The 54,916-nt window shown below is 59.0% G+C and carries 64 protein-coding genes and 1 tRNA gene (2 of these 65 only partly in view); 49 read left to right on the top strand and 16 right to left on the bottom strand.

The window, feature by feature from the left end:
• The 7 genes from LGQ03_RS07395 to LGQ03_RS07365 all read left to right on the top strand — a co-directional run.
• On the top strand, positions 1–814 hold the 3' portion of the coding sequence (locus LGQ03_RS07395; protein WP_226747891.1) for a shikimate dehydrogenase. Its footprint begins 77 nt before the window's first position; the window shows 814 of its 891 coding nt (coding positions 78–891); the start codon falls outside the window, past its left edge; it ends in the stop codon at positions 812–814.
• 49 nt (positions 815–863) lie between these two features.
• On the top strand, positions 864–1,847 hold the full coding sequence (gene dctP, locus LGQ03_RS07390) for a TRAP transporter substrate-binding protein DctP (RefSeq protein WP_226747890.1): 984 nt from the start codon (positions 864–866) through the stop codon (positions 1,845–1,847).
• 79 nt (positions 1,848–1,926) lie between these two features.
• Positions 1,927–2,448 (top strand): TRAP transporter small permease, encoded by a 522-nt coding sequence (locus LGQ03_RS07385; protein WP_226747889.1) that lies wholly within the window; start codon positions 1,927–1,929, stop codon positions 2,446–2,448.
• Positions 2,441–3,736: a TRAP transporter large permease gene (locus LGQ03_RS07380; RefSeq protein ID WP_226747888.1), complete on the top strand. Its 1,296-nt coding sequence runs from the start codon at positions 2,441–2,443 to the stop codon at positions 3,734–3,736. The genes LGQ03_RS07385 and LGQ03_RS07380 overlap by 8 nt, the downstream gene beginning before the upstream one ends.
• Before the next feature lie 6 nt (positions 3,737–3,742).
• The gene (locus LGQ03_RS07375) at positions 3,743–5,629 is read left to right on the top strand and encodes a bifunctional sugar phosphate isomerase/epimerase/4-hydroxyphenylpyruvate dioxygenase family protein (protein WP_226747887.1); all 1,887 of its coding nucleotides are present in this window, start codon (positions 3,743–3,745) and stop codon (positions 5,627–5,629) included.
• A 374-nt stretch (positions 5,630–6,003) separates the two neighbouring features.
• Positions 6,004–6,798 (top strand): hypothetical protein, encoded by a 795-nt coding sequence (locus tag LGQ03_RS07370; RefSeq protein ID WP_226747886.1) that lies wholly within the window; start codon positions 6,004–6,006, stop codon positions 6,796–6,798.
• Positions 6,799–7,034: 236 nt separating this feature from the next.
• Positions 7,035–7,358, top strand: a complete 324-nt coding sequence (locus LGQ03_RS07365) for a hypothetical protein (protein WP_226747885.1) — start codon at positions 7,035–7,037, stop codon at positions 7,356–7,358.
• Between the two features lie 79 nt (positions 7,359–7,437).
• On the opposite strand, the gene LGQ03_RS07360 is transcribed toward LGQ03_RS07365, so the two are convergent.
• The 10 genes from LGQ03_RS07360 to LGQ03_RS07315 all read right to left on the bottom strand — a co-directional run bounded on the left by LGQ03_RS07360 (position 7,438) and on the right by LGQ03_RS07315 (position 14,079).
• On the bottom strand, positions 7,438–8,088 hold the full coding sequence (locus tag LGQ03_RS07360) for a hypothetical protein (protein WP_226747884.1): 651 nt from the start codon (positions 8,086–8,088) through the stop codon (positions 7,438–7,440).
• A 29-nt stretch (positions 8,089–8,117) separates the two neighbouring features.
• The gene (locus tag LGQ03_RS07355; protein ID WP_226747883.1) at positions 8,118–9,185 is read right to left on the bottom strand and encodes a tyrosine-type recombinase/integrase; all 1,068 of its coding nucleotides are present in this window, start codon (positions 9,183–9,185) and stop codon (positions 8,118–8,120) included.
• Positions 9,186–9,378: 193 nt separating this feature from the next.
• Positions 9,379–9,591, bottom strand: coding sequence for a hypothetical protein (locus tag LGQ03_RS07350; RefSeq protein ID WP_226747882.1), 213 nt, complete (start codon positions 9,589–9,591; stop codon positions 9,379–9,381).
• 206 nt (positions 9,592–9,797) lie between these two features.
• Positions 9,798–10,469 (bottom strand): hypothetical protein, encoded by a 672-nt coding sequence (locus LGQ03_RS07345; RefSeq protein WP_226747881.1) that lies wholly within the window; start codon positions 10,467–10,469, stop codon positions 9,798–9,800.
• Positions 10,470–10,473: 4 nt separating this feature from the next.
• Positions 10,474–12,324 carry a ParB/RepB/Spo0J family partition protein gene (locus LGQ03_RS07340; RefSeq protein WP_226747880.1) on the bottom strand — a complete coding sequence of 617 codons (1,851 nt, stop codon included), beginning with the start codon at positions 12,322–12,324 and terminating at the stop codon, positions 10,474–10,476.
• 11 nt (positions 12,325–12,335) lie between these two features.
• Complete coding sequence (locus tag LGQ03_RS07335) at positions 12,336–12,506, bottom strand: hypothetical protein (RefSeq protein WP_226747879.1); 171 nt, start codon at positions 12,504–12,506, stop codon at positions 12,336–12,338.
• Positions 12,496–12,693 (bottom strand): hypothetical protein, encoded by a 198-nt coding sequence (locus tag LGQ03_RS07330; protein WP_226747878.1) that lies wholly within the window; start codon positions 12,691–12,693, stop codon positions 12,496–12,498. The genes LGQ03_RS07335 and LGQ03_RS07330 overlap by 11 nt, the downstream gene beginning before the upstream one ends.
• Positions 12,690–13,205, bottom strand: a complete 516-nt coding sequence (locus LGQ03_RS07325) for a hypothetical protein (RefSeq protein WP_226747877.1) — start codon at positions 13,203–13,205, stop codon at positions 12,690–12,692. The genes LGQ03_RS07330 and LGQ03_RS07325 overlap by 4 nt, the downstream gene beginning before the upstream one ends.
• A gap of 127 nt (positions 13,206–13,332) precedes the next feature.
• On the bottom strand, positions 13,333–13,533 hold the full coding sequence (locus tag LGQ03_RS07320; protein ID WP_226747876.1) for a hypothetical protein: 201 nt from the start codon (positions 13,531–13,533) through the stop codon (positions 13,333–13,335).
• A gap of 210 nt (positions 13,534–13,743) precedes the next feature.
• Entirely contained in the window at positions 13,744–14,079 is a 336-nt protein-coding gene (locus tag LGQ03_RS07315) for a helix-turn-helix domain-containing protein (RefSeq protein WP_226747875.1), read from the bottom strand.
• A 91-nt stretch (positions 14,080–14,170) separates the two neighbouring features.
• On the opposite strand from LGQ03_RS07315, the gene LGQ03_RS07310 reads away from it, so the two are divergent.
• Positions 14,171–14,431, top strand: coding sequence for a hypothetical protein (locus LGQ03_RS07310; RefSeq protein WP_226747874.1), 261 nt, complete (start codon positions 14,171–14,173; stop codon positions 14,429–14,431).
• A complete protein-coding gene (locus tag LGQ03_RS07305; protein ID WP_226747873.1) occupies positions 14,431–14,616 on the top strand; it encodes a hypothetical protein in 186 nt (61 codons plus the stop codon). Before LGQ03_RS07310 ends, LGQ03_RS07305 begins: the two co-directional genes overlap by 1 nt.
• On the opposite strand, the gene LGQ03_RS07300 is transcribed toward LGQ03_RS07305, so the two are convergent.
• Complete coding sequence (locus LGQ03_RS07300) at positions 14,617–14,868, bottom strand: hypothetical protein (RefSeq protein ID WP_226747872.1); 252 nt, start codon at positions 14,866–14,868, stop codon at positions 14,617–14,619.
• 93 nt (positions 14,869–14,961) lie between these two features.
• On the opposite strand from LGQ03_RS07300, the gene LGQ03_RS07295 reads away from it, so the two are divergent.
• The 34 genes from LGQ03_RS07295 to LGQ03_RS07135 all read left to right on the top strand — a co-directional run bounded on the left by LGQ03_RS07295 (position 14,962) and on the right by LGQ03_RS07135 (position 43,935).
• Entirely contained in the window at positions 14,962–15,321 is a 360-nt protein-coding gene (locus LGQ03_RS07295; RefSeq protein ID WP_226747871.1) for a hypothetical protein, read from the top strand.
• A 217-nt stretch (positions 15,322–15,538) separates the two neighbouring features.
• Entirely contained in the window at positions 15,539–15,886 is a 348-nt protein-coding gene (locus tag LGQ03_RS07290) for a hypothetical protein (RefSeq protein WP_226747870.1), read from the top strand.
• A 137-nt stretch (positions 15,887–16,023) separates the two neighbouring features.
• Entirely contained in the window at positions 16,024–16,617 is a 594-nt protein-coding gene (locus LGQ03_RS07285; RefSeq protein ID WP_226747869.1) for an MT-A70 family methyltransferase, read from the top strand.
• Positions 16,614–17,453: a ParB N-terminal domain-containing protein gene (locus LGQ03_RS07280; protein WP_226747868.1), complete on the top strand. Its 840-nt coding sequence runs from the start codon at positions 16,614–16,616 to the stop codon at positions 17,451–17,453. Before LGQ03_RS07285 ends, LGQ03_RS07280 begins: the two co-directional genes overlap by 4 nt.
• Positions 17,454–17,545: 92 nt before the next feature.
• Entirely contained in the window at positions 17,546–17,965 is a 420-nt protein-coding gene (locus LGQ03_RS07275) for a hypothetical protein (RefSeq protein WP_226747867.1), read from the top strand.
• The gene (locus tag LGQ03_RS07270) at positions 17,958–18,317 is read left to right on the top strand and encodes a hypothetical protein (RefSeq protein WP_226747866.1); all 360 of its coding nucleotides are present in this window, start codon (positions 17,958–17,960) and stop codon (positions 18,315–18,317) included. The genes LGQ03_RS07275 and LGQ03_RS07270 overlap by 8 nt, the downstream gene beginning before the upstream one ends.
• A complete protein-coding gene (locus LGQ03_RS07265; RefSeq protein WP_226747865.1) occupies positions 18,310–18,747 on the top strand; it encodes a hypothetical protein in 438 nt (145 codons plus the stop codon). The genes LGQ03_RS07270 and LGQ03_RS07265 overlap by 8 nt, the downstream gene beginning before the upstream one ends.
• A complete protein-coding gene (locus tag LGQ03_RS07260) occupies positions 18,744–19,910 on the top strand; it encodes a DUF7146 domain-containing protein (protein ID WP_226747864.1) in 1,167 nt (388 codons plus the stop codon). Before LGQ03_RS07265 ends, LGQ03_RS07260 begins: the two co-directional genes overlap by 4 nt.
• The gene (locus LGQ03_RS07255) at positions 19,907–21,748 is read left to right on the top strand and encodes a DNA primase family protein (RefSeq protein ID WP_226747863.1); all 1,842 of its coding nucleotides are present in this window, start codon (positions 19,907–19,909) and stop codon (positions 21,746–21,748) included. The genes LGQ03_RS07260 and LGQ03_RS07255 overlap by 4 nt, the downstream gene beginning before the upstream one ends.
• A gap of 343 nt (positions 21,749–22,091) precedes the next feature.
• Positions 22,092–22,862, top strand: coding sequence for a hypothetical protein (locus LGQ03_RS07250; protein WP_226747862.1), 771 nt, complete (start codon positions 22,092–22,094; stop codon positions 22,860–22,862).
• A gap of 127 nt (positions 22,863–22,989) precedes the next feature.
• Positions 22,990–23,589, top strand: a complete 600-nt coding sequence (locus LGQ03_RS07245; protein WP_226747861.1) for a hypothetical protein — start codon at positions 22,990–22,992, stop codon at positions 23,587–23,589.
• A 125-nt stretch (positions 23,590–23,714) separates the two neighbouring features.
• Positions 23,715–24,374: a terminase small subunit gene (locus LGQ03_RS07240; RefSeq protein WP_226747860.1), complete on the top strand. Its 660-nt coding sequence runs from the start codon at positions 23,715–23,717 to the stop codon at positions 24,372–24,374.
• 35 nt (positions 24,375–24,409) lie between these two features.
• Positions 24,410–26,494: a terminase gpA endonuclease subunit gene (locus tag LGQ03_RS07235; protein ID WP_226747859.1), complete on the top strand. Its 2,085-nt coding sequence runs from the start codon at positions 24,410–24,412 to the stop codon at positions 26,492–26,494.
• 5 nt (positions 26,495–26,499) lie between these two features.
• Complete coding sequence (locus LGQ03_RS07230; RefSeq protein WP_226747858.1) at positions 26,500–26,703, top strand: phage head-tail joining protein; 204 nt, start codon at positions 26,500–26,502, stop codon at positions 26,701–26,703.
• A 3-nt stretch (positions 26,704–26,706) separates the two neighbouring features.
• Positions 26,707–28,125, top strand: coding sequence for a phage portal protein (locus LGQ03_RS07225; RefSeq protein ID WP_226747857.1), 1,419 nt, complete (start codon positions 26,707–26,709; stop codon positions 28,123–28,125).
• Positions 28,122–30,218 carry a head maturation protease, ClpP-related gene (locus LGQ03_RS07220; RefSeq protein ID WP_226747856.1) on the top strand — a complete coding sequence of 699 codons (2,097 nt, stop codon included), beginning with the start codon at positions 28,122–28,124 and terminating at the stop codon, positions 30,216–30,218. The genes LGQ03_RS07225 and LGQ03_RS07220 overlap by 4 nt, the downstream gene beginning before the upstream one ends.
• 102 nt (positions 30,219–30,320) lie before the next feature.
• Positions 30,321–30,653: a DUF2190 family protein gene (locus LGQ03_RS07215; protein ID WP_226747855.1), complete on the top strand. Its 333-nt coding sequence runs from the start codon at positions 30,321–30,323 to the stop codon at positions 30,651–30,653.
• A complete protein-coding gene (locus tag LGQ03_RS07210; protein ID WP_226747854.1) occupies positions 30,653–30,976 on the top strand; it encodes a head-tail joining protein in 324 nt (107 codons plus the stop codon). Before LGQ03_RS07215 ends, LGQ03_RS07210 begins: the two co-directional genes overlap by 1 nt.
• Positions 30,976–31,161 carry a hypothetical protein gene (locus tag LGQ03_RS07205; RefSeq protein ID WP_226747853.1) on the top strand — a complete coding sequence of 62 codons (186 nt, stop codon included), beginning with the start codon at positions 30,976–30,978 and terminating at the stop codon, positions 31,159–31,161. The genes LGQ03_RS07210 and LGQ03_RS07205 overlap by 1 nt, the downstream gene beginning before the upstream one ends.
• On the top strand, positions 31,158–31,586 hold the full coding sequence (locus LGQ03_RS07200) for a hypothetical protein (protein ID WP_226747852.1): 429 nt from the start codon (positions 31,158–31,160) through the stop codon (positions 31,584–31,586). Before LGQ03_RS07205 ends, LGQ03_RS07200 begins: the two co-directional genes overlap by 4 nt.
• A 17-nt stretch (positions 31,587–31,603) precedes the next feature.
• Positions 31,604–32,002 (top strand): hypothetical protein, encoded by a 399-nt coding sequence (locus LGQ03_RS07195; protein WP_226747851.1) that lies wholly within the window; start codon positions 31,604–31,606, stop codon positions 32,000–32,002.
• On the top strand, positions 31,999–32,340 hold the full coding sequence (locus tag LGQ03_RS07190; RefSeq protein ID WP_226747850.1) for a hypothetical protein: 342 nt from the start codon (positions 31,999–32,001) through the stop codon (positions 32,338–32,340). Before LGQ03_RS07195 ends, LGQ03_RS07190 begins: the two co-directional genes overlap by 4 nt.
• A 138-nt stretch (positions 32,341–32,478) precedes the next feature.
• On the top strand, positions 32,479–34,611 hold the full coding sequence (locus LGQ03_RS07185) for a phage tail tape measure protein (RefSeq protein WP_226747849.1): 2,133 nt from the start codon (positions 32,479–32,481) through the stop codon (positions 34,609–34,611).
• A gap of 1 nt (position 34,612) precedes the next feature.
• Positions 34,613–35,296 (top strand): hypothetical protein, encoded by a 684-nt coding sequence (locus tag LGQ03_RS07180; protein WP_226747848.1) that lies wholly within the window; start codon positions 34,613–34,615, stop codon positions 35,294–35,296.
• Entirely contained in the window at positions 35,293–35,925 is a 633-nt protein-coding gene (locus tag LGQ03_RS07175; RefSeq protein WP_226747847.1) for a hypothetical protein, read from the top strand. Before LGQ03_RS07180 ends, LGQ03_RS07175 begins: the two co-directional genes overlap by 4 nt.
• Positions 35,919–36,302 carry a DUF6950 family protein gene (locus LGQ03_RS16780; RefSeq protein ID WP_404807597.1) on the top strand — a complete coding sequence of 128 codons (384 nt, stop codon included), beginning with the start codon at positions 35,919–35,921 and terminating at the stop codon, positions 36,300–36,302. Before LGQ03_RS07175 ends, LGQ03_RS16780 begins: the two co-directional genes overlap by 7 nt.
• On the top strand, positions 36,287–38,329 hold the full coding sequence (locus tag LGQ03_RS07170; RefSeq protein WP_226747846.1) for a phage tail protein: 2,043 nt from the start codon (positions 36,287–36,289) through the stop codon (positions 38,327–38,329). The genes LGQ03_RS16780 and LGQ03_RS07170 overlap by 16 nt, the downstream gene beginning before the upstream one ends.
• Positions 38,330–38,341: 12 nt before the next feature.
• On the top strand, positions 38,342–40,600 hold the full coding sequence (locus LGQ03_RS07165) for a sialate O-acetylesterase (protein WP_226747845.1): 2,259 nt from the start codon (positions 38,342–38,344) through the stop codon (positions 40,598–40,600).
• A 4-nt stretch (positions 40,601–40,604) separates the two neighbouring features.
• Positions 40,605–41,447, top strand: coding sequence for a hypothetical protein (locus LGQ03_RS07160; protein ID WP_226747844.1), 843 nt, complete (start codon positions 40,605–40,607; stop codon positions 41,445–41,447).
• Positions 41,448–41,472: 25 nt separating this feature from the next.
• Positions 41,473–41,769 (top strand): hypothetical protein, encoded by a 297-nt coding sequence (locus LGQ03_RS07155; RefSeq protein WP_226747843.1) that lies wholly within the window; start codon positions 41,473–41,475, stop codon positions 41,767–41,769.
• The gene (locus LGQ03_RS07150) at positions 41,762–42,283 is read left to right on the top strand and encodes a hypothetical protein (protein ID WP_226747842.1); all 522 of its coding nucleotides are present in this window, start codon (positions 41,762–41,764) and stop codon (positions 42,281–42,283) included. Before LGQ03_RS07155 ends, LGQ03_RS07150 begins: the two co-directional genes overlap by 8 nt.
• Before the next feature lie 299 nt (positions 42,284–42,582).
• Positions 42,583–42,891, top strand: a complete 309-nt coding sequence (locus tag LGQ03_RS07145; RefSeq protein ID WP_226747841.1) for a Gp49 family protein — start codon at positions 42,583–42,585, stop codon at positions 42,889–42,891.
• Between the two features lie 80 nt (positions 42,892–42,971).
• Positions 42,972–43,688 carry an NlpC/P60 family protein gene (locus LGQ03_RS07140; RefSeq protein WP_226747840.1) on the top strand — a complete coding sequence of 239 codons (717 nt, stop codon included), beginning with the start codon at positions 42,972–42,974 and terminating at the stop codon, positions 43,686–43,688.
• Positions 43,689–43,701: 13 nt separating this feature from the next.
• Positions 43,702–43,935, top strand: a complete 234-nt coding sequence (locus LGQ03_RS07135) for a hypothetical protein (RefSeq protein WP_226747839.1) — start codon at positions 43,702–43,704, stop codon at positions 43,933–43,935.
• A 246-nt stretch (positions 43,936–44,181) separates the two neighbouring features.
• On the opposite strand, the gene LGQ03_RS16775 is transcribed toward LGQ03_RS07135, so the two are convergent.
• Both LGQ03_RS16775 and LGQ03_RS07125 read right to left on the bottom strand, forming a co-directional pair.
• A complete protein-coding gene (locus LGQ03_RS16775) occupies positions 44,182–44,595 on the bottom strand; it encodes a DUF2441 domain-containing protein (RefSeq protein WP_226748184.1) in 414 nt (137 codons plus the stop codon).
• Positions 44,596–45,063: 468 nt separating this feature from the next.
• Positions 45,064–46,014: a sialate O-acetylesterase gene (locus tag LGQ03_RS07125; RefSeq protein ID WP_226747838.1), complete on the bottom strand. Its 951-nt coding sequence runs from the start codon at positions 46,012–46,014 to the stop codon at positions 45,064–45,066.
• Positions 46,015–46,208: 194 nt separating this feature from the next.
• Between LGQ03_RS07125 and LGQ03_RS07120 the strand changes: the two genes are divergently transcribed.
• A complete protein-coding gene (locus tag LGQ03_RS07120) occupies positions 46,209–46,415 on the top strand; it encodes a hypothetical protein (RefSeq protein WP_226747837.1) in 207 nt (68 codons plus the stop codon).
• Between the two features lie 23 nt (positions 46,416–46,438).
• Here LGQ03_RS07120 and LGQ03_RS07115 read toward each other — a convergent pair whose 3' ends face one another.
• Together LGQ03_RS07115 and LGQ03_RS07110 are read right to left on the bottom strand one after the other, a co-directional pair.
• Positions 46,439–46,696 carry a hypothetical protein gene (locus tag LGQ03_RS07115; RefSeq protein ID WP_226747836.1) on the bottom strand — a complete coding sequence of 86 codons (258 nt, stop codon included), beginning with the start codon at positions 46,694–46,696 and terminating at the stop codon, positions 46,439–46,441.
• Positions 46,697–46,900: 204 nt separating this feature from the next.
• Positions 46,901–46,977 (bottom strand) — tRNA-Arg (locus tag LGQ03_RS07110).
• A 137-nt stretch (positions 46,978–47,114) separates the two neighbouring features.
• Here LGQ03_RS07110 and LGQ03_RS07105 point away from each other — a divergent pair.
• The gene (locus LGQ03_RS07105) at positions 47,115–48,113 is read left to right on the top strand and encodes a LacI family DNA-binding transcriptional regulator (RefSeq protein ID WP_226748183.1); all 999 of its coding nucleotides are present in this window, start codon (positions 47,115–47,117) and stop codon (positions 48,111–48,113) included.
• On the opposite strand, the gene LGQ03_RS07100 is transcribed toward LGQ03_RS07105, so the two are convergent.
• Positions 48,114–50,216, bottom strand: coding sequence for a putative bifunctional diguanylate cyclase/phosphodiesterase (locus LGQ03_RS07100; protein ID WP_226747835.1), 2,103 nt, complete (start codon positions 50,214–50,216; stop codon positions 48,114–48,116).
• 191 nt (positions 50,217–50,407) lie between these two features.
• Between LGQ03_RS07100 and mgrA the strand changes: the two genes are divergently transcribed.
• From mgrA to LGQ03_RS07080, 4 genes are all read left to right on the top strand, one after another.
• Entirely contained in the window at positions 50,408–51,451 is a 1,044-nt protein-coding gene (gene mgrA, locus LGQ03_RS07095; protein ID WP_226747834.1) for an L-glyceraldehyde 3-phosphate reductase, read from the top strand.
• A gap of 55 nt (positions 51,452–51,506) precedes the next feature.
• Complete coding sequence (locus LGQ03_RS07090; protein WP_226747833.1) at positions 51,507–52,532, top strand: LacI family DNA-binding transcriptional regulator; 1,026 nt, start codon at positions 51,507–51,509, stop codon at positions 52,530–52,532.
• Positions 52,529–53,827: a xylose isomerase gene (gene xylA / locus LGQ03_RS07085; protein ID WP_226747832.1), complete on the top strand. Its 1,299-nt coding sequence runs from the start codon at positions 52,529–52,531 to the stop codon at positions 53,825–53,827. The genes LGQ03_RS07090 and xylA overlap by 4 nt, the downstream gene beginning before the upstream one ends.
• Positions 53,828–53,897: 70 nt before the next feature.
• A protein-coding gene (locus LGQ03_RS07080; protein WP_226747831.1) for a Gfo/Idh/MocA family protein crosses the window boundary here: on the top strand, positions 53,898–54,916 show its 5' portion. Its footprint extends 103 nt past the window's final position; only the first 1,019 of its 1,122 coding nucleotides appear in the window; it begins with the start codon at positions 53,898–53,900; its stop codon lies beyond the right edge, outside the window.

The following is a 54,916-nucleotide window of genomic DNA, read 5'->3' as shown; positions in this document are numbered from 1 at the left end:
CGGAATACAAGAGTCCCGTACGCCAGCGATGCATGTGGCCGAAGGACTCTCACAAGGATTGGACTATCGCTACGACCTGATCGATCCGGAGCAACTGGAAACCGGGGGTAACCTGCCAGATATCGTCGCGCATGCCGAGGCCGCAGGGTTCTCTGGCCTCAATATTACGTTTCCCTACAAGCAAGCGGTGATCGCGCTGACGGACGAGCTCTCGGAGGCAGCACGCAAGGTTGGGGCCGTCAACACGCTGGTATTTCGCGACGGCAAACGATTTGGGCACAATACGGATTTCTGGGGATTTGCCGAAGGGATGCGCAACGGCCTGCCAGATGTGAAACTTGATCGGATCTTGCTGATCGGCGCTGGTGGTGCTGGTGGTGCTTTGGCCTTTGCCCTGCAAGATCTTGGCGTCACTGAGTTGATGATCGTCGACAGCAGAGCGGACGCGGCTTCGGCATTGGCGGATCGGGTCAACACGCTGACAGGAACGAAGACAGCACATGTTGTGGACGATGTCGCAAAGTGCGCCGCCAGCGCGAACGGTATTGTCAACGCTACGCCTATGGGTATGGCGAAATTGCCCGGAACCCCGATCGACACGGCGCTTCTGACCCCGGACCACTGGGTTGCGGAGATCGTCTATTTTCCTTTGGAAACCGAGTTTCTGCGCATCGCAATCGCAAAAGGGTGCCGCACCCTCGACGGATCGCGCATGGCCGTCTTTCAGGCCGTCCGCGCCTTTCAACTCTTTACCGGCCGCGATGCCGATGCCGCCCGGATGATGGCGACATTCAAAGGCTTCGACGCCACATGATCCGTTGTCATGCCGACAACGAAACGAAACGCGACAGGGAGGAATACCAATGCGTTTGACGACCACCAAGAAACTGATGACCGGGGCCGCGGCCCTTGCACTGATGGCGAATGCCGCGTTCGCGCAGGATGCCATCGAACTTATCTACTCGGACACCGTATCCCCGACCGATATCCGTTCCGAAACTCTCCAGACGGAATTTGGCGATTGCTTGGGCGTGGGCTTTGATTTTCAGCCATTCCACGGTGCGACACTATTCGAACAAGGCACTGAACTGACTGCCATGCAGCGGGGCAACCTCGACATGGGTAACCTCGCGCCGTTTGATTTTCAGAACCAGGTGCCATCGACCAGCGTGCTCGGCACCCCGTTCCTGTTCCGGGATTACGAACACATGCGCGCTGTCTACGACAGCGACGTGATTGACGACATGCTGGCCGAGATCGAAGAGACTGCAGAGGTCAAGGTTCTTGCGTTTCCCTATATCGGCGCGCGCCACATCGGCTATGTCGGTGACGAACGGATCATGACACCCGAAGACCTTGACGGTGTGCAGTTGCGCATGCCGCCGGGCGAAGGCTGGCAGTTCGTAGGCGAGGCCATGGGTGCCACACCCGTGCCGGTGCCGTTCACCGAAGTTTACACGGCCCTTCAGACTGGCGCGATCGACGGTCAGGACAACGGCTTTCCTGCCACGCGTTCGATGAAATTCGACGAGGTGCTGACCCACATCGGCACTACCAGCCACCTGATCGCGTCAAATCTGTTCACCATCTCGCTTGAGACCTGGAATGAGATGACACCCGAACAGCAGACAACCGTTCAAGGCTGCGCCGACGGGTTCGAGGCGGCACTTGATGCGATCACCCTCCAGCAGGAGGCTGATTTGGCCGCGGAAATCGCAGCCAATGGCGTTGACGTTTACATGCCCGACAACGCGGCCTTCCGCGAACATGTTCTGGGTGTGTATCGGGCGTCCGAGTATTCGGCTGACTGGCCCGAAGGTTTGGTCGAAGCCATCGGCGATATGTAATCGCCGACCCGATGATCTCTGGCGGGGCCGGCCAATTTGGCCCCGCTCATAGACCACACCGGAGTGGAGGCCGGTCACCATGGAAGCTCTTGTCAAAACCGGACTGTGGCTGCGCGCGCGTGCCGAAAACATCCTTGCAGCGCTGCTGCTGAGCATGTTCGTCGTGTTCCTCCTGCAAGTCCTGTTTCGCTACGTGCTTAATATTTCCGTCGACTGGACGGTCGAATGGGTCACGCTCGCGTGGCTCTGGGGCATCCTGTTCGGCTACGCCTTCGTTGTGAAGGGCCGCGAGGTGATCCGCCTCGATATGGTGTATTACGCCGTTCCCCGCCCATGGCGCCGCGTCTTTGACATCTTTGGCGGTCTTGTGATCGCGGCGATTTTTATTTTCACGCTTCCAGCTGTTTGGGATTACATCGATTTCATGGCGCGCGAACGCACGGCGGCCCTGCGCATTCCCTTCAACTGGGTCTTTTCCATCTACATGCTGTTCGCGGTGGCCGTGATCATCCGCGCGCTTGTTCAAGTCTGGGATGCCGTCACCGGACGTGGTCCGCACGTCCACCTCCCCCAAGATCCGGAGTCGCACGACTATGACTGATCCACTTACCCTTGCGATCGTGTTGATTGTCGTCCTCGTGATTGCGGGACAGTCGGTGGGCATCACCATGATCGCCGGATCGCTGATGTATCTTGTGCTTGCTGGCCGTGATCCGGGACTGGCGCCTGAAACCATGTTGCAGGGTTTGTTCAACGGCTACACCTTGCTTGCCATCCCGCTGTTTATCCTCGCGGCCGACATCATGAACGTAGGATCTCTTGCCGACAGGCTGCTCAGGTTCTGTCAGGCGCTCGTGGGTCGATTCCGTGGTGGGCTGGGGCACGTCAACGTCGTCTCGTCGGTAATCTTTTCAGGCATGTCCGGATCTGCCGTGGCGGATGCCGTGGGCATGGGCAAGATTATCATCGGAATGATGACGAAAGATGGGCGCTACACACCCCAATACGCCGCCGCGATCACCGCTGCCACGGCGACCATCGGGCCGATCATCCCTCCGTCAATCCCAATGGTCCTTTATGCATTGGTCGCGGACCAATCCATCGGCTTCCTGTTCGCCGCCGGCATACTGCCCGGCCTGATGATGGCCTTCATGATGGCCGGAATGAACTACGTCATTGCGCGCCGCCGAAATTTCCCCGTGGACGATGTCGTTCCCGCGCGTGAACTACCGGCCTTGACGTTCAAGGCGCTGCCAGCCCTTCTCCTTCCAGTCATCTTGTTAGGCGGCATTTATGGCGGCGTCGTCACTCCAACGGAAGCCGCTGCCGTTGCGGCCTTCTACGCGCTCGTCATTTCCATTGTTCTTTATCGGTCGGTGAGCATCAGGCAGTTTTACGGGGCGCTTTTGTCATCCGCGCGGTCTACCGCCGCAGTTGGCATTCTTGTCGCGGGTGCGCTGGCGTTCGAATACGTGATTGTGCGCGAACAGGTGCCCAACCAGATCGCATCGGTGATGCTCGACTGGGAAATGAACGCCATCACGTTCCTGATCGCCGTCAACGTGCTTATTCTGGTTCTGGGATGCGTCCTTGAGGGTGGTGCGATCCTGCTGATCATTGTCCCGATCCTGATCCCGACAGCGGAGGCACTGGGCATCGACATGGTCCATTTCGGTGTCGTCGTCGTCGTCAACGCAATGATCGGGCTGATTACGCCGCCCTACGGGTTGCTGTTGTTCATTGTGTCGAATGTCTCTGGCGCACCAATCGGCAAGGTCATTCAGGAAATCTGGCCGTTCCTGCTGGCGCTGATCGCCGCCCTGATAGTGATCACTTTTGTGCCGGACATCGTTTTGTTCCTGCCGCGACTGCTTGGCTATAATGGATAATCTTTCATGAAAACATCAATCGCGACTGTGTCCATTTCCGGCAATTTGCTCGAAAAGCTTGAAGCCATTGCCGCCGCCGGTTTCGACGGGATCGAAATTTTTGAGCAGGATTTCATCGCCCATGACGGCAACCCCCGCGAGGTCGGTGATCTGATCCGCTCCATGGGGCTGGAGATCACGTTGTTCCAACCGTTTCGAGATTTCGAAGGCCTGCCAGACCCCTTGCGCGCCAAGGCGTTCGACCGCGCGGAACGCAAATTCGATCTGATGGAAGAGTTGGGCACCGACCTGGTTCTGATCTGTTCGAGCTGCCATCCAGCAGCCCTGGGTGGGATCGACCGTGCTGCCGCCGATTTCGCGGAACTGGGCGATCGGGCCGCCAAACGTGGCCTGCGCGTCGGATACGAGGCTTTGGCATGGGGCACGCACGTCAACGACCACCGCGACGCGTGGGAGATTGTCAGGCGTGCAGACCATAAAAACGTAGGCCTTGTCTTGGACAGTTTCCACACGTTGGCTCGCAAAATCGATCCCGAAACGATCCGGCGCATTCCCGGTGACAAGATCTTCTTTGTCCAGCTTGCCGATGCGCCCCTGATCGAGATGGACTTGCTGTATTGGTCGCGCCACTTCCGCAATATGCCGGGCGAAGGTGAACTTGCAGTGGCCGATTTCATGACAGCCGTCATGGCGACGGGATACGCAGGGCCGATCTCGCTCGAGATCTTCAACGATCAGTTCCGTGGCGGGCAGCCCAAGACGATTGCAAAGGACGGTCACCGGTCGCTGGTGGCGCTCATGGATGATGTGCGCCGAGCAGAGCCCGCAACGGCAAAGACTGCGCCTGAGATGCCCGCGCGCGCCAATGTCGACGGGGTATCCTTTGTCGAGTTCGCGACCCGAGGCCGTGAAGCTGATGCATTCGAGGCCATGCTGCAGACGCTTGGCTTTCGCCACGCCGGCACCCACATCGCAAAGCAACTCGCCCTCTGGATCCAGGGCGACATTCGGATTGTCGTGAACCGTGAAACCACAGGCTATGCCAGCAGCGCCTATGCCATGCACGGTACGACCGTGTGCGATATCGGCCTGTCGGTCTGTGATGCCAACCAGGCCGTCAGCCGCGCTCAGCATCTTGGCGCTGATCTGTTCAAGCAACCGGTCGGCCCGGGCGAAATTGATATTCCCGCTATCCGGGGTCTAAGCGGCAGCGTTCTGCATTTCGTCGACGCGTCGTCGGCGCTTAAGAGCATTTGGGACGTGGAATTCAATCAGATGTCCAATGAGGCCGCAGATGCGGGCCTGATGCGGATCGACCATTTGGCCCAGACGATGAGCTATGACGAAATGCTCAGTTGGTCGCTGTTCTACACCACCATGTTCGATATGCGGAAATCACCGATGGTCGATGTGGTCGATCCCGACGGCCTAGTGCGCAGTCAGGCGATCGAAACGCCGGACGGTGCGTTCCGGATCACCCTGAACGGCGCTGACACGCACCGCACGATGGCGGGAGGTTTTCTGGCTGACAGTTTTGGCGCATCGGTCCAGCACATCGCACTGACCAGCGACGATATCTTCGCGACCAGCGCCGCCATGACCGAAATGGGTTTCAAGTCCCTTCCGATGGCTGACAACTACTACGCCGATCTTGCAGCCCGTTTTGACCTCGACCCAGATCAATTGGAACGACTGAAGGCTGGCAATATCCTCTATGACGAAGATGCGAAGGGATCGTTCTACCATTTCTATTCACGCCCCTACGCGGGCGGGATGTTCTTTGAGATCGTGCAGCGACAGAATGGCTACTCCGGTTACGGCGCACCGAACGCCCCATTCCGCATCGCCGCGCAAAAACGGCTGATGCGACAAAAGGGAATGCCGCGGATGTAAGCAATACTTCATTTCGTTAGCGCGAGCATTTGAACTTGTGTCACAACAATATATTTCAACATCCAGCGTCGATGAGCGCATATAATAAACCGGACCTATACCCCCTTACGTAATTTCTTGCATCACAGCATGCAGCAGCCTTCACTTTCATGTATGTCCGCTATTGCTGTTGTTCGAAGTAATTTAGGTAGAGCAACGGATGCCCGCTTTACGCCCGACGTGTTGCCTTTCCATCGTGAACAGCAAGAGTGAGCGACTCGTATAATCTTGTCTTGTAGCTGTCTGCTTTGCAGTCGGCAGCGGAGGATATCATCGACTCAAGTGATGAACGTCACAGTGCAAAGCTCACTTTCCCCGCCAGCATGATCGATGGATTGAACGAAAAACTCGATGGTTTGATCAATGTAGCGGTGCTGCGTAAGGCCTTCTCCATTTCCGATGTCCAGCTGAATGCATTGAAAGCTGCCAAGATTGTTGAACCGACGGTGCAAAGGGCACGTGCCCGTTCAGCCTGGGATCCGACAAAGATTGAATCTTTCCTAAGCAAGCTGACCGAAAAATCTACTGACATCAGTCGCGACGATCAGAGTTGGGAGCACATCCACGATGCAGCTGTCAGGTGCCGATTGACGATTGGGATCGTCGTGGCCGCTGTGTTGAAGGGTGACGTCGCCGTTGGCATTGATCACAAACGAAAAGGCTATGCAGCAGTCCATGTCGTGCCGGAGAAAGTTGATGCACTGGCGAAGGAACATTTCCCAGAAGGCCAGTCCCCGTTTGTCTTCGGGCAGGCATTGGGCATCGTCACAAAAGGAACCATGCAGGCGCTGATCGATTCAGGCCTAATGGAGGCCACAGTCATTTTGGATCCCAAGTCCGGTAAATCACGCCACCGCGTCACTGCTGCAGATGCTGACGCGTTCCACGCAAAGTTCCTGACGCTTCGGACCGCTGCTGCAGAGGTTGTTGAACCAAAGCGTGTAATTAAGGCTTTGATCGAGGCAAGTGAGGTCGAAGAGGTCTCAACTGCGCACCAAAGTTTCGACGGCATCTATCTGAGGCAGGATGTGGAAAGCTATGCATTGAGAAACCGCAATCGTAAATTAAACCTGCAAAAAACCACTGCGCGGAAAGGGGATGGTGTGATTTTTGGAAAAGGGATGCTGTAACTCACATCAGGTGTTTTTGGTGACCCCGGCAGGGTTCGAACCTGCAACCTGCCCCTTAGGAGGGGGCGACGCGATTTCGCAATAACTGTTAGTAATCAAACTGGTAGTGCTACGCGCCGTTACGATCTGTACTTGTTCTGTACCGACAGTAGCTAGATTTTTCGTTTGACTCGGTCACTTCCATTGTAGAGCGTGCCAGCAAAAGAGAAATTTTTGGAAATGGAAAACATTGAATCATGATGAGACTAGCTGGCATCGTAGCTTTTTCTTTGATGCTTTCGGCGAGCTTCGCTACGGAAAGTTTTGCTCAAGATGGTAGCGCGGACGAAAGGGCGTCATGCGCAAACTATGGCGACTTGGCAGAAAGTATCATGAGCAATCGTCAGCTTGGAATAGCCCTAAGTCAGATGATGGCTGTGAGCGAAGGAAACGAGACCTTTGAAATGATGGTAATGAGAGCGTATGATGTTCCCCAATTTTCATCCGAAGGTATGAGAAGCGATGCCGCTTCAAGATTTAGGAACGAAATTGAGATTGAGTGTTTCAAAGCTCAGCGTTAATTTTGATATGATGATTGGGTCCGACTTTTCTTTTAGGGGCTATTTTCGTTGGGATCGATAATTTTTCGGCGGCATGTTTTTATATCGTGCTTAGTATAAGTGAGATAGTTGAAAATAAGATCGTTACACTTATTGCGGCTATAGCTACTGTCATTGTCTCTCTGTGTCTTATTTCTTCGAAATTTCTAAATTTGTTCCGCACGAGATTTACGAGTGTCTCTCGAGGGTAAACTACACTGGAAAATGCATTGGATAGGCGGCTTGCCAAATCAGGCATGCTTTCTGACTCAATTTCAATAATTTCTAGCGCTTCGGTCTTGGTTGACCAAAGGTTTTGGAGCGTTTCAAAATTATCTGACCTGATGAAGTTGCCTGTCGATGGTGAGATGAAGTCTGTAGCGCCGTTTGGCGCAGGCCTTTGGTAGGAATCCCCTAGCTCGCCAACGAAGTAGTGTGAGTTTCTCTGCGGAATGCGAATGATAAGTCTTTCGCTTTCGAGTTCCTCCATTAATGCAACATAGTTGATGAATTTGTAAAATTCGTCATGAAATTTTCCTTTACTGCATAATAAAAGTACGCGTTTCCCTTCGTCAATTACCAACATGATAGGTCGGCTGCCAGTCGTAAAGAAATGATCGGAGGCTAGCCTTGCAAAATTGGAGTTTGTAGCGACTGCGTGCTCTGTGATAAAAGTCATAAATTTTTTTTCGTCGTCGGTATATGATCTCATTTCAAAACGGTCCTTCAGGAATTTTCGATCTATTTTGCTTTTTTAGTCGCGTATTTCTTTGTTGATACGGCTTCTCTGACTTTTCGCTCATCCAAATCGCTGTGCGCGTACACGCGATCTGGCAGCGTCGCGTCAGCCCAGCGTCCAGCCTTGGCCGCACTGATCGGATCCAATCCCTGACGTACGCGCATTTCGGTATAGAACCCATGCCTGCCTGCTTGGTGGGGGGGGAGATAGGGGATGACAGCGTTCTTGCAGATCGTTCGCCAGCGTTCGTGCATGCCTGTTGAGCTGGCATAGCCGAATACGCGCGCTGGCAGCGTGCGGTCACCGCTGCGCGCGCGGGGTCGTTTCGCTTTCAGGTTCGCCAGGCGCACGACCATCGCACGGCTGATCGCGACCCATTGTGCCGGATGCCCTTTGGATTCCGCCAGCCAGACCCGTCCATTCATCAGGTCGAGGTCCCGCGGGCGCAGCTGCACCGCCTGGCCGACTCGGGCGGCCGTTTCGAACATGAAGGCGGCAAGGGCGGCATTGTAGACGTCGGCGTGTGCCATGAACTTTGCCAGCCAGTCACGATCGGCGGCCGTGCGTTCGACGCGGCTCTGCTTGCCGCGCGCTGTGTCCTGTTCCATGCGTTCCTTGCTGGAATACCCACGCACGCGGATCGGCGGGCATTTGCCCTCGTCATGCGCGTTGTTGATGACTGACCGCACAGGGGTAACGATCTCGCGCCACCATGTGTCTGTGGCGCAGTTTGGCATCATGGTCGCGCCCAGGCTGCGCAATTCCTTGGGGGTGATCGACGCGACGGTCCGCCCGGTCAGGTGTGGCAGGATCCGCATCAGCTTGGCGGCTTCCGCTGGTTTGGCGGGATACAGCACAACCGCGTCGTCAAACGTCAGCGCGTCTGGCGCGTCTCCAATAATGTAACGACGCCTCTGCCGGACCGTTTCTTCGGCGATCCAGTCCCGTGCGCCCGCTTCTGTAGATGCGCCAGTGCTGATGCGCCGGTATGGGGTGATCGCTTGGCCGTCGAGTTCGACGCGACCGCGCGCCCACCATGCGTCGCCTCGGCGGTACGGTTCGAGCGGCATGTCGCGTCCTCCAAGATTCGATCAAGTTGTCCGGGTGTGATCAGCATGGCCCCGTGCCCGATCACCGTGCAAGCGCCAAGGTCACGGGCCTTGGCGCGCAGCGTCCTGGCGGACACGGTCATTCCGCGCGCCGAGAACAGATCGGCCCATTCTTCGGGCGTCTTGCCTTCGTCAAAGATCTGGGCACCGGTGGTCATGCGTTCGCCCCTGCGTCGGACTCGTCCCAGTATGATATTTCTTCATCTGCCAATTCCGCTGCCGCATCCGCGTCCCATGACATCGCCTCTGTTCCAAATTCCTCGCCAGCCAGCCGCAGGCATTCAATCGCCATGGTCGTGGCGTCGATTGAATGGATCGTGCCCTTGCTGCGCTTGATGAATCGCGCCGCCATAGCAGCGACAAACATGGGCAAAGTCATGCCGTCTGACGCAGGGCTGGTGGGGCAATAGACCGGCTCTTGCCGCGCTCTTGGGGCTTGATCTCCGGTATCGCTGTCGATCCAAACGGATTGCATCATGCGGTAGGTTACGGGGCGTTCTGGTAGGTATCTGAAGCACTTGCCGCAGAGCCAAGCGCCACTGACCATATCGCCGTGCGGGTGATTACAGGCGGTCATGCTGCCTCTCCAATCTGGTCGATATTGCCCATGACCGGGCGGAACGTGACGGCGATGACCCACGGGTTTGCGTCCCAGCCGAACCCGCGCTTGGCGTTCAGGCTATCCCAGAGGGTGCGGAACCACCGGCGACCAGATAGAAATTCCTCACGGGCAGGCCTGCCCTCTGCGATAGCGTCATCAACGCTAATCTCCTGCACGCGCTCGACCTTCACGTCGGTGACGATCAGCGTCACGCGGGACGCCCAGCGGGGCATGAACATCGGCGGGCGGTATTTGCCAGCTGTGAACGGGTCGCCCCACATTCCCGGCGCGTAAAAGCCATCCGCCAGATACAAAACGCTATCGGCATCGTCCAATTCGCGCGGCGGCGTGTCGTCCCACTCAACATCAGCCTTCCACGCCTCGCGGACCCAAAGGCGGTCGCCGATGGCGTATTGTAGGCGCGGCAGTAGTTCATGGTGCCGGAAGTCCTCCCAGACATGATCGCGCCGCCGGAACGTCCAATCGTAACCCGGCGTATCGGATCTCCCGAATTGAAAGAAACCCGGATACCCGCGCAGCTTTGGGATGCGCCGGGTCTGCGTCTTGCCGGTGCCAAGCGCGGCGATCTCGCGCAGGACCGCGCGCATCATGTCTGGGGAAAAGGGGATCGGGCGGTCGGTCATGTCGTCACCCGTCCTCGAACCGCAGCTCGCCGGGTGCCCAGGTGTCGATGGCGGCGTTCTGTTCGCGGGACAGGCCATGGGCTTCACGGGCGGAGAGGTCGTTGAAGAGCGCATCCAGCGCCTTGGCCTTGTCGGCCTTCTTCAGTTTGACGAACTGGTCGCGGCGTTCGTCATCAGATTCCAGTCCAAGGAACTGCGCCCAGAGGCGATCGAGGTATGGCCCGCCGCACCGGCCAAAGAAACCAGCGGCTGTCGGTGACCAGCTGCGGCGGATCTGCGCGCCGGCCTCGGCCGCAACCGCTGATGCGATTCCGCGCGTGTCGAGCTGCAGATGTCGGGCCAGCATCGTCGTCAGGACCGTGTTGCGGTGCTTCTTGCCCTTGGCGCGAAACGCTTCAAATGCTGCCGCATCAGCGACTTCGTGGGCCGTGAACTCATCAGCTTTGGAGAGACGCGCATCAATGGTTGTGCCGTCGAGTTTTTCCGGTGTGATGGTGGGCGTGTCCATGCGGACAGCGATTGGGCGGCCGTAGCTGGCAATCTCGGGTTGCAGGCTGAACGCCAGGAGGTCCAGCATCAGCTCTGGCTTGTCGAGTGCTGCGGCCTGCAGGCAGGCCAATTTGATCCGCGCCAAATCGTCCAGCAGGTTCTGTGGCATGTCGCGCGCTGGTTCTGCGCCGGATCGGTCCACGCTCACCTGGTCAGTCCCGCCTGCGTTGTCGTCTGTCGTGGTCGCAGCCGGTTTGCGGTGGGGGCCGCTGGACGTCAGATCACCGCGCCAATCGACGCATATGAAGATGCCGGCATGTGCCAGATCATCACCTGCAAAGTCGCCCTGCCTGCGCTCGCGTAGCTCTTTTGCGCGGGCATGATCCGCCTCGGTCGCCTGGATCGCGTCGATCCGGGCCTCGATCGCATCCATTTCGGATTGATCGGCCTCAGACAGATCGACGCTCTGACGAAAGATGCGGTCGAGCTTGGCCGTCATGGTGTAATCGATGTGGGGTCCAGTCGTGAATTCCACCCATGCCCAGCCTTCGTCCGCCTTGATCTGGTCCGCCTTGGCGCGCAGCGCGTCTTTGAACAGATCATCCAGCAACTTCTCGTCGTGCAGGTAGCTGGCACCCTCGAACAGGTCGGTGTCGGCCGTGCCGCCGGCAGCAAGATAGGCATCGAGGCCGACAAAGATCACGCGGCGATCATCGGACCGAATGCGGTCCTGTGTGAACATGCGCCGGACATCATTGGCGGTGGTGCGCGGCTGACATGCCGCGTCCAGGGCCTGTTCCGCTGCGTCCGGGGATGGGGCAAGTGTCAGGGCGCGCGCGACGTCGATCGTGATGCGGTCGGCGCGCAATGCGTCCAGGACGGTGTCCGGCAGATCGGCGAGTTTCAGGCGGCGTTCTACGTGCAGTTCGGATTTCGCAAAGGTGCGGGCGATCATGCCAAGGCTGTTGCCCTGGTTGCGCATACGGGCATAGGCGCGGACTTCGTCGGCGGGATGCAGGTCGCTGCGCGCGGTGTTTTCCGTGCCGGACCATGCGACGGCCTTGATATGATCGTCCGTGACCTTGACTGGGACGGGATCCACGATGCGGTGCTGCGGGACGCGGGACCATTTCTCGGACTGCAGCAACTTCAGCGCGCGCAGACGCTTGCCACCACCGACGATGCCGACCCGCCCCTCTTCGTCGCGATAGCCGATGAGATTCTGCAAAAGGCCGGACACGGCAATGGAATCCGCCATCGCCTCGATCTCGCCCTCGATCACTGTCGCACGCGCGTTCAGGTCAGAGAGGGTGAGGTCAGAAAGCGGGATCATCTCGATCGTGTCGTCAGAGGTCTGGACGTTCATGGGAAAACCTTTCAGTTGAAAATGGCAGTCAGGATGACGGCCCAGCCAGCGATGCCTGCGACGGCAAAGATGGGGAGGTATCCATCGCCACGGCTGAAACCGGCGATGACTGCCGCGATCACGACGATCAGCAGGCATGCGCCAGCGGTGGCAAGGATTGCGATTGCCGTATCAACCGACATGGCCAGCACCTGGTCGGGTAAAGGGATCGGCCATCTGCATCAGTGTCATCTGCAGGGCGTCGACGATGATCACAGCCTCCAGCAACGGGGTGCCGCTGCGCATCAGCTCGAACACGGCGCGACGGTGTCCGCGGGTCAGGGGCTGCAGGGTATAGCGCAGCTTGGATTGATCGGCTGTGCGGATCATGCTGCGCTGTCCTCGAGCAGCGGGCGCATGGCTTTTGCCCAGGCGCGGTCCGTCCAGTCTTCGGCCCCGCAATGGGCGTCGAAGATGTTGCATGCGCGTCGAATGCGTGCGTCGGAATGGTGGGCCATGTCGGCCTTGACCGCGCGTGCCCAGGTCAGCAAGCGGGACCGTTCGTCTTGCATGGCACGCAGTTCGCGCTGCGGATCGTGGCGCATGGTGTCCTGCAGGGCGCGGGCGCTGCGGCGTGCGCATTTTTTCCACTGGGCAATCGCGGCCACCAGCGTGTCGCCGCATCCGTTGATCCCCAGCAGTGTCAGATCCCAGTTGGGGTCACCCATGCCAGCGGTGTCGGGCGCGGCCAGCCTGCCGTCGCAGTCGATGACGGCCTGGCGGATCAGATCTTCTACCGTTTCGGGGGGCGCTGTCGCGACCACCCGCACCAGATCCGCGCGCAACATGGCGGTTACGGCGGCGGCGCTGTAGCCAAGGCTGTCGGTCAGGGATCTGGTCACGGCTGCACCCCGGCTGATAGGACATCAGAGATGCAAATCACGGCCTGTGCGGCCCCGGCCATGATGAGTGCCGCGAAAACCATGCCCGCTGCGACCCCAGCCAGAACAGAAAACGATGCACCATCCATCAGGCGGCACCGCCGGTCAGCATCGCGATCACGGCCGCATGGTGCTGCATCTGCGTGATGCGGCTTTGGTGCACGGTTTGGCCGCGTGCGGATTTCAGGATTGCCCAGGCCAGAACGCGGCGATGTGGGTCACTGTGCAGATCCAGCACCGTGATGCGGGCATCGCGGACCATCTGCGGGGTGGGGCGGGACGGTGGCATCTCAAGTCTCCATCAGAGGGGTTGATGGAGAATATTCGTAATACGATAAAATCGGATTGTCTACGGTTAAATACGAATATATCGGATTACTAAAGCGCGCGCGGCGCGAGTTTTCATTTGACCCGCGAGATCAAAAGGAGAACATTTACAATTTTAAGGAGGTGTAGATTGTGTTGATTCGGGTTTTGATCTGCATCCGGCGGCTTGGTCTTAACGCGAATTGGTTCGCAGATCGTAGTCAGGCGCGAGCGAAGCGAGAGCCTCGAACAATGCAGTCTGCAGCGTGGGTGGAAGGTGGTGGAAATCGCCGTTCAACATGAAGTTGAAGTCTATTCCGTGATTTCGGTATAAATATCTAAGCACTGACATATCTGGGCGACCGCGCTTTTCCTGTGTCGCGTAGGTCGTTGTCTTGATGCCCAGGTGTTCGGCAAACGCTTTTTGGCTAAACCCTGCGACCGTACGGGCAGCGACAAGGCGACGGGCGATCCACCCATCATCATTTTTCCGAAACCCGGTAAGGTGTTCTTTTTCTTCGATATCCATAGCGCGAAACTAGACCTTAATCCGACAATTTTGGAAGCGCGGAGATTTTGAAGGTTGATAATCCAATAATATCGTATTACGGCTGTTGGTCATGTATGACACAGCTCGCACCTTCATTGATCAACTCGGCGGCTATCGTGCCGTAGCCAAGCGACTGCGGCTTGGTGAGACAACGGTCCACGGCCACATGGTGGCCGGGACGCTTCCCGCGAAATGGTATGCCGCCTGCATTGCAATGGCTGGCGAGCGCGGCATCGAGCCGCCGCAACGTACCCTTTTCAGTTTCTATCCTCTGCCTGCGCTTCCTGTGCCGGACGAAACCTCCACACCTGCACCCGAAAGGACAGAATGATGTTGCGTCCCGTTCGTTTGCTGATGTGTCGCCTTGGGGCCGCAATCGCGCGGGCCGAGCGTGAAACCTATGACATCCAGAAGCAAGGCGATGACCACATTCGCAGGATCGCCCGGCAAGAGGCCATGGCCGTCTGGCGTGAGAAGGCTTCGGAAAAACGCCAGCAGGGGGCCGCACATGATTGATCATCGTCCCAGCCTGATCGCGATGGACAGGTCGTGCAGACGTTCGGATTCGGTGTCTTCGCCAGTCAGCGTCTCGCCTTCGATGCCTTCCAGTACCGCTGCGCGTTCGGCCAGACCGTCTGCGATGATCTCGCGCGCGCCCGGTTTGATGTCATCGATCACGGCCAGCACCTCGCCCAGGACGGCGCGCATTGCGGACAGGTCCATCTGCAAGGTGCGGATCAGCGCAACATGGTTTTCGTCATCGTCCATCGGTCAGCTCCTCTGGCTGTGGGCGGGGGCGGTTCGGCACCTCCTCCCGTCGGATCGTTCCAATCTGCGGCGCGGGTGCCGAGGGGGTGCCGCATGACACACCTTCGCATCGTGGCGGATACATCCGCGCCGCAGTCATCTGATACACGCAAGCGGGCCCCGCTGTCCCGGTCCGAAGTTTCGGTCCGGCGTGACGGAAACGTCCTGTACCTGCGACCCGCGGCGGCCGGGACCTTCAAGGCGTGGTTTGCGGGCGCGTTGGCCGATTGGCTGCGTGCCACCTACGACAGCCCCGAACACGTCGCTGCGGCGTTTACCGTGCGATCCTCGACAGCCTGGAGCTGGTGGAATGGCGACAACAAGGCCAGCGGGGACGCCGTCATCCGCATGGCGATGGAACACCCGGAGATTGCGGACTGGTTCCGTGACGCCTGGGCAAGGTGCCGCGCATGAGCGCGCGCCACCAATCGACGCGGCCCCTGCCGGGCCTGCGTCTGCCGGGGGGCCTTCCTGCCCCGAAGCTGGGGGTGCGGTCAGGCTCTGCCGTCTGCCGCACCCGTTTTTTCCCGGCGTCGGTACGTCGCGGTCGGGGTTCCTATGTCCTGAGAGGCCCATACCGGGGGGGCGTGGGTGACCGCAGGACGTGCCCCCCATCTGACCGGGTGTCGTCATGGTGAGGGCGATAGAGGATAGAACCTGCGACAATGCTGCCGATTTCATCGACGACATGCCACGCATGTTGCGTCTTCATGCGGCAGGCGGCGGAACACAGATCACGCTGAGTGCGGCTGGGTGTATCGCGCTGGCCAAGCGGTTGGACGACGCCGCCAGCCGAAAAGCGAAACTGGCTGACCAAGAAACCGCGCTGCACGCGGCAACGGTTGCGCGGGATCTCGAATGCGCCCGACAGCGGTCGGACTACATCGACAACAAGCGATGGTTTCTGTTCTTTGTCGCGATCGAATGCGGCGATGCTGCCTACGGTGCAGCGCGCTATCTCGCCGGGGTTCTGTCGTGAATGGCCCGGCCCCTTATCAGGCGTCATTCGCCGATGATCTGGGTCTAACCGCCTGCGCAGCTCCTGCGCCGTCGTCAGGCGAACAGACCGCAGCCGGCCTTCTTGGCCTGCGGCCGCACGGCGGATTCCAGATGATCATGGCGGATCCTGCTTGGCGCTTCGAGGTGTTCAGCGAGAAGGGCGAAGAAAAGGCTCCGCAAGCGCATTACCAGTGCATGTCCCTCGACGACATCAAAGCACTGCCGGTGTCAGCCATCGCCGCCGATGACTGTCTGCTGTGGCTGTGGGCGATCAATCCGATGCTGCCCCAAGCTCTCGAGGTCATGGCGGCGTGGGGCTTTACGTTCAAGACAGCAGGCACCTGGGTCAAACGCACCGTGCACGGCAGGGACGCCTTTGGCACAGGCTATATCTTTCGGTCCAGCAACGAGCCGATCCTGATCGGCACACGTGGCAGTCCAAAGACAACCCGCGCGACCCGGTCCGTCGTATCGACCTATGACGACGGGTTTCACATCGGTGCCGATTGGCCGGGTGGCTCGATCACGATCGAAGGCTTGGCCCGGGCCCACAGTCAGAAACCGGAAAACGCGTTCATCGCGGCCGAAAACCTGATGCCGCAAGCGCGACGGGTTGAGCTGTTTTCCCGCACCGACAGACCCGGCTGGTCCAGCTGGGGGGATGAGGTCGGATTGATCCCACTGGATGACGACATTGGAGGTAAGGCATGACGTTTCGTGACATCGACATTGGCGATCGCCCCAAGCTGCGCGCGCAACCTGGACCGCGTCCGGGCCTGAAGTTCATCCTGATCGATCAACTGGTCATCGACGGTGATTTTCAGCGTCCGCTGAACCGGTCGAACTGGCTTGCCATCGAACGGATCGCCAAGGCGTTCAACTGGGCGCATTTCACGCCGATCGTTGCCGCACCCGTCGGTGATGATCGCTACAGCGTGATCGATGGCCAGCATCGCACGCACGCCGCCCGCATGATCGGTGCGGATTCTGTCCCGGCGATGATCGTCAACCTGACCGATGCCGAACAGGCCGCAGCCTTTACCGCGATCAACGGGCAGGTCACTGCGATCACCGCGTTTCACATCTACAAGGCAGGGCTGGCCGCGGGTGAGCCGTGGGCCGTCACAGCCCGGGCAGTTGTTGCTGATGCCGGATGCGAGTTGATGACCTACCACCCGTCAGCTGCTCACAAAAAAGGACGGCAGGTGTACTGCATTTCCCTGATCCGGTCGCATGTCGAGGCCAAGCGCGGTGCGCTGGTGACAACGGGATTGTCGGCCCTGGCCCGTTGCGCAAGTGCCGACAATCCGGCGATCTGGGCCCATGGATTTCTGCGCCCGTGGCTGGCGGCCCTGCAGGATAATCCGCGCGCCTTGCAGCGGGACCTCACTGAATTCTTGGCGCTGCAGGATCCGCTACGCATTCAAAAGCGGGTCGCGCAGATGGGTCGCAAAGAGGACTATGCCGATATCAGTCACCCCGTCCTCATGAAGCGGGTGATCGATCAGCTGCTCAAGGCATGGATGTCGGGTGGGTTGCCGGCATGATCGATGATGCTCAGATCCTTGCCGATTTTCTCGGAGTCCACCGCGGACATGTCCCAGATGTTCCGAGGCGGGCCGCCCCAAGAGTCAAGTCTGTGGACGTGGTCCCGGTCATCGCAGATCAGAATGATGCGCCACGCCCGCCCTTGCGTGCAATGCTGGATGAGCTGGCCGCGTCCGACGAAAATCGCATGCCATGGCCTGATGACTGGTTCGACGGGGTTGATCCGGCCCATGTGAAAGGCTGCCGCGCGCTTTGGGCGTCAGCACTTTTGGCGCTGATCCGCGACGCGTTCAGCACGCCGACCTTTAATCAGACGCAGACCTTGGGGAAAATCCGTGCAACCTCGTCGTGGATTGGTTCGCGCGACTTTCATATGGTCTGCGCGCTGGCCGGTCTCGACAGCGTTGCCGTTCTTGACCGTTGCAATCGGTTCGCCGCTGGCGACGAGGCCGCGCTGCTGAACCTGATGCGAAACGATTTTGCCAGACCGTCCGAGGCGGAAGATGCCTGACCGGATCGCATCACAGACCCCGTTCATTCCGTCGGTCGCATTTGGGCTCAAGGCTTTGACCGTGGCGCTGAAGGCCAAAGGTTGCGCAGCTGCCCGCTGCGACATCGAGGCCCTTCAGGATGCGCGGGATCATCTGGTCCCGGATGATCTGGCCGCGGCGCAGGCCGTCTCTGATTTCGCAGCGGCTTGCGCTGACGATCAGCGCAGGGCCGGGGCGCAGCTGCATGATTTCATCGCAACCTGGCGACGCGGCGAGATGCGCCAGACGGCGGCGCGCACTGAGCAGGTGCTGCAGGAAACCCGCGCTGCACGGTTTGATTGGCAAGACAGAAAGGATTGTGGACATGGTTGATGCACCTGCACGGCGTGAAACGCTGTACCCTGTCGAGCGCGCCTTGATCGCGACGTCTGTTGCGGTGGTGACCTGTCGGTCGCACGCGGCGCGGCGTTTGCTGGTCTGGCGGCTGGCCAGCGTCATTGGCGAGATCGCCAGCGAACCGACGGGCACAAAGATTGCCGACGCTGACGTGCCAGCCATTCGCCAAGCCAACGATATTCACTTCGGACCTCTGGCCCAGGTCGAGACGGCTGCAAAAGCCTTGCTGGCGCTGTATCGCAAACCGGCCCCGCGCGACTTGGTTGCGATCGATGCGGCCCGGGCGCGTCTGGCAGATGGTGTGGCGCTGTATTTCATTGATCGGTCTGATGCCGCCTGTACCGCTTTGGGTCTGTTGTCGGAACCACCTGCGGACTTTGCCCCTGAGATGCAGGCGACGGCATGATGCCCGACGCAAGGCTGGATGAGGCCAAGGCAATCCCTATTGAAGAGGTCGCAGAACGTCTGGGCCTGCTGGACGGGTTGCGGCGCGCGGGGCACGAATGGGTCGGGCCATGCCCGGCCTGTGGCGGCACTGACCGGTTCGGCATCAACCCGCACAAGAACGTCTACAACTGCCGGCACTGCGGCGGGGTTGACAACGGATGCGATGGTCTGGGCTTGGTGCGTCTGGTGCTGGGCGTGGATTTTCCAACCGCGCTGTCCTGGCTTGTCGGCGAGCGCGCCGCCGAGATAGACCCGGCCGAGGCCCGTCGTCGTGCCGAGCAGCGTGCACGTGAGCAAGAGCGCCGCGATGCCGTTGCTGAAAGGATGCGGCAAGAGAGTATTCGGGCAGGGGCTGCGATCTGGGACCAAGGCTTGCCTGCCGCCGGAACGGCCGTTTCTGGATACCTGTCGCTGCGTGGTTTGCCGTCGGCGATTTCTGACAAACCTCCATCATCGCTGCGATTCCACCCCGCATTGCCGTATCTGCAGCCAAACGCGGGCGGGCAGGGCTGGGTCACACTGCACACCGGTCCTGCGATGCTGGCCGCGTGTCGCGCGCCCAACGGGCAGCTGACTGCAGTGCACCGCACGTGGATCGATCTGGACCGTCCCAAAGGCAAGGCCGTGATCTGCGATGCGTCTGGTCAGCCCGTTGTCGATGCAAAGGGGCGCAGGCTGGCCGTCAAGAAGCTGTTAGGTTCAAAACGGCGCGCTGCGATCCGGTTCTACAATGTGCCCCGATTTGACACGCTGGTCATGGGCGAGGGGATCGAGACGACACTCACGGCGCTGGCCGCCCGGGCATTCGATGGCGCGGCCTACTGGGCCGGGATCGACCTGGGTCACATGGCCGGCAAGCGCGATCTGCGCGGGGCTGGCATGAAATATGCCGGCATCCCGGACTATAGCGACTTGGATGGGTTCGTTCCGCCACCGTGGACCAAGCGGCTGGTGTTCATCCAGGACGGCGATTCCGACCCCAAGGCAACCCGCGCCAAACTGCTGTCCGGTCTGCGCCGGGCCAAACACCACATCCCCGAGCTGCGCACGTCGATCGTGCATGCGGGCGAGGGGATGGACCTGAATGACGTTCTGATGGGCAAATCGGAGGATGACCAATGACCGACAACATCGATACGGTACGCGCCCGGCTGGAAGATGCAGAGGATATCGATACGGATGATGTGCCGCTGCGCGGTCATGACGCCGATGACGATCCGGGCCCCATGCCTGACGATCGCGATGGCCCCCCGCACCCCCCGTCTCATGATCAGCATGAAGACTCTCCCATCTCCCGTGCGGCGCGGCAACCGCTGAACGACTACGGAAACGGACAGCGGTTCATTATCCATTTTGGTGACGACATAATGTTCGTGCCGCGTGTCGGTTGGTTCACCTGGTCAGGCAAGCATTGGGCCAAAGACGCAGATCAGCTGTCGGTGCGCAGTCGCGCGCAGCGCATCTGGTCGTTGATCGAGAAAGAGGCAGAGTTCATCGAGCCGACGGATGCCGAGCGTGCCTTGTTGGATGAAGCGTATATCCTGCGTGGGGAACAGCGCGATCTGGATAGCAAGGACGCGCTGAATGAAGACGAACGCCAGCAGCATGGCCGAAATGCTGCCCGGCTCGATATCATTCGGACCAAGCTTGCATCGTTTTACAAGCGTATTGGCCAGAGAATGACGTTTGCCAAGGATGCCGGCAACTCCGGTCGGATCTCGAGGATGATCGAAGAATCACAGACTGACAAAGCTGTCGCTTTTGAGCGCCTGGATACAAACCCCTATGAGGTGAATACGGCAAGTGGCCTGCTACGATTTGCCGTGTCAGATATGCGCGGCGAAGGCGGTGGCCGGGTGGCGCGTGTTGAGGTGCTTCCTCATCATCGTGACCAACTGCAGTCCAAGCTGATCGATATGGACTATAACCCGGCGGCCGTCTCGCCCGTATGGGATGCATTTCTGCTGCGGATCCAGCCGGACCGTGAGATGCGCGAATTCTTGCAGCGATGGCTGGGGCTGAGCATGCTGGGCCTGAAGTCTTCGCACATGGCTGTTTTCTACGGCAACGGCGCGAACGGGAAATCGGTTCTCACCGACATCTGCGCCCGCATTCTGGGGGGCTATGCCGCGTCGCTGCGCGTCGAAAGTATCACAGGAACTAACCGGCGCGGCGGGGCCGAGGCCACGCCTGACCTGATCCCGCTGCTGGGCGCACGATTTGTCCGGACGTCAGAGCCAGATCAGAACACGCCGCTCCAAGAGGGCCTGATCAAGATGATGACCGGCGGTGAGCCCATCCCCGTCCGAGCGAACTACGGAGACCAAATCGACCTCGACCCGCTGTTCAAACTGACGATGTCGACGAACCACAAGCCAGACGTTCGCGGAGGGGACGATGGAATCTGGCGACGGCTTTTGCTTGTGCTCTTTGGTGTGCAGATCCCCGTTGCTGAGCGTGACGAGCAGCTGGTCGAAAAGCTTTGGTTGGAGCGCGAAGGCATTTTGAACTGGCTTGTTAAAGGTGCGATCGACTATCTCGAGTGCGGTCTGGCCCCGCCGTCTGAGGTCACGGCAGCAACCGATGAGTACCGTGAAGAGAGCGATCCACTGGGTGCATTCCTAATGCATGCCTGCGTGATCACCGGAGAGTATCAGGACAGTATACTGACCCGCGATCTCGTCGAGATGTTCAACTACTACCTGCTCGAGCGTGGCGGCAATACTTGGCGGCCAGGAACCGTCCAGAACCAGCTCGCATCCAGATCACGACAGTGGAAGCATCCGCAGACTGGCAAGATGTTCGTCAAATCTAAGGCTTCCCTTTCTCAGTACGTCGGGATTAGCCTGACAGCTGATTTCAAGCGTAGATATGAGGCCGCACCCCGCGACCAGAAGAACGTCATCATCGGCGTCGGCCGCGATGTGGCCGGTGACCCCGCACCCCCATCTGACTTTTAACGGGAGGCTGGGGAGGCCCCGCAAGCGATAGCGGGAGGGCGATTTTGAAGGGGTTCGGGGGGAAATTTGCAGTCAGGTCAATACATTAGGACCCGGCGCGGGAGGCTGGGGAGGCTAGGGAGGGCTTTCGCGTCACGCACGCATAGAAAAGTCATCCCGTCCCCAAGAGAAAATCTCTCCCTGTAGGTCTTCTATTTGCCCTCCCTAGCCTCCCTAGCCTCCCTAAATGAAAGATAAAGACAAACGAAACAGTTACTTAGGGACTTTAGGATGCCGAATTTATGCCTCCCTAATTTTAGAACGATCCTCCCAAGCCTCCCATTCAGCGAAAGGAAATCACAACATGACGTATAAAGAAGATCAATCGACACAAGATGTAGAATTGAGGGCACCACTCCGCGTTGCTCATGCGGAAGTGACGGCAAGGCTGGCGGCAGAGCGTCAACGCATCGCCGACATCAAGGCGGCCTCTGCCCGTCCTTTCGGTGCCGGTCCCGAGATCGTCGACGTCGCGCCGGCCCGCGGTACGGTGGAGCGGTTCACGCCACGCGAGACGGTAAACCGTGGGGGCCGTACCGTGGTGCAGCGCAGCGGCTGGCGTGGCCATGATGCGCTGCGGGTCTCTGATGCGTTCGACGTCATGGAGGCACAAGCAGCACGACGGTTCGCGGCTGAGGAAAAGAAGCGCGCACTCAAGGACCCGGCGAGCAAGGCGCGGATGTTCGTCCCGCCATTCTCAAAGGCGCAACTGATCGCGGGGCGGGACTACGCCGCACTTAGTGAGCGCGTGGCGAGTGCCGGCGTGCGTTGCTCGTCAGTCGAGGCACTCGGCGCGGGTGGGCAGGGATCGTTCATCGATGCTGTCATTCGCGATGTGCGGCACCTCGATGCGATGTTGGCCAGCATTGGCGACGTTGTCGTGCTGGCCCCTGTTCGAAAGGGGCGTGCCCGGCGGGTCATTCGGGCGCGCGCGCTGGTCGACCAGGTCTGCATCGCAAACCGTACTCTGTCGGATGTGCTGCTGGCGGCGGGCTGGACTTCTCAGCAAGGGTCGCGCGACGCACTGCGTACCGGACTGTGTCAAGCGCTCGATCGAATGTACCGGGCGATCTAGCAACCAACACCTTTGACATTAAGGACCACCGGACCTACCGATATCGTCATCATCTAAAGTTGCGCCCGCAGGTCACCGACCGTTGCGGGCGCTTTTCGTTTGGTGCTGGCTCAAAAGGAGCAGGGCGATGATCAGCATTGCGGACAATATCGACGAATTTCAGCGCGGGCTGTCCGATTTTGCTCGAAACCAATTGCCATTCGCTGTGTCGCAGGCGTTGAACGACACGGTCGGTGAGGTCGAAGAAGCGTGGCGTGTTCAGTTGCAAAGGCGTTTGGACAACCCGACACCATTCACGCTTCGCGGGACATTCAAGCAGCGGTCATCAAAGACCCGGCTGACCGCATCGGTCGCCTTCCGCGACATCCAGTCAAGCTACCTTCGTCGTCTGGTGACGGGCGGCACACGGTTGCCGCGTAATCGCGCGCTGCTGATGCCGGTTGGCCAGCGGACAAACAAATACGGCAACATGCCCCGCGGTGCGGTAAAGCGAGTTCTTGCGAAGCCGAATGTCTTTTCGGGCAAAGTGAATGGCGTAGGTGGTATTTGGCAGCGCCCGGCGCGGCGGGCCAAAGGCGGCAAGCCAAAGCTGCTGATCGCTTTTCGGCCTCAGGCTCGCTACGCAAAGCAGCTTGATCTGCAACGTCCTGCGGAAGGGCGGGCCCGGACAGCGTTCCCGACGCGGTTCGGGGTTCGTTTCCGGGCTGCCATTGCGAGCGCAAGGTAGCGGGTCCTTCCTGACCCCCCGCCGCACGCGGGTAATTCGCACCCCGGTACGTTTTGGTGCCGGATTGGTTTGGGCACTTTCGCTTGCCCTTGCTGTTATTGTTCTGAATTGAAAGGAAAAGTCTGGTGGTACAGGTCGTATTGGCGGACGGCACTGAGCTGGACGTCGACGCGTTCCCTCTGCCAGATGGCGTCGACGACGGTGTGCTGAACCGGGGGCAGCTCGCCGAGGCGCTGCGCGTTTCAGAGCCCTCAATCACAAGCTGGATCCGGGATGGAATGCCGGTCCTGTCCCAAGGTGGGAACGGACAGGCCTACGAATTCCAGCTGTCACATTGTTTCGCCTGGCGGATGTGGCGACTGGATCAGCAGCGCCAGACCAAGCAACGCGGCGACGCGATCGCGCAACAGATGGCGCTGGCGTTTCTGAACTTGGACGAGGCAGGTGCCGACGAACAATCGACGATGACCGCAAAGGACGTCGCAGATTGGGCCGATGCAGACTATCGCAGGAACAAAGCTGCGGAACTACGGGGCGACCTGGTCCGCGCAGATCGCGTTCGAGACGTGTTTGAGCAGATGTTGGTCGATGTCCGCACGTCGCTGTCGACCATCCCAGATTTTGCAGAGCAGGAGTTCGGACTGACTGCAGATCAAGCGGCGAGCCTTCAAGATCGTTGCGACGCGATCCTGATTGAAATGGGTCTGATCATCCGCCGCAATAACCTCGGCGACGGGACGGTCCATCAGATGACAGGCAAGGGTGGCAAGGCGGAGACCAGCTGACGATGGTGATGATGCCCGACAGAGGTCGCGGCGGGATGACGCGCATCCCGCCGTTGCCGCCGCTTGTCACGGTAGAAGAAATCCTGACTGACAGCCTTCCGCTGTTGCAGCCCAGCAGCCGTATGTCGGTTACGGACGCGGCCGAGCGGCATATCCGGGTACAGACAGGTGGGGTGTGGCAGCGGTTCGATCGCAATGTCACTCCGTACATGGTGGAGCCTGCGGACATCACCCAGTCGCGTCGATTTCGGTCCGTGGTCTTTGTCGGTCCGTCGCAGTCTGGCAAAACGTTCATGTTGATCACAACGGCGCTGCATGCGGTGATGTGTGATCCGGCACCGGTCCAGGTCATCCACATGACGAAAACCGACGCGAACGCCTGGGTCGAAGAAAGTCTGAACCCGACGATCCACAACAGCCCGGATGTCTATGACAGGCTCGGGCGCGGTGCCACTGATGACTCGATGGGTCGCAAGCGATTTCAGGGCATGCGTCTGACGATCGGCTATCCGGTTCCGCAGCAGCTGTCGTCTCGGAAGCAAAAGATCGTTCTGCTGACGGACTATGATCACATGCCTCAGCAGCTGGGGCCGAAAGATAACCCTGAGGGAACGCCCCACGGTATGTCTTTGCAGCGGATCAAGACGTTTCTGAGCCGAGGCACCGTTGTCGCAGAAAGCACCCCTGCGTTCGAGGTAACAGATCCGGAATGGGCACCGATGCAGTCGGCACCGCACATGATGCCGCCAGTCAGTGCGGGGATCGTGCCACTCTACAACGGTGGGACGCGTGGCCGCTGGATGTGGCGATGCCGCGACTGCGATGAGATGTTCGAGCCACGCTTCGATCGTCTGGTCTACGACAAAACGCGCGATCCGATGGATGCTGGCGAGACAGCGGAAATGGCGTGCCCGCACTGTGGCGGGCTGACCCCACACCGCATGAAATTTGAACTGAACCGGACAGCGCTATCCGGCCACGGTGGGTGGCTGCACGAAGCCCGCGATGGATCTCTTGTAGAGATCGGCGACAGCAATCTGCGTGGCACGGATACCGCCAGCTACGCCTTAAATGGCGCTGCTGCCACGTTTGCGAATTGGGCGAACCTGGTCGCCACTTATGAGACCGCACGGCGGCGGTTCGAGGAGGACGGTGACGAGCTGGGCCTACGGCAGTTTCACTTTGTCGACTGTGGTGTCCCTCATGTTCCGATGAACGGGGCGGAAGGTGAGGGTGTCTCGCTCGAAGATCTGAAGCGTGATCGTCATGATCTTCCTCGCGGGACTGCGCCAGAATGGACGAGGTTTATCACGACCACAGTCGATGTGCAGGGAACATATTTCCCTGTTCTGGTCACTGCGTGGGGCCTAGATGGCCGCCGCACCGTGATAGATCGGATAGACCTGACGCAACCGTCAGATGGTTCGCAAAGGACGCTTGATCCAGCTAAATTCGCTGCTGATTGGGATGTTCTTTGCCCGCTGGCTATGCAGGTATATCCGGTCGCAGGACAGTCTTACGGGCTGCGGTCAGTCGGTGTGGTCGTGGATTTCCACGGCGCGCCGGGCGTTTCGGACAACGCTGAAAAATTCTGGCGCGGCAGGCGCGCCGCCGGAGAAGGGCAGCTTTGGTTCCTTTCCCGCGGACATGGTGGCTTTCATCAGCGCGACCGGGTCTGGCACGAAGCGCCGGAGCGTGCGTCGCAGGGCAAGCGCAAGCGTGGCGTGAAACTGCTGAATATGGCGACGGATCGTCTGAAGGATACGATCGCCGCGGCACTTGACCGGCCTGAAAGTGCGGCATCGGCATTCCCTTTGCCTGAATGGATGTCGGACGATCACCTGCGCGAATTCATCGCGGAGCTGAGAACGGAAAAGGGCTGGCGACCAAAACCGGGTCAGCGGCGAAACGAAAACACCGACCTTTCTGTCCAGGCGCAGGCGCTCGCCGAGCACAAGGGGCTGCGACGGATCAATCCTGAGAACCCACCGTCGTGGGCTCACGGCGGACCACAAAACGAATTCGCCGTTGCTGATCATCAAGCATCCACTGCTCAGCCAGTGGAGGCTCGCACTCCGGCACCCGCGGCTCCGCAGCGGATCAACTTTCTGAAAAGGTAGACCTGATGGCCTATAGCCAAAGCGACATCGAAAACCTTGAAGCTGCGGTGGCGCGCGGTGTGACCCGTGCCCGCGTGGGCAACGAAGAAGTCCAGTACGACAGCCTGTCAGCCATGCGTCGGCAGATCGCTGTCATGAAAGCCGAGGTCGCGGGGCGTGCACCGGGTGCAATGCAGGTCACATATCCTCGCACCTCGCGGGGGCTGTGAGCAATGTCGCTGATTGATCGTATCGTCCTCTCAGTCGCCCCCGAGCGCGGGCTTAAGCGGGTGAAGGCGCGCGCCGCTGCGCAGGCGATCATGAACTATGACGCGTCCTCGAAAGGGCGGCGCACCTACGGATGGAAAGCTCCGGGCACGGGTGCAGACGCTGCTGCTGGCTCAAGTCGTGCGCGGATGCGCAATTTGTCACGCGACATGATCCGCAACCGCCCGTGGGCCGCCCGTGCGCAGGCGGTCGTGACCAACAACGTGATCGGGACTGGCATCATGCCGTCCGTCACGATGGAAGACCCTGAGACCGATACAGAGGTGACGAATATTTTGCGTCAGCATCTCATGTCGCCGGCGATCGATAGCTACGGCGTGCACACGATTGTCGGGCTCCAAGAGCAGATCATGAACGCGGTATTTTCTGACGGGGAAGTGCTGGTGCGTCAGCGCATTCGCGATCGGCGTTTTGAAAAAAAGTTGCCTCTACTGATGCAGGTTCAGGTCATGGAAGCTGACCACTTGGACGAGACCCTGACCAGCTATGGCCGGAACGAGGTGATCGAAGGCATTGAATACGGCCCCACGGGCCGCATTGAGGCGTATCATTTGTTTGATCGTCACCCGGGGGATCAGAGCTACTGGACCAAAGGAAAATTGACGTCTTCGCGAATTCCTGCGGGACAGATCTTGCACATCCGCCGTACGGAACGTCCCGGGCAGATGCGCGGTGTGCCATGGCTTGCGCCAGTGATGATGACGCTTGGCGAGCTCTCGGACTATCAGGAGGCGCAAATCTTGAAGCAGCGTGTTGCCTCACTGCTGGCCTATTTCATTGAGTCTGAAGAGGACGACCCGTCGTATGACGGAGCATCGATCGCTGAACTTGCACCGGGGGCCATTGTTGGGCTGAAGCCCGGGCAGAAAGCGACCGCCAGCAACCCGCCGAAAGTCGACGGCTATCAGGAATTCATGCGGCAAGGCTTGGCGGCGATTGCGATGGGCGTCGGTATCACCTTTGAGAGCCTTTCCGGCGATCTGCGTGGCGTCAATTTCAGCTCGGGCAAGATGGGCCGCATGGAAATGGATCGTATGGTTCAGGTCTGGCAGCAGGTGCTGATCATTCAGCAATTCCTTGATGGCATGAGTCGGTGGCTGCTGGACGTCTGGGCGCTCCAGGCAAAGACCGAACCATCAATGCCGCCAGTCCCCGACAAGATCGATTGGACGGCCCAAAGCCGCGCATTGATCGATCCGGCAAAGGAAACCCGTGCAGACCTCGACGAGATCAAAGGCGGTCTGACCAGCCGGTCCCGCAAAATCCGTGAACGCGGCCACGATCCCGACCAGATCGCGAAAGAAATCAAAGAGGATCTGACTCGATTTGGTCGGTCTGAAACAGAGGAAGGAACAGCGATATGAGAGGTCAGGATCTGATCTTTAACGGTGAAATCGTTCTCGAGGGTGACGTCCTGCCAGACCGGTTCGATGATTTTGTGGACAGCGGGTACTTCACGCCGCGCATGGTACGCGAGGCGCTGGCCCTCATCCCGGGCGACGTCACGATCCGGGTCAATTCCTCGGGCGGTTCTGCTTACGAGGGCGAAGCAATCCGCGCGGCGATCGAGGCGCATTCGGGTGTCGTGACTGTCGTGGTGCAGGGACTTGCAGCGTCTGCTGCGTCATTGATGATCATGTCTGCCGACCGCATCGAAATGTCGGCGGGATCGTTTTTGATGATCCACGATCCGAGCTGGCTGACGGTTGGGGACGAGGCAGATCATCGGCAGTCCGCAGACCAGCTGGGCGTTCTGTCGAACGGATATGCCAAGGTTTATGCGGCCCGCGCAGGTATCACGCCGGAACAAGCGCGCGAAATCATGCGCCAAGAAACCTGGTACGACGCCGAGGCCGCCGTCGCTGCTGGCTTTGCGGATGCAATCAGTGGTTCTGCCTCCACCCTTTCTGACCTGACCGCTGCCACGGCAGCCGACATGCATCATGCGGCGATCGAACGCCTGCGGATGCATTCCGACAAGTTCACCCGGATGCAGGGCGCGCCCGTATCCACCCCGACCGCACCCGCCGGTCAGCAACCGGCCGCACTGGCCACACAGACGGAGGCAGATATGCCCAATACACCGACCCCGGCGGCGACCACGGTCACGCCCAACACCGCAGCATCGCCGCAAATGGCGGTGAATACGCCGGACCTCGACGACGTCCGGATGCAAGCGCAGACAGCGGAGCGTGCACGCGCCCGTTCCATTCGTGAAATGGCTGCCCCATTCATGTCGTCAAACCAGCTGACCGCCGAGCAGGTTGACGGTTTGATCGAAGAAGGTGTGACCGTTGAATCGGCAAGTGCGCGTATGCTGGCCGTGATGGCCGCGTCACAGACGCCGGTTCAGCCCGCGGCACGTGCAACGATCACGCGCGACGAAGGTGAGACGCGTCGTGAAGGCATGATCTTGGCGATGATGGGTAACTATGATGGCCCAGGCGCTGACTATCGTGGCTTGCGGCTTCGCAGTCTGGCGATGGCCCTTGCAGGCCAGCGGCAGACCTTTTCGACCAGCGACGCCATTCGCGCAGGGATGCGGTCAACCACGATGATGGGCGGCGCGCATGGCGTCTCTGACTTCGCCTACATCACGACCGAGGTGATGAACCGGACCCTGATTGCCGAATACGAACGTCGCGGGTCGGCATGGAACATCGTGACCGGCGCACCGCTGACAGCGTCCGATTTCCGTGAACTTCATGCCGTTCGCTTCGGTGGCGATTTCCAGCTGAAGGATGTCAAGGAAAACGGCGAATACCAAGAAGCGATGCTGAACGACGAGTCCGAGGGCCTGAAGGTCCAGCGCAAGGGCCGGACAATCAGCCTGACCTTCGAGGCTGTCATCAACGATGACATGGGCGCGTTCAATCGTATCCCGCGCGAGTTCGCAATGGCCGCCCGGGTGATGGAATCGAAGATGGTCTGGGAGTTGTTCCGAAAAAACGCGGTTCTGAAATCAGACGGCAAGGCGTTGTTCCATGTGGATCACAAGAACCTCGCGGCCAGCGGTGCGGTGATTTCGCCGACATCGATCGGTGCCGCGCGCAAGGCCATGTGGGAGCAGACCGCCTTTGGCTCCAAGGACCCCGATGACTTCCTCAATCTCGTCGCAGACCGCTTGATTGTCCCGCCGGCGCTGGAACTGACTGCGATGCAGTTTGTGTCCGGGATCCAGCCCGCCAAGACGGCCGACGTGAACCCGTTCACGAACAGCGTGACGCCCTACGCCATTCCGAACATCGGGGCTGCTGCTGGTGGTTCGGATACCGCCTGGTATCTGGTGAGCTCCGATCTGCCCCCGATCTCGGTCGCGTACCTGGAAGGCTACGAAAGCCCGACGGTCGAGACCATCGAGGGTATGAACCCCGACAAGGTCACCATGAATGCCCGGCATATGTTCGGTGCTGCCCCGGGCGAGTATCGTGGGGCCTACAAGAACGCAGGCGCATAAGGCGCTCGCCGCCAGCACTCACTGAAAAGGGCACCTTTAACGGTGCCCTTTTTGTTTCACAGGGCCGCGATGGTCGCGCGCCCTCGGCTTTCGGAGAATGTCATGAAAAATTTTATCCAGCAGGGCGAAAACGTCACTGTTACTGCGGCTGCGGATGTTGTGTCCGGTCAGTTTCTTGCTGTCGGCGCTCTTACGGGCGTGGCCCAAGGTGATGCGGCCACCGGCGAAGAGGTGGTACTGGTTCGTCGTGGGGTCTTCGCCCTGCCCAAAGCCAGTGCTCAGGCCTGGACTGTCGGCGCAAAGGTCTACTGGGATGCCACAAACAGCGTGATGACGACCACGGCCAGCGGCAATACGCTCGTCGGTGTCGCCTTCACTGTCGCCGCAAACCCGAGCGACCTGGGCGACGTTCTTTTGGACGGTGCTGCTCGCTGATGACGACAGTTTTTGATGGGATCGCCGGGGCGCTTACCGGCATCTTCGGCGATTCCGTCATTGTCGAACCCCAAGGCCAGCCGCGCGTCACTGTGCGCGGAATGGTCCGCCTGGAGCGGGTCGAGGTCTCGGGCGAAGCCGGTCAGGCCGTTGTGGACTATCTGCCTGTCTTCAAGGTGCCTCGCACGGTGCTGCTGGGTCTTTCTGAAGGTGACCTGGTCATTGCACCTGATGGGCGCCGATATCTGGTCAGCTACGAAGACCCGAACGAAAGCCCAGCGACGGACCGTTTCCGCATCTACATCCTGAGAGAGGAATACTGATGTCAAAGGACACCGTGAGAATGAAGGCCTTGATGACCTTGGCTTCCATCAAGAAAAAGCGCAGCGAGGAATTCGATGCAGCACCGCAGCAGGCGCGTGATCTGGAACAGGCGGGCCGTGCCGAACGTGTAAAGGTCGCTGATGCCGCTACGGGGAAGGCCGTGCGTCAGGACAGCCGCAAATGAGCCATGTGCGGACGCAGTTGCGGACGGTGCTCCGCGCGGCATTGACCGGTGCTTTCTCTGGGGTCTCGGTCGAAAAGGACTGGTGGAGTGTCGGTGACACAAGCCAGCTGCCTCGCATGGCGGTCAGTACGCCACGCGAAGCGGTGCGCCGGATCGATGTTGGCACCGTCGAACGCACCATCGACGTCATGGTCATGGGCAAGTTTCGGGGGGGTGAGGATCTCGAGGACGATCTCGACGCACACCTCGTGACTGCGGAAACCAGTGTGCTTGGTGTGCTGGGCACCTTGTCAGACATCTATGACCTTGCTGAGAGCGGAACCGACATTTCGCTCGAAAGCCAGACCCCGATCGGGTCTATCAACATGCTTTTCCGCGTCGTGCTGCGCACGCCGGAAGGCGAACCTGAAACCTTGGAAATCTAAAAAAGGAGGTCGCTATCATGGCGCGACACAGTGGCAAGAACGGTATGGTCAAGTTTGACGCCGGAACGCAGGTGACGGTGACGGCACTGACCGGCTGGGACATCGAAGAATCGATGAGCACGTCCGATACGACTGCTGCCTTTGACGACTGGGAATCCCATGACGTCACACAGAAGGCATGGAAGGGGTCGATCAAGATGAATGCCGATCATGGCAGCGATGGTCAGACGCTGCGGGCCGGTGATCAGCTGGAATTCGAGGGCTACACCGAAGGTGATGGCGTGGGGAAAACCTTCTACTCCGGCCTCGTCACGATCGAGAGCCATGGTGTCGACTCCAGCTACAATGGCACCGTGACCCGGAGCTATTCCATCAAAGGGCAGGGGCCACTGTCCATTGCGACGGTGCAGGCATGAGCGATATTCTGGCGGCCATCGAGCGTGCCCACGAAGATCGCAAGAACGATCGTGTCAAAGTTCACGTTCCCGCCTGGGGCGTCGATCTTTGGTTCCCGCGTCATATCACTTTGGCCCGGAAAGACATGATCAACAAAGGCATCCGCCCGGATGACGAAAGCGCGCTGATCGTGAACTTTGTTTTGCACCAGGCACAGAACGAAGACGGCACGCAGGCCTTCAAGGTCGATGCGATCAGTCGCGCAACGCTGACGGGCAAGGCCACCGCAGCGGAGCTGATCCAGATCATGCAGGATATCGGCACGGGCGAGACGGTCCCCGAGGCAAAAAACGCCTGAGGGCAGGCGGCGATGACTACCTGGTCATGGCCGTCTGCCACCACTTTCGCAAACTGCCACACGAAGTGCGACAGATGACCGTGGCCGACTTTACGCTGGCCGTTGCATTTCTCGAAAACCTTGAAGAGGACCGCCGCAATGCTTGATCAGTTGCGCTTTTCGATCACGGCTGACCAGCGCACTGCCGCCGCTATGGCACAGGTCCGTTCTCAGCTGACAGGTGTGAAAGGCGTGCTGGCTGACGTGCGTGATTACGCCAACCGTGCTGGTCGCACGATGCGCAACATCGGGGTCGGCATGACGGCTGGCGTGACTGCCCCGATGGGCCTGATGGCGAAGCAATCAATCCAGCTCTACGATACGCAGATTAAGGCGCAGGCTGCTGTTGAGCAGGTCGTCGCGTCGACCGGCGGGGCTGCGGGAAAGACGGCGGACGAGCTGTTTCGCGCAGCAAGCGGGCTTCAGGCGATGACGACCTATGGAGACGAAGACATCCTCCAAAACGTCACGGCTCCACTGCTGACGTTCACGCAGGTCTCGGGTGATGTTTTCGACCGCGCGCAGGCCAATGTGCTGGATATGGCCACGCTCATGAAGATGGATCTCAAATCTGCATCCGTCTTGGTCGGAAAGGCATTGAACGATCCTGTCGCGGGTCTTTCGGCGCTGAGTCGTACCGGTGTGCAGTTCTCGGAGGATCAGAAAAACGTCATCAAGTCGTTGGTCGAGACCGGGGATGTTGCCGCGGCACAAAGCTTGATTTTGAGCGAGCTGGAAACCCAATTCGGGGGGCAAGCTGCGGCTGCTGCGCGCACGCCCCTCGGGCAATGGTCGCAGCTCAGCAACGCAATAGGCGATGTGAAAGAGCAGCTTGGAGAGCAGATCGTCCCGTTTCTGACGCCCTTGGTGGAAACGGTGAAATCGGCAGTCGATTGGTTTGGTCAGCTGGATCCAGAGGTCAAGAAGAACATCGTGATTTTTGGCGGCCTTGCAGCTGCTGCGGGTCCGGTACTTTTGGTGCTGGGGACGATGACCATGGGACTTGGCGGGTTGGTGTCCGGTTTGTCGGCGATGGGTGCTGTCCTCATGGCGAACCCGATTTTCGCAGCAATCGGCCTGATTGCTGGCGGTGCCTATCTGATCTGGCGGAATTGGGAGCCGATCAGCGCATTCTTTGTCAATCTGTGGGGGCAGATTTCGTCCGGTGCTGCGGCGGGATGGGACATGATCAAATCGATCTTCCTGAACTATACCGCCGCTGGACTGATCTATCAGCACTGGGATGGTATTTCATCTTGGTTCAGCGCGCGTTGGGATGAGGTTCGTGCTGGCGTATCTGTCGGCTGGTCCACCATTGCCGGCATTTTCAAAGCCCAGTTTACCCCGGCCGTGATGATCTATTCCGTTTGGGCTGGGCTGCCGGATTGGTTTAACAGTCAATTTCCGCTTGTGTCGCAGGCCTTTCAGGATGGCTGGACGGCGATCAAGGCTGAGGTGGCCACGTGGCCCGCGGCAATGATCCAGTCTGGCCGTGACATCATCCAAGGCCTGATCGATGGCATAAATGAAAAGTACGATGCGGCGGTTGCGCGCGTTCGATCCATCGGCAGCGACATGATTGGCGGGATTAAGGATATCCTCAGCATCAGATCGCCTTCTCGGGAATTCCATCAAATCGGTGCCGACACGATGGCTGGTTTGGGCTTGGGTATTTCGGATAATGCCGCGATCGCGTTGGATCCGTTGAAGGATGTTGGCGACCAACTCAAGGATGTTGGTTCCCAAGCGGGTCAGATCGACGGCATGGGGGGGCAGTTGTTTGCCTCCCTGACAGAAGGAGCTGAGGGTTTTCGGTCTGCCCTCAGCCAGGTTCTGGGGCAGCTGGCACAAATGACCCTCACGACGTTGGGCACCAACCTTTTTTCCAGTGCTGGCATCGGTTCGGCTGTCAGCGGTCTGTTGGGGATTGGCGCAGTGGGTAGTCCGGTTCTCGGCCTGCCGTCCTTCGCTGGTGGTGGTTATACCGGCGGAGGTGCGCGATCGGGCGGCATGGATGGCAAAGGTGGCTTCATGGCCATGCTGCATCCCAATGAAACGGTAATCGACCACACACGAAATGCGCCGAACGCGCAGGGCGTCGTTACGCTGCGATTGATGGTGCCAGACGGCATCACGCTTGAACAGGTCGATCAGCGTGCGGCCGGCATCGCGGTCGAGGTCGTACGTGAAAATAATGCCCGCATGGCGGACAGTCGCGCGCGGAGCCGTTGATATGGTGAATGTTTCTGTTCCGAGCGGTCTGAGGCTTGCAGCGCAGACCCAGTGGCGGCTCGTCACGAATACAACAACCTCTGGACGGGGGCTGGACGGGCGGCAGCAGTTTGTGAGTAACGAGAGCCGATATTGGGCGGCTACCTACGCTGTGTCGAAAGCTTGGCAGCGGCGAGCGACGTGGGGGGCATTTCTCGCATTTCTGGATGCGCTGGATGGGCCTTCCAACACATTCACCATCGCGCTGAATGACCCAAATTCGCCGGTCCCGGAGGGTTCGACCGATGGCGCGGTTCATTTTGTTTTTGAGGGAGGGCAGGCAGTCTACGACACGACGTCTGGGGATGCGATCATCCTTGACCCAAATCCCAATCCAACAGTTGCGACCAGTGCGCCCGAAGGTGCAACGATCATCCAGGGTGCGGGCGTCGACACCGATTTGCTGATCCCCGGCGCGGTCTTTTCACACAACGACTTCATGTACAGGGTACAGTTCGTAAACAGTGGCGCGATCAAATTCTCGCCGCCGCTGCGTGCTACCATTGCTGCTGGACAAAGACTGGATGTGCGAGATCCGACAATCCGTGTACGTCTGGCCGACGATAAGGCAGCAGAGCGCGCGCATCAGTTTGGCCAAAAGGGCGGGGTCTTTCTTTTGGATGTCGTCGAGGCATTCGACCGATGAGCATTTTTCTAGACAACCAGCCTAATGCGGCGGCTGTCACGTCGGCCCTAAGCCGGGAAAGCGTCGGTGCGATCTTGCTGGCCGAATTTCAGTTCGCGTCCGGCACCAAGTATATCACGAACATGATGGGTCGGTTCATCGATCCGCTCTGGGGTCGAACTTGGCTCGGTTATGGGGCTTTGGTCGGTGTCTCATCAATCAGTGTTGATGACGACAGTATTCCGGGCGCGATCAAGTACACCTTGAGTGTTCCAAAGGAGGTCAGCGGCGAGGCCGTCAGTCCGGGCGATATCCCGGCGCTCATGGGCGATCGATCCGAATATGTGAATCGGCCGGTCAAGCTGTGGCTTCAAATCATCGACAAGGGTGACCTGGACGTTCACGGTCGCCCGCGTCCTGTCGGCATTCCGTCCGCACTGAATGTGTCACTTATGGACCGGGCATCATCGTCGTGGCGTCTCGGTTCGGCACAGATCACATTGACTGCTGAAAGTGTTCTCGCGCGCGAGAGGATGGCCCCGAACGGTCGCTACACAGACCGCGACCAGCGTCTGCGACACCCAAGTGATAGGGGGCTGCGCTATATCACCGAGGTGTTGAATACGACCGTCAGGTGGACGGAATGGTAACGGCGGCGGCATACGTTGCGGCGACGGGATCATTGCCTTGGATCTGGGGTCAAAACGATTGCGCGATGTGGGCGGCTGGATATGTCGCTCAGGTGACTGGCGTCGATCCCGCATCGTCGTTGCGTGGCACGTACAGTACGGCATTCGCCTGTCGGCGCGTTCAGATGCGGGCCGGCGGCCTTTTGACCCTGTCCAGGTCATTGATGTCACAATTTCCACGCGGAACTGGGGATGGTGTCGCTGTTGCTCGCGTGAATGGCCAGACCATCGCTGGCATCATTGCAGATCACCGTCTTTGGCTGAAAGCACGCGCCGGTGTCACCAGTCCCGCCAGGTTTGAAATTCTAGACAGGTGGTCAGTATGCCCCAAGCACTAGCGTTCATCGCTCCGTCGATTTTCGCCGCGGGCGGTTCTGCTGCATTGATCACGGCAACGGGGGGCCTAACCCTGCTGGGGGTGGGCGTTTCGGTTGGATCTGCATTGCTGCTGTCAGCAGCTCAGACAGCACTGTTTTCGCAGGCGGTGCCCGAAACGCGCCCGGCCAATATCAAGATCACGACCAAGCAGCCGACCGCACCACGGATCCGCGTCTATGGTCAAGCGCGGCTTGGTGGTGTCGTCACCTTTTTCAGGTCGCGCAGTGGCCGTTATTATCGGGTCGTCGCGCACTGCGAGGGTCCCGTACAAGAGATTGTGGCCTACTACCTCGACAAGAAGCGTGTCTATCTAGATGGCAATAGCTTGGTCACTGACGCGCAGTACACCCTGGACGGTCAGCGGCTGATCTACATCTATGATAGGGTCGGCAATGATCCGTCATCGAACTATGACGCAATCGAAACGCGATGGTCTTCATACGACAGCTCTCATCGGCTCGATGGGATCTGCACGACGCTGGTTGCCGCAAAGAGCGTCGGTCCTGAGGACTTCAACCGGGTCTACCCCAACCGCGAGCCAGATATCGAGATTGTCGTGAAGGGGACGAAGACCAGACACCCCGGTACGGGCACAAGGGCCTACAGCGACAACGCTGCCTATGTGATCTCGGACTTCATCGAACGGTCTGATGGATTTGGTCTGCAGGGTTACGTCGATGTCGCGGCATTTTCGCAGGCGGCCAATGACTTCGAGCAAAACGTATCGATCGGTGGTGGGAATAGTGAGGATCGTGGGCGGATCTGGGGTGCCTATTCGCTGATGGACAGCCCGCGCAACACCTTGCGTCGGATGACCTCGGCAAGTGGTGCATCGGTGCGGCTGCTGCCGTCTGGCAAGCTCGGCATCTTTTCACCCAAGTCGCGTGCTCCATCGGTGACGATTACAATGGCGGACATACTCGAGGTCGTCGAATGGACGACCGGGCCCAATGCATTGGCACGCTACAACGAAGTCCCCTACGTGTTCACTGAGCCTGCAAAAGGCTACCAAGAGACGACAGGTCGCTACGTTTCAAATTCAAGGGTCGCAGACGAAGGCCAGGTCATCACAGGCCCGGAGCTGGATCTTACCATGTGCCCATCCGCACACCAGGCCAGGCGCGTCGCACGTCGCCAGATGGAGATCGACAATCCAGAGGCGCTGCTGACCTTGCGCCTTAAACCCTCTGGACTTCCAGCGATGTACGAAGAATTCGTTTCAGTCGATTTGGCTGGGTTTCCGTCCTACAAGTGGCGCGTGACGGGTTTCGATCTTGACCCCAGCACGCTGAGTCTCACCTTGAGCCTCGCATCCTACGGACAGCCGGACGAAACGCCGGATCCCGAAGATGACGTCCTGGACATTCCTGACATTTCTCCGCCACAGACTGTCCCATCTCCGACAAATGCATCAGCCCAGGGCGCGGGCATCAGGGCGTCCAACAACAGCTTTGCCGCCGGAGTTTCGATAAGCTGGGACGATCGCCCAGAACCATCGCTGTATCCGCGTGTGATCTATGCGCCAACTGGCACTACGGCGTTTCAAGAGGTCACGCTGACTGACCGGGCAACACTTGCGCAGATCACGGGCCTTAATGAGGGTGCGGGCTACGACATAGTGCTGACCTATCGCACGCGCGACGACCAGGTTTCAGATCCGATCGTTTTCACCAATGTCATCGCAACAGCTGATGGCACACCACCTGCACCGCCGACCAACCTTTCTGCTGAAGGCGTGATGGCGACTGAGGCAATGATCGGCTTTGTTCGGGTGACTTTTACGACATCCACGAGTGACAGTCTTTACCGAACCAGGCTCTTCCGCGACGGGGTACAGGTCGCGGAGACTTCGGCCAATCCAAGCACCCCTGTTGTTTTCCAGGACGAAACAGGACCGGGAACCTTCACCTATACCGCCCGGTCGATCAACGTCAGCAACATCCAAAGCGATACAGATGCTGGCCCCATCACGGTCACTGTCACCTAAAGGAACTCATCCATGACGACGACAAAAACGCCTTCTGAGGTGCTAGAGATTCTTGGCCTATCCCAAGTCGACAACACCAGCGACGCAGACAAGCCGATCTCAACCGCCATGGCAGAAGCGCTTGCAGGTAAGGCAAACGCTCGTATCTCGAATCTGGCCATTTCTGCATCCGACCGGCCAGGGGACAATCCAGACGCATTTTCAACGGCGTTGTCAGGCTCGGGCAGGGATAAGGCTCCGCTGAACGTCGGAGTCGTAGCCAGTGTCGCCAGCCTTGGCCGGGTGTGGTCGGTGACTGGGGCGGCCACCTTTGGCCAGTTGGAGCCCTTCGCGATCGGCTCGGATGTTTGGGAAGGGACACTGCGCGTCTTGCGCCTGTCGGACCCCGCCGACGCCAACAACCACGCTGTGAAATTTGGCGTCGTTTGGTTGGATGCGGCAAAATCCGAGATCAGCCGAAACGCCGATCTCTTTGTGATTTCCGACCTCACACAGGCCGCGGGCCTGCGTGAGGTGTCGGTCCGTGTGTCCCAGTTGCCTGTCGCGGGGGTCGTGACGCCCGCGGCTGGCGCTGTCTACGGTTTGTTTTTCGTGCAGACTTTTGGCGATGACGGGGTCACGGGGATCGATACCCTGCGGACGACTAATGTCACTGATGTTCACGGCCTTGAGCCGGGCAACATCTCGCAGGTCATTGCCGATGCGCGCGCCGCGACTGATCAAGCGAACAGCGCTGCATCATTGGTTCGCAACGGCGTTCGCGCGGTCGCGGGCGGTCCAGTTGTGGCAGCGACGACAGCCGACGTTGCAACCACCGGAGACATCAATCCAGTCGATGGCGTGACGCTAGTCAATGGCGATCGGTATCTGCGCCGGGCGCAGTCGAATGCCTCGGAAAACGGTGTGTTCATTTTTAACGACGCTGGGCCGCACGCACGCGCAGATGACTTTGATGCCCCGGAGGATGTGACCAATAGCGTTGTGAACGTGGCGAGTGGTTCGACGCAGGTGGGTTTCAGCTACGTCACCTATTCCTCAATCACGACGATGGGCACCGATCCGATCGACTGGATCGTCCTGCAAACGAACGCCGGCGTCTTTGAACTGGTTGGCACGTTCGAGGCGCGGGTCGCACAGCTCGAGGCTCAGATGGCGGGTCTGCAGGAGGCGCTGCCGTTGCAGGATATCCGTGTCACGGTGCCCGATTGGGACATCACAGAAGGTTTGGTGAAATCAGCGCCGGTCGCGCCTTCTGCACCCATCATAGAGGGCAGCATCATCACCGGCTATCCTGGGTTCTTTACCCTGGATCAAACCTTCTACATCGCCGATATCGATACTATGAGTGCGGGTTTCCTCACGGCGTCGGGTCCTGCCCTCTGGTCGATTTCAGGTGGTCTGGATGCTGCTCTCTTCACGGTCGATGATGCACAGCTGCTGTTCAACACTCCATCGACGCCCGGCGTCTACGCTGTCGACGTCACAGGCCGCAATATAGATACGCAAGTCACCACGCCTATCGAGGTTCTCGTGCGTGAACATCGGTCGCTTGCCTATGGCGTTGGCCACCTCGTTTTGTACCTGATTGCCGGACAATCGAATGCTCTGGGCGTTGGGTCATCTAAGAATGACTATGTGGGCGCCGACTATCCCGACGGTATCCTGATGGTCAAAGATAATGCGGGCACCATTGTACCAGCACAGATTGGCGTATTCTCGAATTGGGTCACCTATGGCCTGCAGTTTGCCAAGGACTTTGTCCGGGTTCACCCCGGTGCAAACTTGGCGCTCGCACAAGTTGCCTACGGGGGCACAGGGTTCGAAGATAATTCTTGGAACCCCGGCGACATTCATTACGAAGAGGCCGTGCAAAGGGTCAATTCGGCGATGACGGCGCTTCGTGCTGCAAATCCTGACCGTACCGTCATTTTCGGTGGCATACTTTGGCATCAAGGCGAGGACGATCGTCTCAATCCCAATTTTCAGAGCGCACTGGACGCGATGATTCAGCAAATCCGCATCGATATCGTCGATGCTGACGAAACCACCCCCTTCATCGCGGGCCAGCTGTCCCAAGTAAGTCCAAATTACGGTGCGACGAACGCCATCATCGCCGATCTACCTAACAGAGTGCCGCACACGGCATTCGTCTCTTCGGTCGGTGCTGGGGTCACTTCCGATAATGTTCACTTTAACCAGCAGGGGCGCGATTTGCTCGGGCGGCGCTATGTTCGCGCGCTCGATGACGCCCGCAACAACATCCAAGGATAAGAGCATGGCAGATTTTCTCGTTACAAACCGTAAGACATCTGAAAGGCAGATCGTATCTGCCACGCCACCCGTTGATCTGCGTGATCTTGGCTTTGGATCGGGCATCTACGATCTCCACAGATTGTCCCCCGTCGGCGAGTCACTGGTCCGCGGCAACAACACGATCGCGGATGTTGTCGCGGTCATGCCGTCGTCGTTTCGTCTATGGGCGGCCGGTCACGGGGACTTCCAAGATGTTGCTGCAAGTACACCGGCAGCGGTTGGCGATCCTGTCGGCTACTGGACAGAGCATTCAGGCAACATGAACTCGGCGACGCGCAATGGTTCCGATACAAGCCGTCCTATTTTGCGGCAGGATGGCGGAGCAATGTATTGGGAGTTCGATGCAGTCGATGATCGAATGAATACAGATTTTGCAATCACCGGACCGAGCCTGACAATGGGCATGTCATACGGTTATTCGGGCCGGAATGTCATACCGATGATTTATGTCTCGTCGGGCACACGTTGGGCGTTTGCTGCAACCGTAGGAAGCTCGAATGAGGCCCTAACCTCATCGGGAGGCGGTACGTTGCGTGAAGTCTATATCGACAACGTCCAGACACCGATTGCCAACCGTGGCGAGGCAGCAACAGCACTGACAGGTGGCAAGTCTTTCATGATGAATATCAGTGACGGACGAAATGTGTTCGAGGCCCCCTATTTCGGCGGTCCGTTCTCGAATTTTACGATGCCAGAACGGGTTCATGCCGTGTTTGTCTGCGGCGAGGAGCTAACCGATTTGCAACGGGGCGTCTGGCATGATTTTGCGATTGCTGCTGCGACGACGGGCGTCTCGGCGAGCTGATGGCTGGCCAAGAGGGGTGGCCACCATGAATAAGCCAATTGAGTTCTGGTGCATCGTTGCCGGTATGCTGATCTACGTGGCAACGCGGTCAGCGGAGAACGACCCAATCATGATGCGGTTCGCAAAAGCCCTGACGGCCGGACTATTGGCCGTCGGGGGCTCGCATGAGGTTGCCCCATATGTCCGCGGCTCCGAGGTCATTGCGGCGGTCCTGATCATGGCGTTTGCCCAGCTGGCGCTGGACGTCGGGACCGCGATATTCTCTGACCGCGAGTTTATTAAGGCGTTGATCCAAAAGCGCTTCGGTGGACGCAATGAATAACCTCATATGTGCGCTGCACCGCAGCCGATCACTGGTCCTGATCTGTGTGGCAATCCTAGCCTATAGCGCATGGCCCGAATTGATCGGGCGTCTGCAACAGGAAAGGATCGTGCGCGATGTATTTGCGATGACGCCCTTTCGTGCCGTGACCGTGACGCAGCAGATCGCATTGCCTGATCGCATCGTGTCGATGGGTGACATGGTAAAGGTGCAATGCGATTTCGATTGGCTGACGGGTTACATCACTTTCGATGATGGAAGCCGCGAACGTGTCCGCGTCGATACGACTGTCGAGGACACGATCCGCCAGCCGGGCAACCGCCCACCGATGCCGGAGGCGCAAGCGTGGGGCCCGTGGTCCCTGACGGTGCGGGAGCCACTGCCGATCGAGGGTGCGCGTCCAGAACCCGTGTGGTGGGATATTTTCGCCGCCCACAAGGATTGCCCGTTTGGGCCGGACCGGCAGATCAACCACTTTGCAGGCGGGCCATGGCGTTCATCCTCGTTGGAGTGACGACGTGACCATCATCGCCGTGCCCCACGAGCAGTAAGGGAATGTGAGCGCGGGCCGGGCTTGATACCGGCTTGGGTTAAGGAAGAAGTCCCGAGGGTAGCGACCCCTCTCGTCACAGCCATGCCTAAAACCCGCTTCGCTGCCTCACTGCACGTCCATCCGTGCCGCCGCGCTCACCCCGCCACCATACCGCCCAACACCGATCGCATCAACGCCCCGCACGCGGGGTTTCAAGCCATTCCCCGCAAAGGGGCATCGCCTGCCGGAGCGTCAACCGGCACATCGCATGGAGACCTGACATGGCCAGCGAAAGCGAAACCGCAATTGAAGCCGAAATCCAAGCCAAGGGCCTGAATGCCCCGCGCCTGACACCCGACAAGATCGACGCCACGATCACCAGCGAGGCGTATCATGTGTTCGACGGCACCACTCTGACCGTGTGCTGCCTGACGCTGCGCAACGGCTTCACTGTAACCGGAGAGAGCGCTGCAGCCTCGCCTAGCAACTTTGACCGGGAGATTGGCCGCAAGATTGCCCGCGAGAATGCGCGACAAAAGATCTGGGCATTTGAAGGCTACCTGCTGCGGCAGAAGCTGTCGGAAGCCTAACCCGTGCGGGGCGGCCACGGTCGCCCCACACCCCGCAATCAACGCCCCGCCTGCGGGGCTTCAAGCCGTGGAGATACCCCATGAAGATGCAAAACGAACTGATGCGGGCCGTTCAGGGCCGCCTCAAGGTGCTCGGGTATTACCGCCTGAACGTCGATGGCGTCGACGGGCCGGGAACCAGCAATGCCGTGATCGACTTCAAGGCGAACAACGGCCTGTTGGCGCGCGATTACATCGGATCACTGACGTTGGAGCGCATGTTTTCGCCAAGCGCGAAACCGGTGCCCAAGCCCAAACCCGCGACCGGCGAACCGGCGTGGCTGACCGAGGCAAAGCGTTTGCTCGGCACGCGCGAGGTCGCCGGATCTGGCAACAGCCCGATCATCATGGATTGGGCGGAGGGCCTTGATCAGTGGTATCCCGGCGACGACGTGCCGTGGTGCGGTCTGTTTGTCGCGCATTGCATGGCAACCGGCGCGCCTGATGAACCGCAGGACTTCAATCGCCTGGGCGCGCGGGCGTGGCGCGAATTTGGCGTGAAGGTTCCGATCAGCTTCGGGGCCATTGCCGTGTTCTGGCGCACGCATCCGACGCGCAGCTGGAACGGCCATGTCGGTTTTGTCGTCGGCGGCGACAAGGACACCTTGCACATTCTCGGCGGCAATCAATCGGACAGCGTGAACGTCACGCGCATCGCTCGGTCGCGCCTGCTGGAATGCCGCGGCCCCGAAGACTGGCGCGGCGACGAAAACCTCAAGGCCGTTTCGACGGCAAGTCTTTCTACCAACGAAGCCTAAGGAGGGCCTCACCATGACGACAGTTCAACCGACCAAGATGCCGACGAACAAGTCCCTGACGATGGCAGGAGGCACGATCCTGCTCAACCCGCTTATTCAGCCCGCTGTGTCTGAGGTGTGGCCGCAGATCGCGCCAACGGTTCTGGCTGGCGAAAACATGACCACTCTGGTGGGTGCGGCCCTGGCGGCCGGTATCAGTCTGTTTTTCGCCTGGTTTGTGCCGGATCGTCCCAACATCCGACGATGAACCTTGCCCCACGCAGGCCCATCATGCCCCCGTCGCCTTCATCGGCGGCGGGGGCATCTTTGCGTTCTGCGGGATAAAGGATCCAGAATTACTCACTGAATTGGGAAGCCAGCGTGCCGAGACCCTACAGTGCTAACAAAAAAACTTTCGTGATGCTAAGGAATCTGCTTCATTCGATCTGACCAAATGCACGCTCGTTTTGAGCGGGTCGCTTCGGATCAAAAATGGCACCTAGGATACAGAAGGTCAGGATTCGATGTCAGCCTCTAGCCCGGGTAGATTCAGAAATCCATCATCCATACATCGCAAAATCCGTATTGGAACTGGTGCTAAAATCTCGGGCCGTCCAATCGATTTTCCGGACCAGTATTCTTGGGCAAACTTGGACATCCCGTCAAAGTAGGCCGAATCTCCCTCAGGTAGCGACATAGTCCAATCACCGAAGTGTATAACCGGCGGTTCGCTTATGAACTCAACTTCATATATAAGAGACGCTCGACGTTCCGGGTGGTCTCTGTATTTAAGTGCGTCACTAAGGGATGGTAGCACGAAACAAGCACTTAGCCGGCTTGGCTTGTCTGGGAACTCTACGGCCCTAACGTCCTCCAGAACTCGTTCTCTAAACGCGACAGCATAACTGCCCGAATTTGGCTGATACATCTTAATTATACGACCCCAGTTACCTGGGCAAATGACGCTGCCAGGACCGAGCAGCAACGGTGCGACGTGAAAATAGGTCTGTCGGCGCGGTTCTGGTGGGTCGATTTCTATTTCCATTTTTCTCACTTCACTAAGATGTTGGGTATCCTATGTTGGGCTCTAAAAGTTGTCAAAATGCAGTTTCCTTTCTGACCTCGCAATGGTCATTGGGCTAGTGATCCGCTGTGTCCGAGGTGTGGCCCCAGATTGTGCCAACGGTTCTGGTCGGAGAAAACATGACCACACTGGAGGGTGCGGCCTTGGCGGCCGGGTTCAGTCTGCTGCTCGCCTGGTTCGTGCCGGATCGTCCCAACATCCGACGATGAACCTTGCCCAACGCAGGCCCATCATGCCCCCGTCGCCTTCATTGGCGGCGGGGGCTTTTTCCGTTTGTAGGGCTGTGCCTTCCCTATCGTTTCAGGCCAGTTATCAGCGTCGATTTAGCTGCAGCTGAATTGCATTGGCCCACATTTGAGCAAGCTGATCCAAGCCTTCGGCAGAAAAATGGCAGCCGTCCGGTAAGCGGTATTGCGGGGCAAAAAGCAGATCGGAATTTGGACCAGCTTCTACGTCCTTTCGGAGACTGATGATGGCATTCTGCTGTTCCACCAATGTCTCATCTGCACGGTGGCCGCAGAAACTAGCTCGCGCGAGTAGCATGGGGGCTGCGGCATCAGCATTTCGGGTGTTGTCTAGAAAGTCTATAAACTGTTCGCGGTAGGTAGCTGTCTGATCAGATGATTTTTGCCGATTGGCATTGTTCGACTCGCCTTGGTGAATGAGAATCGCATCGACGTGCCCGAACGAATTTTGGAGTTCAGAATAGGTTGTGGTGAAGAAATCAAATTGTGATCCCGTCGAAAGCTCGGATATTGTCTGATCGCCAGCTGCTGTGACGGCGAAAACTACCTGATCACAGGCACCATCATCGATAAGTATGTCACCCACACGACCCCAAACGCTGCCCGATGTCCTTGTTCCGCCGAGGGCAGGATCGACGTAGTCGTAGATATCGCCCTCAAAAAACTGAAATATGCCTGGTCCAGATGCGTAGCCAAACTGCCCTGAGTTCGCCGCATTGGACTGGCCATAGACCGCAAAGATACAATCGCGGGACGTTGGCTGAAATATGCGGATACTGCGACCAGACGTATCGATGAACCGTTCAATGTGCCCGTGAAGAGACGGGTCGATAGCTTCCGCTGTCGGCGTGCCGAACGCAAAATCTTTGGCGCGCTTCATCAGATCATACGGAAAAACCTGAAATGCGATTACAGATATTCCGTAGATAGTTCCGGTGGCGAACAGGAATACATAAAAAAGGAATCTACGCATTTGTCGAAGTAAAGCCTCGGTGCAGCTGGCTATTTGCCAGTGCATGGTCTCTACCTTACAAATTCGAGGCTTCCAAGCTGATCGGCCGTTGCGAACTGACCTTGAGTTGCGCGCGGCTAGATCTGCGCTAACCTGGATTTTCAGGCCGTGGTGTAACCTACCGGAGCAAGGTCAATCTCCACCACGGCTGCGACGCAGGACGCCGGTGTGCCTGCGTCACGATTCAAGGGGGCGGTTTGATGATCGACGGCGAGCTGACGGAAGGTGGCCGATCTCGTCAGTACGAGGATGGCCGACGGCGCGGACTGAAAGAAGCGATCACGTTTCTACATGCCCGCGCGATCGAGATGAACGATCCACGTGCCACGGATATTCTGAATTCGGCGGCTGACGCCTTGGGCGGTCGGCTGGCATCGAGCCGCCGCGATGATGTGTCCAGCGACTAGGCGCGCCAGCACATCCGGTCGCATCACGCATTGGCAAGTTCTGCGGCCGGATGTGCTGAGAGAAAATCGACGGCGTGCTGCGGATCCCGGAATGCAAATCCGGCGACGTCCCGCCCCAGGGACTGAACTTCGCACGATGCCCAGCCTGGCGCGTGTTCATTAAGCCAAACCGTCCATTCATGGATCTGCTGACCAAGACCGTCAGACGGGACGGCAATCTTGATGATCACGGCGTGGGTAAGGGCTGCGCGGGCGCGGGCGTTCGGGGTGCGGCGGGACATCGAGAAACCAATTCTGGAAGCATCATCTTTGCTCTCAAGCTTGTATCGCCGCAAGCCAATTTGAGATCAAAGCAAGAACATGCTGTACGGGATTTGTACGGGGATGCTCTGATTTGGTCCGAATGTTCCTGCAATTTTCTACAAGGCTGCTATCGAGAGGTTTAGACTCAGGACACGAAATACCTATATTTTATAGGTAAATTCTGGTGACCCCGGCAGGGTTCGAACCTGCAACCTGCCCCTTAGGAGGGGGCTGCTCTATCCAGTTGAGCCACGGGGCCTTGCGTTGTCATTGCCGCGAAAAGTGGGGTTGGTCAACGGTTGCGATGGTTCGCTTGGACAACGGTCGGGGCAGGCTGTAAATAGAAATGGTGACTATATCAGGATTTCGACTGTGAGCATTCCACCGCGCCGCCCGATGACCCTTCGCGATGTATCTGAGGCATCGGGGGTCAGCGAAATGACGGTCAGCCGAGTGTTGCGCAACAAGGGTGACGTTAGCGCCGCGACGCGTGCCAAGGTGCAGGAAGCGGCGAAGTTGCTGGGATACGTGCCGAACCGGATTGCTGGATCCCTCGCATCAAGTCATGTCAATCTGGTTGCCGTGATCATCCCTTCTCTCAAGAACATGGTGTTTCCCGAAGTCCTGTCGGGGATTTCTGATGAACTGGATGAAAGTGTTCTTCAACCGGTCGTTGGCGTCACCGGATACCGCCCCGAAAAAGAAGAGCAGGTCTTGTTCGAGATGCTGTCATGGCGACCGGCAGGCCTGATCATTGCAGGGCTGGAGCATTCCGACGCATCGCGCGCGATGCTTGCGCAGGCGGCGATACCGGTCGTTGAAATCATGGATGTGGATGGTGCACCGATTGATTCCTGCGTGGGCATTTCGCACCGCCGCGCGGGGCACGAAATGGCAGAAGCGATCCTGCGCGCGGGTTATCGCCGGATCGGTTTTTTGGGTACGCAGATGCCCCTGGATCACCGGGCCCGGAAACGTTTCGAAGGTTTCACCCGGACGTTGGCCAAGGCAGGCATCGAAATCGAGGGCCAGGAATTCTATGCTGGCGGATCGGCCCTGGTGAAAGGGCGCGAGATGACGCAAGCGATCCTGGATCGCCATCCTGATCTGGATTTTCTGTATTATTCCAATGACATGATTGGTGCGGGCGGGTTGCTGTATTTGCTGGAAAAAGGTGTCGATGTGCCAGGCAAAATCGGTTTGGCCGGTTTCAACGGAGTCGAGCTGCTGGATGGTTTGCCGCGTAAATTGGCCACGATGGATGCCTGCCGCCGCGAGATCGGGATGGAGGCCGCACGCATGATCAAGGCGCGGATCGCGGGGCAGGGGGAGCCGGGAAAAATCATGACCATGACGCCCCGCCTGGAATTGGGACAAACCCTGATCCGGAGCTGATCAAGCTTTGCTTGCCTCAAACCTTGAAAGAAAAGTGGAAAGTTGGTCCAGCGGGAGCGCTTTTTCATAAAGCCAGCCCTGGGCGCGCGTGCACCCCATTCTGATCAGACAATCCTGCTCTGCCGGGGTTTCGACACCTTCGGCCAGAATGCCGACCCCAAGACGATCGGCGAGGCCGATGATCGCACCTGTCAGCGCCTGAAGTTGCAGGTCCAGATCCAGATTCTGGACAAAACTTCGGTCGATCTTGATCTGGTTGACCTTGAATTTGCGCAACGAAGCGATTGCGGCATGGCCCGTTCCAAAATCATCAAGCTCCATCACGAAGCCGGCTTTGACCAGGTTTTCGATATTGCTGAGGTAGTGTGACGTGCGTTCGTCCAGCAGTGTCGATTCAAGTAGTTCCAGCCTGATGCGATGTCGTGCAACGCCATGCCGATTGAGAACATTGAGAATGTGGGGCAGAAGTTTCGGGTCCGCGACCTGATTGGCAGACAGATTCACGCTGATCGTCAAATCGCTGCGCCCGATCCGGTCAAGGTGGGTCAATGCCTTGCAGGTCTGTTCCAATACGATGGTATCAAGCGCTTCGGTCAGTCCCGCGCGCTGCGCGATCCCTAAAAAAGCATTGGCGGCAAGGACACCCTTTTGTGGATGCCGCCACCGCAAAAGCGCCTCGAATCCAAAACAGCAATGTGTGACGGCGTCGACCTGCGGCTGAAAGAAGGCCTCGAATTCATCGCGGGCGACGGCGTCCTGCAGATCCCGGGTAAGTCCACCATCGCTGAGCGCCTGAGCGCGCATACGCGGCCGAAAGAACGCAACTGACCTGCCGGACTGCTTGGCGTCGGTCAGCGCCATTTCTGCGGCCCCGAGGATCGAGATGCTCTCATCTTGCGGTTCGCGCGGGTCCAGAATGGCCACCCCGGCGGCAACGGCACAGCCGACACGTTGACCGTCACAGATGACGGGATTCGACATGCCGCGGCACAATTGTTCGGCCAACTCTTCCAGCTTGGGGTCATTGAGGGTGATCTCCCTGGCAAAGAGGAATTCATTGCCACCGATCCTGGCCGCCAGACCATGTGTCCGGGCGGCGTCTTGCAGGAAAGCTGCGACCTGTCGCAACAATCGGTCGCCAGCGTCATAGCCGTAAATCGCGTTCACCTGTTTGAAACGTCTGATGTCGAGGTGGATGATGCCCAGGCCTGTTTGCGGATCCAAACTGGCACCCCAGTTGCGGATGTCATCCAGCAGTTTCCGCCGGTTGCGCAGGCCTGTCAGTTCATCCGTCAGCATCATGCGTTCCAGCCGGGCCTGCTGGTGTTTCAGTTCCGTGATGTCGATCCTCAGACCCACACGCCCGCCGCCAGGCGTTCTGCGTTCCTCGACCCGCAGCCAGCGGCCGGTGGACAGTTGCTGTTCCACCATGCTGTTTTCACGGCTGTACGCACTGAGCCGTTGTTCCAGCCACTCCTCCTCTCGGCCGATGGCGTCAACGTATTCCCCGGCATCCAATCCGGCCTGCAAGATTTCGCGAAACGTCGTTCCTTCGGTCATGCGATGCGCGCTCTTGGGGTAGATGGCGCGATAATTGTCGTTGCAGATGACCAGCTTGTCTTCGTTGTCATAGTAGACGAAACCGTCGGCCAGGGCATTGATGGCTGTCGTCAGTTGCGATTCTGCCTGTTGCACGCGGTCACGGTAATGCGCCTGCGCCGTTTCATCGGTGATGACCGCGATCAGTGTCGGCTTGCCGGCGTTGATGCACACAGCCCGGACAAGGTATTCGCGTTGTTCATTCGTTTTCAGACGGACTTGCCGGGAGCGTCCGGGACAGGTCCGCAGCCGGTTCAACAGTGCAACGGTCCGGTGCGATCGGATTTCAGGCGTCAGGTCGGCCAGGCGACGTTTACGCAACTGCCGCAGGTCAAACCCGAAAAACGCAAGCGCCTGTGAATTTCCGGCGATCACTTGCTGCGTTTTGCCATCTGCCACGATGATCGCAGCAGGTCCCATATCGAACAGCGCATCCAGAACGCCACGGCGTTCAAGCTCTTGCCGCGCGGCAAAAGCCGCATTCTGATCCGGATCAAGTTTCATGACGTTCCCGCGTTGGCTGTTGCCGTTCTAGTGTCCGATGGTGAAGCAAAGGTTTAAGACTCTGTCTTTCAGCCATTTTTATCATTTCGGCGGGCCGTCTATTCGTTCAGATGATTGGACACGCTTGTTGTGGGCACCACCTTGTCCGCAGCAGACGGCCTCTGCGCCGCAACCCTGACAGGAGACCCCTTATGACATATTTGCCCGCCTCGGACCGCTACGACCGCATGCCTTACCGCCGCTGTGGTCGGTCTGGCCTCAAGCTTCCGGCGATCAGCCTTGGGCTTTGGCACAATTTCGGCGGGGACACCCCGCACGAAGTCAAACGCGACATGTGCCGCACGGCGTTCGACCATGGCATCACCCATTTCGACTTGGCCAATAACTATGGCCCGCCTGCGGGCAGCGCCGAAGAAGCGTTCGGTGAAATCCTCGCGACCGACTTCGCAGGCCTGCGGGACGAGCTGATCATCAGTTCCAAGGCGGGCTACGACATGTGGCCCGGTCCCTACGGAAACTGGGGCAGCCGCAAATACCTGATGGCGTCCTGTGACCAGTCGCTGGACCGGATGGGGCTGGATTACGTCGACATCTTCTATTCGCACCGGTTTGACCCGGAAACGCCGCTTGAGGAAACGATGGGCGCATTGGCCGATATCGTGAAATCGGGTCGCGCGCTGTATGCCGGGATCAGCAGCTACAACACTGAAAAGACGCGTGAGGCTGCTGCATTGCTTGCCGACGAAGGTGTGCCGTTGCTGATCCATCAGCCCAGCTACAACATCTTTAACCGTTGGGTGGAAACCGATGGGTTGAAAGAGACTCTGGCCGATCTGGGTGTGGGATCGATTGCGTTTACCCCGCTGGCACAAGGTATGTTGACCAAGAAATATCTGGGCGGCATCCCCGATGACAGTCGCGCGGCGCAGGACAAATCGCTGTCACCCGATCTGATCACCGAAGACGCGCTGGACAGCGTGCGTGCATTGAACGAACTGGCAGAGGCCCGGGGTCAGACGCTCGCGCAGATGGCGATTGCATGGGTGTTGCGCAACGAGGGCATCACGACAGCTTTGATCGGTGCCAGCAAGTCCAGCCAGATCGTCGACTGCGCGGGGGCGGCGGCAAATCTGACATTTACGGATGATGAGTTGGCCGAGATCGACGCACGCGCAGGCGACAAGGCGATCAACCTCTGGGCTGAAAGCTCTTTGTCGGAAAATGCGCCTGCATAAAAAAATGATTGGCGTTCCTCATTTTTAGGCCTAGGGTCTGATCAGGGGGGCGCCAATGGCCAGAGCAACGATTCACGATGTCGCAAGAACGGCGCAGGTCAGCCTTGCGACTGTTGATCGCGTTCTGAACAATCGCGGTGGCGTTGCTGCGAAATCTGTCAAAAAGGTGCATGATGCGGTCGTAAGAACTGGTTATGTAAAGGACCAGTTCGCGGCCAACCTGTCCCGTGGCAACGGCTATCGATTCGTATTTCTCTTGCCTGCGGGGCAATCGGCGTTCGTGCGCAAGCTGATTGCTGAGATCGCGCGAGAATCCGACCTGAACCGCAAGGATCGGGTTCATATTGACATACGATCATCAAAAACATTTGATCCCGTGTCACAGGTCGCATCCCTGCGTCAGATCGACCCTGAAACAACCGATTGTGCCGCCGTCATCGTCAGCGATGTGCCACAGGTCAGGGCCGAGTTGACGCGCTTGCGCGCGGCGGGGGTCCGCATCGTGTCGCTTGTGGCGGACGTGCAGGCCGAGGCCCGCGATATCTATGTCGGGCCGAACAATGAGGTGGCGGGCCGGATGGCCGGGCAGTTCATGGGGCGGCTTATTCGAGAACCGGTCGGGTCTGTGCTTGTGATTGCAGGGTCGCTTGCTGCACGCGACCATGCGCAGCGCTTGCTGGGATTCCGGCAGGTTCTGCAAAATGATTTTGCAGGATTGACGCTACTGCCCGTCGTCGAGGGTTTCGATGACGCAGCGCGCATCGCTGATCTCGTGGCGCGCACGTTGGATGCAATGTCACCCGTCGGCATATACGCGATCGGTGCTGGGAATGCGGGTCTGGTTGCCGCGCTGCGCCGCGCCAATTCGGCATTTCGGCCCGTCACCATTGCACATGAATCGACCGATGCCACCCGCGAGGGTCTGCGCGATGGCCTGATTGACCTGGTGATCGACCAGGATCCGGGCCGCGCAGTCACCCGCGCCGTGCGCCTGATGCGCGACATGGCAGACAAACAAACCGTGCCGCCCGCGCGCGGCGAAATCCCTCTTAGTATTATCATCAAGGAAAGCCTCTCATGACCGACTATTTCAAAGGTATTGCCCCCGTCACCTATGAGGGACCTGAAAGCACCAATCCGCTGGCGTTCAGGCACTATAACCCCGACGAGGTCATTCTGGGCAAAACCATGCGCGACCACCTGCGCTTTGCCGTTGCCTATTGGCACAACTTTGTCTGGGAAGGCGGCGACCCGTTTGGGGGCCGGACGTTCGACAGACCCTGGTTTCCTGCCGACAGCATGGAGTTGGCCAAGCTGAAGGCCGATGCCGCATTCGAGATGTTCGAGATCCTCGGTGTGCCGTATTATTGTTTTCACGATCACGACATCCGGCCAGAGGGTGCGTCGCTGCAAGAGAGTGCGGATCGTCTGAATGAAATGGCGGACTACGTCGCCCCCAAGATGGAAGGCGGCACCCAGCTGCTATGGGGAACGGCCAATATGTTCAGCCACCGCCGCTACATGAGCGGAGCCAGCACGAACCCCGACCCCGATGTCTTTGCCTATTGCGCCAGCACGGTCAAAACCTGCATGGATGTGACCCATCGTCTGGGTGGCGAGAACTACGTGCTGTGGGGCGGGCGCGAGGGCTATGAGACACTGCTGAACACCGATCTGGACCGAGAGCTGGCGCAGATGGGGCGGTTTTTGCAGATGGTCGTCGAATACAAGCACAAGATCGGATTCACGGGCGCGATCCTGATCGAGCCAAAGCCGCAGGAACCGACCAAGCATCAATATGACTACGACGTCGCCACGGTTTACGGGTTTCTCCAGCGGTTCGGTCTGGAAAACGAGGTCAAGGTGAACGTCGAACAGGGACATGCGATCCTTGCCGGCCATTCGTTCGAGCATGAACTGGCGATGGCGCGTGCCTTGGGCGTGTTCGGGTCGATCGACATGAACCGCAACGACTATCAATCCGGCTGGGACACGGACCAGTTCCCCAACAATGCGCCGGAGGCCGCGCTTGCCTATTACGAGGTGTTGCGCGCTGGCGGATTCACCACAGGCGGGACGAATTTCGACGCCAAGCTGCGCCGCCAATCCATCGACGCAGAGGATTTGATTGCAGCGCATGTAGGCGGGATGGATATTTGCGCCCGGGGGCTGAAGGCCGCGGCCGCCATGATTGCCGATGATGCACTTGAGGCACCACGCCGCGCCCGCTACGCTGGATGGGACAGCGCGGACCACCTGTCTGAAACCGCAACGCTGGAGAGCGTCGCTGCCTATGCCGAGGCAGGTCAGATTGACCCCCAGCCGGTATCAGGTGGGCAGGAACGGTTGGAAAACATTGTGAACCGCTACGTTTAGTGGCGGATGCCGGACCGGGGCGCTGCCCCGGACCCCGGAGTATTTTTGGCAAGATGATGGAGGTGGTGCCATGACACGGATCAAGCTTGGCATGGTTGGCGGCGGCAAGGATGCCTTTATCGGGGCGGTCCACAGGATTGCCGCACGCATGGATGACCGGTTCGAGCTGGTGGCCGGTGCGCTGTCTTCTACGCCTGAAAAAGCGCGTGAATCGGGGCGTGCGCTTGGGCTGGCACCAGACCGGACCTATGACGACTATGTCGCCATGGCCAAGCGCGAGGCACGGCTGAAGGACGGAATAGCCGCCGTCGCGATCGTGACCCCCAACCACATGCACGCGCCGGTCGCGCGTGAATTTCTGAAACGCGGGATTCACGTGATCTGTGACAAGCCGCTGACGGCAACCCTGGCGGAAGCGCGCAAATTGGTCGCCGCCGCCGAAAAGTCCGACGCCTTGTTCATCCTGACGCATAACTACACCGGTTATCCGCTGATGCGTCATGCGCGTCAGATGATCGCCGAAGGTGCGCTGGGCCGGATCCGGGTCGTGCAGGTGGAATACGCACAGGACTGGCTGGCCGAGGCACCGGAACCGGACAACAAGCAAGCGGCCTGGCGCACCGATCCGGCCAAGTCAGGGGTGGGCGGGTCCACCGGCGACATCGGCACCCATGCCTATAATCTGGCCTGTTTCGTGACGGGCCTGAAGCTGGACAGCCTTGCCGCGGACCTGGATGCATTCGTGCCGGGGCGGCAGGTGGACGACAACGGACACGTGATGTTGCGGTTTCAAGGTGGGGCCAAGGGCATGCTGTGGTGTTCGCAGGTTGCCACTGGATCGGAAAACCGCCTGACCCTTCGGGTTTATGGCGAAAAGGGCGGGATCGAATGGGGACAGGAAAACCCCAACGTCATGCGCTACACCCCCTTGGGCGGTGTCACGCAACTGCTGACCCGCAATGGCGCGTCGGGTACGACGACTGGCACGCGGGTGCCAGGGGGCCATCCAGAGGGATATCTGGAGGCGTTTGCCAATATCTATGCTGCAGCCGCCGATGCGATCGATGCTGCGCGCACCGGCGAGAAATC

The organism is Loktanella gaetbuli (assembly GCF_020531945.1).
In the GTDB taxonomy this organism is placed as follows: Bacteria; Pseudomonadota; Alphaproteobacteria; order Rhodobacterales; family Rhodobacteraceae; genus Loktanella; species Loktanella gaetbuli.
The sequence above is the reverse complement of the archived record's forward strand: the minus strand, read 5'-3'. Positions and strand labels throughout refer to the sequence as shown.

Bases quoted from the DNA above. Each gene is read 5' to 3' on its own strand.
- LGQ03_RS07150 (WP_226747842.1), top strand. From the start codon at position 41,762: ATGAATAACCTCATATGTGCGCTGCACCGCAGCCGATCACTGGTCCTG.
- LGQ03_RS07260 (WP_226747864.1), top strand. From the start codon at position 18,744: ATGATGCCCGACGCAAGGCTGGATGAGGCCAAGGCAATCCCTATTGAA.
- LGQ03_RS07090 (WP_226747833.1), top strand. From the start codon at position 51,507: ATGGCCAGAGCAACGATTCACGATGTCGCAAGAACGGCGCAGGTCAGC.
- dctP (WP_226747890.1), top strand. From the start codon at position 864: ATGCGTTTGACGACCACCAAGAAACTGATGACCGGGGCCGCGGCCCTT.
- LGQ03_RS07300 (WP_226747872.1), bottom strand. From the start codon at position 14,868: ATGGACGATGACGAAAACCATGTTGCGCTGATCCGCACCTTGCAGATG.
- LGQ03_RS07270 (WP_226747866.1), top strand. From the start codon at position 17,958: ATGCCTGACCGGATCGCATCACAGACCCCGTTCATTCCGTCGGTCGCA.
- LGQ03_RS07365 (WP_226747885.1), top strand. From the start codon at position 7,035: ATGATGAGACTAGCTGGCATCGTAGCTTTTTCTTTGATGCTTTCGGCG.
- LGQ03_RS07215 (WP_226747855.1), top strand. From the start codon at position 30,321: ATGAAAAATTTTATCCAGCAGGGCGAAAACGTCACTGTTACTGCGGCT.
- LGQ03_RS07265 (WP_226747865.1), top strand. From the start codon at position 18,310: ATGGTTGATGCACCTGCACGGCGTGAAACGCTGTACCCTGTCGAGCGC.
- LGQ03_RS07350 (WP_226747882.1), bottom strand. From the start codon at position 9,591: ATGTTTGTCGCTGCTATGGCGGCGCGATTCATCAAGCGCAGCAAGGGC.
- LGQ03_RS07305 (WP_226747873.1), top strand. From the start codon at position 14,431: ATGTTGCGTCCCGTTCGTTTGCTGATGTGTCGCCTTGGGGCCGCAATC.
- LGQ03_RS07135 (WP_226747839.1), top strand. From the start codon at position 43,702: ATGACGACAGTTCAACCGACCAAGATGCCGACGAACAAGTCCCTGACG.
- LGQ03_RS07230 (WP_226747858.1), top strand. From the start codon at position 26,500: ATGGCCTATAGCCAAAGCGACATCGAAAACCTTGAAGCTGCGGTGGCG.
- LGQ03_RS07280 (WP_226747868.1), top strand. From the start codon at position 16,614: ATGACGTTTCGTGACATCGACATTGGCGATCGCCCCAAGCTGCGCGCG.
- LGQ03_RS07360 (WP_226747884.1), bottom strand. From the start codon at position 8,088: ATGAGATCATATACCGACGACGAAAAAAAATTTATGACTTTTATCACA.
- LGQ03_RS07190 (WP_226747850.1), top strand. From the start codon at position 31,999: ATGAGCGATATTCTGGCGGCCATCGAGCGTGCCCACGAAGATCGCAAG.
- LGQ03_RS07220 (WP_226747856.1), top strand. From the start codon at position 28,122: ATGAGAGGTCAGGATCTGATCTTTAACGGTGAAATCGTTCTCGAGGGT.
- LGQ03_RS07160 (WP_226747844.1), top strand. From the start codon at position 40,605: ATGGCAGATTTTCTCGTTACAAACCGTAAGACATCTGAAAGGCAGATC.
- LGQ03_RS07375 (WP_226747887.1), top strand. From the start codon at position 3,743: ATGAAAACATCAATCGCGACTGTGTCCATTTCCGGCAATTTGCTCGAA.
- LGQ03_RS07245 (WP_226747861.1), top strand. From the start codon at position 22,990: ATGATCAGCATTGCGGACAATATCGACGAATTTCAGCGCGGGCTGTCC.
- LGQ03_RS07225 (WP_226747857.1), top strand. From the start codon at position 26,707: ATGTCGCTGATTGATCGTATCGTCCTCTCAGTCGCCCCCGAGCGCGGG.
- LGQ03_RS07255 (WP_226747863.1), top strand. From the start codon at position 19,907: ATGACCGACAACATCGATACGGTACGCGCCCGGCTGGAAGATGCAGAG.
- LGQ03_RS07315 (WP_226747875.1), bottom strand. From the start codon at position 14,079: ATGGATATCGAAGAAAAAGAACACCTTACCGGGTTTCGGAAAAATGAT.
- xylA (WP_226747832.1), top strand. From the start codon at position 52,529: ATGACCGACTATTTCAAAGGTATTGCCCCCGTCACCTATGAGGGACCT.
- LGQ03_RS07210 (WP_226747854.1), top strand. From the start codon at position 30,653: ATGACGACAGTTTTTGATGGGATCGCCGGGGCGCTTACCGGCATCTTC.
- LGQ03_RS07235 (WP_226747859.1), top strand. From the start codon at position 24,410: ATGACGCGCATCCCGCCGTTGCCGCCGCTTGTCACGGTAGAAGAAATC.
- LGQ03_RS07155 (WP_226747843.1), top strand. From the start codon at position 41,473: ATGAATAAGCCAATTGAGTTCTGGTGCATCGTTGCCGGTATGCTGATC.
- LGQ03_RS07285 (WP_226747869.1), top strand. From the start codon at position 16,024: ATGGCGGATCCTGCTTGGCGCTTCGAGGTGTTCAGCGAGAAGGGCGAA.
- LGQ03_RS07330 (WP_226747878.1), bottom strand. From the start codon at position 12,693: ATGATCCGCACAGCCGATCAATCCAAGCTGCGCTATACCCTGCAGCCC.
- LGQ03_RS07170 (WP_226747846.1), top strand. From the start codon at position 36,287: ATGCCCCAAGCACTAGCGTTCATCGCTCCGTCGATTTTCGCCGCGGGC.
- LGQ03_RS07165 (WP_226747845.1), top strand. From the start codon at position 38,342: ATGACGACGACAAAAACGCCTTCTGAGGTGCTAGAGATTCTTGGCCTA.
- LGQ03_RS07345 (WP_226747881.1), bottom strand. From the start codon at position 10,469: ATGACCGACCGCCCGATCCCCTTTTCCCCAGACATGATGCGCGCGGTC.
- LGQ03_RS07205 (WP_226747853.1), top strand. From the start codon at position 30,976: ATGTCAAAGGACACCGTGAGAATGAAGGCCTTGATGACCTTGGCTTCC.
- LGQ03_RS07145 (WP_226747841.1), top strand. From the start codon at position 42,583: ATGGCCAGCGAAAGCGAAACCGCAATTGAAGCCGAAATCCAAGCCAAG.
- LGQ03_RS07250 (WP_226747862.1), top strand. From the start codon at position 22,092: ATGACGTATAAAGAAGATCAATCGACACAAGATGTAGAATTGAGGGCA.
- LGQ03_RS07310 (WP_226747874.1), top strand. From the start codon at position 14,171: ATGTATGACACAGCTCGCACCTTCATTGATCAACTCGGCGGCTATCGT.
- LGQ03_RS07340 (WP_226747880.1), bottom strand. From the start codon at position 12,324: ATGAACGTCCAGACCTCTGACGACACGATCGAGATGATCCCGCTTTCT.
- LGQ03_RS07295 (WP_226747871.1), top strand. From the start codon at position 14,962: ATGACACACCTTCGCATCGTGGCGGATACATCCGCGCCGCAGTCATCT.
- LGQ03_RS07385 (WP_226747889.1), top strand. From the start codon at position 1,927: ATGGAAGCTCTTGTCAAAACCGGACTGTGGCTGCGCGCGCGTGCCGAA.
- LGQ03_RS07355 (WP_226747883.1), bottom strand. From the start codon at position 9,185: ATGCCGCTCGAACCGTACCGCCGAGGCGACGCATGGTGGGCGCGCGGT.
- LGQ03_RS07100 (WP_226747835.1), bottom strand. From the start codon at position 50,216: ATGAAACTTGATCCGGATCAGAATGCGGCTTTTGCCGCGCGGCAAGAG.
- LGQ03_RS07180 (WP_226747848.1), top strand. From the start codon at position 34,613: ATGGTGAATGTTTCTGTTCCGAGCGGTCTGAGGCTTGCAGCGCAGACC.
- LGQ03_RS07140 (WP_226747840.1), top strand. From the start codon at position 42,972: ATGAAGATGCAAAACGAACTGATGCGGGCCGTTCAGGGCCGCCTCAAG.
- LGQ03_RS16780 (WP_404807597.1), top strand. From the start codon at position 35,919: ATGGTAACGGCGGCGGCATACGTTGCGGCGACGGGATCATTGCCTTGG.
- LGQ03_RS07200 (WP_226747852.1), top strand. From the start codon at position 31,158: ATGAGCCATGTGCGGACGCAGTTGCGGACGGTGCTCCGCGCGGCATTG.
- LGQ03_RS07195 (WP_226747851.1), top strand. From the start codon at position 31,604: ATGGCGCGACACAGTGGCAAGAACGGTATGGTCAAGTTTGACGCCGGA.
- LGQ03_RS07115 (WP_226747836.1), bottom strand. From the start codon at position 46,696: ATGTCCCGCCGCACCCCGAACGCCCGCGCCCGCGCAGCCCTTACCCAC.
- LGQ03_RS07105 (WP_226748183.1), top strand. From the start codon at position 47,115: ATGACCCTTCGCGATGTATCTGAGGCATCGGGGGTCAGCGAAATGACG.
- LGQ03_RS07120 (WP_226747837.1), top strand. From the start codon at position 46,209: ATGATCGACGGCGAGCTGACGGAAGGTGGCCGATCTCGTCAGTACGAG.
- LGQ03_RS07335 (WP_226747879.1), bottom strand. From the start codon at position 12,506: ATGTCGGTTGATACGGCAATCGCAATCCTTGCCACCGCTGGCGCATGC.
- LGQ03_RS07125 (WP_226747838.1), bottom strand. From the start codon at position 46,014: ATGCACTGGCAAATAGCCAGCTGCACCGAGGCTTTACTTCGACAAATG.
- LGQ03_RS07290 (WP_226747870.1), top strand. From the start codon at position 15,539: ATGGTGAGGGCGATAGAGGATAGAACCTGCGACAATGCTGCCGATTTC.
- LGQ03_RS07320 (WP_226747876.1), bottom strand. From the start codon at position 13,533: ATGCCACCGTCCCGCCCCACCCCGCAGATGGTCCGCGATGCCCGCATC.
- LGQ03_RS07185 (WP_226747849.1), top strand. From the start codon at position 32,479: ATGCTTGATCAGTTGCGCTTTTCGATCACGGCTGACCAGCGCACTGCC.
- LGQ03_RS16775 (WP_226748184.1), bottom strand. From the start codon at position 44,595: ATGTATCAGCCAAATTCGGGCAGTTATGCTGTCGCGTTTAGAGAACGA.
- LGQ03_RS07175 (WP_226747847.1), top strand. From the start codon at position 35,293: ATGAGCATTTTTCTAGACAACCAGCCTAATGCGGCGGCTGTCACGTCG.
- LGQ03_RS07380 (WP_226747888.1), top strand. From the start codon at position 2,441: ATGACTGATCCACTTACCCTTGCGATCGTGTTGATTGTCGTCCTCGTG.
- mgrA (WP_226747834.1), top strand. From the start codon at position 50,408: ATGACATATTTGCCCGCCTCGGACCGCTACGACCGCATGCCTTACCGC.